This is a genomic window from Chitinophaga sp. 05T412 (assembly GCF_056396465.1).
This window is the reverse complement of record NZ_JBFTLN010000013.1, coordinates 1-57,671: the sequence shown is the minus strand read 5'-3', so window position 1 is coordinate 57,671 and position 57,671 is coordinate 1. Positions and strand designations below refer to the sequence as shown.

Annotated in this window: 55 protein-coding genes and 1 tRNA gene (1 of these 56 running past the window's edge); 34 read left to right on the top strand and 22 right to left on the bottom strand. The window is 44.0% G+C overall.

Going from position 1 to position 57,671, the window contains the following annotated elements:
- The 6 genes from AC1DFM_RS25330 to AC1DFM_RS25305 form a co-directional block, all read left to right on the top strand.
- Positions 1–220 carry the 3' end of an asparaginase gene (locus AC1DFM_RS25330; RefSeq protein WP_477079566.1) on the top strand. The gene continues 818 nt to the left of window position 1, outside the view, so only the last 220 of its 1,038 coding nucleotides appear in the window; its start codon lies beyond the left edge, outside the window; it ends in the stop codon at positions 218–220.
- A gap of 138 nt (positions 221–358) precedes the next feature.
- Positions 359–1,051, top strand: a complete 693-nt coding sequence (aqpZ, locus tag AC1DFM_RS25325; protein WP_477079565.1) for an aquaporin Z — start codon at positions 359–361, stop codon at positions 1,049–1,051.
- A gap of 87 nt (positions 1,052–1,138) precedes the next feature.
- A tRNA-Ser gene (locus AC1DFM_RS25320) sits at positions 1,139–1,225 on the top strand.
- A gap of 232 nt (positions 1,226–1,457) precedes the next feature.
- The gene (locus AC1DFM_RS25315) at positions 1,458–2,375 is read left to right on the top strand and encodes a hypothetical protein (RefSeq protein ID WP_477079564.1); all 918 of its coding nucleotides are present in this window, start codon (positions 1,458–1,460) and stop codon (positions 2,373–2,375) included.
- A gap of 179 nt (positions 2,376–2,554) precedes the next feature.
- On the top strand, positions 2,555–4,288 hold the full coding sequence (locus AC1DFM_RS25310) for a hypothetical protein (RefSeq protein WP_477079563.1): 1,734 nt from the start codon (positions 2,555–2,557) through the stop codon (positions 4,286–4,288).
- A gap of 133 nt (positions 4,289–4,421) precedes the next feature.
- Positions 4,422–4,805, top strand: a complete 384-nt coding sequence (locus AC1DFM_RS25305) for a hypothetical protein (protein ID WP_477079562.1) — start codon at positions 4,422–4,424, stop codon at positions 4,803–4,805.
- Here the strand turns inward: AC1DFM_RS25305 and AC1DFM_RS25300 are convergent.
- The gene (locus AC1DFM_RS25300) at positions 4,798–5,412 is read right to left on the bottom strand and encodes a TetR/AcrR family transcriptional regulator (RefSeq protein ID WP_477079561.1); all 615 of its coding nucleotides are present in this window, start codon (positions 5,410–5,412) and stop codon (positions 4,798–4,800) included. The two genes, AC1DFM_RS25305 and AC1DFM_RS25300, sit on opposite strands and share 8 nt — an antisense overlap.
- A gap of 66 nt (positions 5,413–5,478) precedes the next feature.
- Between AC1DFM_RS25300 and AC1DFM_RS25295 the strand changes: the two genes are divergently transcribed.
- On the top strand, positions 5,479–5,673 hold the full coding sequence (locus AC1DFM_RS25295) for a hypothetical protein (protein WP_477079560.1): 195 nt from the start codon (positions 5,479–5,481) through the stop codon (positions 5,671–5,673).
- A gap of 1 nt (position 5,674) precedes the next feature.
- Positions 5,675–6,043: a hypothetical protein gene (locus AC1DFM_RS25290; RefSeq protein ID WP_477079559.1), complete on the top strand. Its 369-nt coding sequence runs from the start codon at positions 5,675–5,677 to the stop codon at positions 6,041–6,043.
- A gap of 64 nt (positions 6,044–6,107) precedes the next feature.
- Here AC1DFM_RS25290 and AC1DFM_RS25285 read toward each other — a convergent pair whose 3' ends face one another.
- From AC1DFM_RS25285 to AC1DFM_RS25270, 4 genes are all read right to left on the bottom strand, one after another.
- Positions 6,108–7,019, bottom strand: coding sequence for a hypothetical protein (locus AC1DFM_RS25285; protein WP_477079558.1), 912 nt, complete (start codon positions 7,017–7,019; stop codon positions 6,108–6,110).
- 4 nt (positions 7,020–7,023) lie between these two features.
- Entirely contained in the window at positions 7,024–7,881 is an 858-nt protein-coding gene (locus AC1DFM_RS25280; protein ID WP_477079557.1) for a DUF6175 family protein, read from the bottom strand.
- The gene (locus tag AC1DFM_RS25275; protein ID WP_477079556.1) at positions 7,881–8,753 is read right to left on the bottom strand and encodes a CsgG/HfaB family protein; all 873 of its coding nucleotides are present in this window, start codon (positions 8,751–8,753) and stop codon (positions 7,881–7,883) included. Before AC1DFM_RS25275 ends, AC1DFM_RS25280 begins: the two co-directional genes overlap by 1 nt.
- A gap of 406 nt (positions 8,754–9,159) precedes the next feature.
- A complete protein-coding gene (locus AC1DFM_RS25270) occupies positions 9,160–9,606 on the bottom strand; it encodes a GNAT family N-acetyltransferase (RefSeq protein ID WP_477079555.1) in 447 nt (148 codons plus the stop codon).
- Positions 9,607–9,734: 128 nt separating this feature from the next.
- Between AC1DFM_RS25270 and AC1DFM_RS25265 the strand changes: the two genes are divergently transcribed.
- From AC1DFM_RS25265 to AC1DFM_RS25250, 4 genes are all read left to right on the top strand, one after another.
- Positions 9,735–9,977: a hypothetical protein gene (locus AC1DFM_RS25265; RefSeq protein WP_477079554.1), complete on the top strand. Its 243-nt coding sequence runs from the start codon at positions 9,735–9,737 to the stop codon at positions 9,975–9,977.
- Positions 9,978–10,046: 69 nt separating this feature from the next.
- Positions 10,047–11,876 (top strand): tetratricopeptide repeat-containing sensor histidine kinase, encoded by a 1,830-nt coding sequence (locus AC1DFM_RS25260; RefSeq protein WP_477079553.1) that lies wholly within the window; start codon positions 10,047–10,049, stop codon positions 11,874–11,876.
- 104 nt (positions 11,877–11,980) lie between these two features.
- Positions 11,981–13,072 (top strand): sensor histidine kinase, encoded by a 1,092-nt coding sequence (locus tag AC1DFM_RS25255; RefSeq protein WP_477079552.1) that lies wholly within the window; start codon positions 11,981–11,983, stop codon positions 13,070–13,072.
- Positions 13,044–13,763 carry a LytR/AlgR family response regulator transcription factor gene (locus AC1DFM_RS25250; RefSeq protein ID WP_477079551.1) on the top strand — a complete coding sequence of 240 codons (720 nt, stop codon included), beginning with the start codon at positions 13,044–13,046 and terminating at the stop codon, positions 13,761–13,763. Before AC1DFM_RS25255 ends, AC1DFM_RS25250 begins: the two co-directional genes overlap by 29 nt.
- Here AC1DFM_RS25250 and AC1DFM_RS25245 read toward each other — a convergent pair whose 3' ends face one another.
- The 3 genes from AC1DFM_RS25245 to AC1DFM_RS25235 form a co-directional block, all read right to left on the bottom strand.
- The gene (locus tag AC1DFM_RS25245; protein ID WP_477079550.1) at positions 13,764–14,306 is read right to left on the bottom strand and encodes a cupin domain-containing protein; all 543 of its coding nucleotides are present in this window, start codon (positions 14,304–14,306) and stop codon (positions 13,764–13,766) included.
- A 61-nt stretch (positions 14,307–14,367) separates the two neighbouring features.
- Entirely contained in the window at positions 14,368–15,060 is a 693-nt protein-coding gene (locus tag AC1DFM_RS25240) for a hypothetical protein (protein WP_477079549.1), read from the bottom strand.
- A 75-nt stretch (positions 15,061–15,135) separates the two neighbouring features.
- Positions 15,136–15,696: a cupin domain-containing protein gene (locus tag AC1DFM_RS25235; RefSeq protein WP_477079548.1), complete on the bottom strand. Its 561-nt coding sequence runs from the start codon at positions 15,694–15,696 to the stop codon at positions 15,136–15,138.
- A 336-nt stretch (positions 15,697–16,032) separates the two neighbouring features.
- On the opposite strand from AC1DFM_RS25235, the gene AC1DFM_RS25230 reads away from it, so the two are divergent.
- Positions 16,033–17,049 carry a carboxypeptidase-like regulatory domain-containing protein gene (locus AC1DFM_RS25230; RefSeq protein WP_477079547.1) on the top strand — a complete coding sequence of 339 codons (1,017 nt, stop codon included), beginning with the start codon at positions 16,033–16,035 and terminating at the stop codon, positions 17,047–17,049.
- Positions 17,046–17,534 (top strand): hypothetical protein, encoded by a 489-nt coding sequence (locus AC1DFM_RS25225; RefSeq protein WP_477079546.1) that lies wholly within the window; start codon positions 17,046–17,048, stop codon positions 17,532–17,534. The genes AC1DFM_RS25230 and AC1DFM_RS25225 overlap by 4 nt, the downstream gene beginning before the upstream one ends.
- Positions 17,535–17,601: 67 nt before the next feature.
- On the opposite strand, the gene AC1DFM_RS25220 is transcribed toward AC1DFM_RS25225, so the two are convergent.
- A complete protein-coding gene (locus AC1DFM_RS25220) occupies positions 17,602–18,156 on the bottom strand; it encodes a GNAT family N-acetyltransferase (protein WP_477079545.1) in 555 nt (184 codons plus the stop codon).
- An 81-nt stretch (positions 18,157–18,237) separates the two neighbouring features.
- Here AC1DFM_RS25220 and AC1DFM_RS25215 point away from each other — a divergent pair, with 81 nt between their 5' ends.
- A complete protein-coding gene (locus AC1DFM_RS25215; RefSeq protein WP_477079544.1) occupies positions 18,238–18,948 on the top strand; it encodes a hypothetical protein in 711 nt (236 codons plus the stop codon).
- An 86-nt stretch (positions 18,949–19,034) separates the two neighbouring features.
- Here the strand turns inward: AC1DFM_RS25215 and tssD are convergent, their stop codons facing one another.
- Together tssD and AC1DFM_RS25205 are read right to left on the bottom strand one after the other, a co-directional pair.
- Positions 19,035–19,424 (bottom strand): type VI secretion system tube protein TssD, encoded by a 390-nt coding sequence (gene tssD / locus AC1DFM_RS25210; RefSeq protein ID WP_477079543.1) that lies wholly within the window; start codon positions 19,422–19,424, stop codon positions 19,035–19,037.
- Between the two features lie 180 nt (positions 19,425–19,604).
- Positions 19,605–20,297, bottom strand: coding sequence for a helix-turn-helix transcriptional regulator (locus AC1DFM_RS25205; RefSeq protein WP_477079542.1), 693 nt, complete (start codon positions 20,295–20,297; stop codon positions 19,605–19,607).
- Between the two features lie 272 nt (positions 20,298–20,569).
- Here AC1DFM_RS25205 and AC1DFM_RS25200 point away from each other — a divergent pair, with 272 nt between their 5' ends.
- Together AC1DFM_RS25200 and AC1DFM_RS25195 are read left to right on the top strand one after the other, a co-directional pair.
- Positions 20,570–21,148 (top strand): Crp/Fnr family transcriptional regulator, encoded by a 579-nt coding sequence (locus AC1DFM_RS25200; RefSeq protein ID WP_477079541.1) that lies wholly within the window; start codon positions 20,570–20,572, stop codon positions 21,146–21,148.
- Between the two features lie 121 nt (positions 21,149–21,269).
- Complete coding sequence (locus AC1DFM_RS25195; RefSeq protein ID WP_477079540.1) at positions 21,270–21,695, top strand: ester cyclase; 426 nt, start codon at positions 21,270–21,272, stop codon at positions 21,693–21,695.
- Positions 21,696–21,736: 41 nt separating this feature from the next.
- Here AC1DFM_RS25195 and AC1DFM_RS25190 read toward each other — a convergent pair whose 3' ends face one another.
- From AC1DFM_RS25190 to AC1DFM_RS25170, 5 genes are read right to left on the bottom strand one after another with little or no spacing between them, the layout of a single operon-like run.
- Positions 21,737–22,897: a glycoside hydrolase family 130 protein gene (locus tag AC1DFM_RS25190; protein ID WP_477079539.1), complete on the bottom strand. Its 1,161-nt coding sequence runs from the start codon at positions 22,895–22,897 to the stop codon at positions 21,737–21,739.
- 10 nt (positions 22,898–22,907) lie between these two features.
- Positions 22,908–24,062 carry a glycoside hydrolase family 26 protein gene (locus AC1DFM_RS25185; RefSeq protein ID WP_477079538.1) on the bottom strand — a complete coding sequence of 385 codons (1,155 nt, stop codon included), beginning with the start codon at positions 24,060–24,062 and terminating at the stop codon, positions 22,908–22,910.
- 13 nt (positions 24,063–24,075) lie between these two features.
- A complete protein-coding gene (locus tag AC1DFM_RS25180; RefSeq protein WP_477079537.1) occupies positions 24,076–25,092 on the bottom strand; it encodes an IPT/TIG domain-containing protein in 1,017 nt (338 codons plus the stop codon).
- Between the two features lie 33 nt (positions 25,093–25,125).
- Entirely contained in the window at positions 25,126–26,769 is a 1,644-nt protein-coding gene (locus AC1DFM_RS25175; RefSeq protein ID WP_477079536.1) for a RagB/SusD family nutrient uptake outer membrane protein, read from the bottom strand.
- A 21-nt stretch (positions 26,770–26,790) separates the two neighbouring features.
- A complete protein-coding gene (locus tag AC1DFM_RS25170) occupies positions 26,791–29,976 on the bottom strand; it encodes a SusC/RagA family TonB-linked outer membrane protein (protein ID WP_477079535.1) in 3,186 nt (1,061 codons plus the stop codon).
- A 300-nt stretch (positions 29,977–30,276) separates the two neighbouring features.
- On the opposite strand from AC1DFM_RS25170, the gene AC1DFM_RS25165 reads away from it, so the two are divergent.
- The 3 genes from AC1DFM_RS25165 (at position 30,277) to AC1DFM_RS25155 (ending at position 32,200) form a co-directional block, all read left to right on the top strand.
- Positions 30,277–31,161, top strand: a complete 885-nt coding sequence (locus AC1DFM_RS25165; protein WP_477079534.1) for an AraC family transcriptional regulator — start codon at positions 30,277–30,279, stop codon at positions 31,159–31,161.
- Between the two features lie 166 nt (positions 31,162–31,327).
- Positions 31,328–31,927: a methyltransferase domain-containing protein gene (locus tag AC1DFM_RS25160; RefSeq protein ID WP_477079533.1), complete on the top strand. Its 600-nt coding sequence runs from the start codon at positions 31,328–31,330 to the stop codon at positions 31,925–31,927.
- A 27-nt stretch (positions 31,928–31,954) separates the two neighbouring features.
- Positions 31,955–32,200 carry a hypothetical protein gene (locus AC1DFM_RS25155; protein WP_477079532.1) on the top strand — a complete coding sequence of 82 codons (246 nt, stop codon included), beginning with the start codon at positions 31,955–31,957 and terminating at the stop codon, positions 32,198–32,200.
- 3 nt (positions 32,201–32,203) lie between these two features.
- On the opposite strand, the gene AC1DFM_RS25150 is transcribed toward AC1DFM_RS25155, so the two are convergent.
- Positions 32,204–32,821: a redoxin domain-containing protein gene (locus AC1DFM_RS25150; protein WP_477079531.1), complete on the bottom strand. Its 618-nt coding sequence runs from the start codon at positions 32,819–32,821 to the stop codon at positions 32,204–32,206.
- A 242-nt stretch (positions 32,822–33,063) separates the two neighbouring features.
- Between AC1DFM_RS25150 and AC1DFM_RS25145 the strand changes: the two genes are divergently transcribed.
- The 4 genes from AC1DFM_RS25145 to AC1DFM_RS25130 all read left to right on the top strand — a co-directional run bounded on the left by AC1DFM_RS25145 (position 33,064) and on the right by AC1DFM_RS25130 (position 39,577).
- Positions 33,064–33,972, top strand: a complete 909-nt coding sequence (locus tag AC1DFM_RS25145) for a bestrophin family protein (RefSeq protein WP_477079530.1) — start codon at positions 33,064–33,066, stop codon at positions 33,970–33,972.
- A gap of 176 nt (positions 33,973–34,148) precedes the next feature.
- Positions 34,149–35,612 (top strand): DUF3375 domain-containing protein, encoded by a 1,464-nt coding sequence (locus tag AC1DFM_RS25140; RefSeq protein WP_477079529.1) that lies wholly within the window; start codon positions 34,149–34,151, stop codon positions 35,610–35,612.
- A gap of 4 nt (positions 35,613–35,616) precedes the next feature.
- Complete coding sequence (locus AC1DFM_RS25135; protein WP_477079528.1) at positions 35,617–36,207, top strand: DUF4194 domain-containing protein; 591 nt, start codon at positions 35,617–35,619, stop codon at positions 36,205–36,207.
- Positions 36,188–39,577 carry an ATP-binding protein gene (locus tag AC1DFM_RS25130; RefSeq protein WP_477079527.1) on the top strand — a complete coding sequence of 1,130 codons (3,390 nt, stop codon included), beginning with the start codon at positions 36,188–36,190 and terminating at the stop codon, positions 39,575–39,577. The genes AC1DFM_RS25135 and AC1DFM_RS25130 overlap by 20 nt, the downstream gene beginning before the upstream one ends.
- Positions 39,578–39,633: 56 nt before the next feature.
- Here AC1DFM_RS25130 and AC1DFM_RS25125 read toward each other — a convergent pair whose 3' ends face one another.
- Positions 39,634–40,053 (bottom strand): hypothetical protein, encoded by a 420-nt coding sequence (locus tag AC1DFM_RS25125; RefSeq protein ID WP_477079526.1) that lies wholly within the window; start codon positions 40,051–40,053, stop codon positions 39,634–39,636.
- A gap of 39 nt (positions 40,054–40,092) precedes the next feature.
- Positions 40,093–40,479, bottom strand: coding sequence for a winged helix-turn-helix transcriptional regulator (locus AC1DFM_RS25120; protein WP_477079525.1), 387 nt, complete (start codon positions 40,477–40,479; stop codon positions 40,093–40,095).
- Between the two features lie 123 nt (positions 40,480–40,602).
- On the opposite strand from AC1DFM_RS25120, the gene AC1DFM_RS25115 reads away from it, so the two are divergent.
- The 6 genes from AC1DFM_RS25115 (at position 40,603) to AC1DFM_RS25090 (ending at position 47,436) form a co-directional block, all read left to right on the top strand.
- Positions 40,603–41,613 carry a zinc-dependent alcohol dehydrogenase family protein gene (locus AC1DFM_RS25115; RefSeq protein WP_477079524.1) on the top strand — a complete coding sequence of 337 codons (1,011 nt, stop codon included), beginning with the start codon at positions 40,603–40,605 and terminating at the stop codon, positions 41,611–41,613.
- 217 nt (positions 41,614–41,830) lie between these two features.
- Positions 41,831–43,219 (top strand): cytochrome ubiquinol oxidase subunit I, encoded by a 1,389-nt coding sequence (locus tag AC1DFM_RS25110; protein WP_477079523.1) that lies wholly within the window; start codon positions 41,831–41,833, stop codon positions 43,217–43,219.
- A gap of 6 nt (positions 43,220–43,225) precedes the next feature.
- Entirely contained in the window at positions 43,226–44,260 is a 1,035-nt protein-coding gene (cydB, locus tag AC1DFM_RS25105) for a cytochrome d ubiquinol oxidase subunit II (RefSeq protein WP_477079522.1), read from the top strand.
- Between the two features lie 361 nt (positions 44,261–44,621).
- Entirely contained in the window at positions 44,622–45,584 is a 963-nt protein-coding gene (locus AC1DFM_RS25100; RefSeq protein WP_477079521.1) for a helix-turn-helix transcriptional regulator, read from the top strand.
- 76 nt (positions 45,585–45,660) lie between these two features.
- Positions 45,661–46,692 carry a DJ-1/PfpI family protein gene (locus AC1DFM_RS25095; protein WP_477079520.1) on the top strand — a complete coding sequence of 344 codons (1,032 nt, stop codon included), beginning with the start codon at positions 45,661–45,663 and terminating at the stop codon, positions 46,690–46,692.
- Between the two features lie 63 nt (positions 46,693–46,755).
- Complete coding sequence (locus tag AC1DFM_RS25090) at positions 46,756–47,436, top strand: GyrI-like domain-containing protein (RefSeq protein ID WP_477079519.1); 681 nt, start codon at positions 46,756–46,758, stop codon at positions 47,434–47,436.
- Positions 47,437–47,525: 89 nt separating this feature from the next.
- On the opposite strand, the gene rnc is transcribed toward AC1DFM_RS25090, so the two are convergent.
- From rnc to AC1DFM_RS25075, 3 genes are all read right to left on the bottom strand, one after another.
- Positions 47,526–48,182 carry a ribonuclease III gene (gene rnc / locus AC1DFM_RS25085; RefSeq protein WP_291920238.1) on the bottom strand — a complete coding sequence of 219 codons (657 nt, stop codon included), beginning with the start codon at positions 48,180–48,182 and terminating at the stop codon, positions 47,526–47,528.
- A 73-nt stretch (positions 48,183–48,255) separates the two neighbouring features.
- Positions 48,256–49,509 (bottom strand): beta-ketoacyl-ACP synthase II, encoded by a 1,254-nt coding sequence (gene fabF / locus AC1DFM_RS25080; protein ID WP_477079518.1) that lies wholly within the window; start codon positions 49,507–49,509, stop codon positions 48,256–48,258.
- A gap of 23 nt (positions 49,510–49,532) precedes the next feature.
- A complete protein-coding gene (locus AC1DFM_RS25075; protein ID WP_012788038.1) occupies positions 49,533–49,769 on the bottom strand; it encodes an acyl carrier protein in 237 nt (78 codons plus the stop codon).
- A gap of 479 nt (positions 49,770–50,248) precedes the next feature.
- On the opposite strand from AC1DFM_RS25075, the gene AC1DFM_RS25070 reads away from it, so the two are divergent.
- The 4 genes from AC1DFM_RS25070 (at position 50,249) to AC1DFM_RS25055 (ending at position 56,777) form a co-directional block, all read left to right on the top strand.
- The gene (locus AC1DFM_RS25070; RefSeq protein WP_477079517.1) at positions 50,249–51,328 is read left to right on the top strand and encodes an efflux RND transporter periplasmic adaptor subunit; all 1,080 of its coding nucleotides are present in this window, start codon (positions 50,249–50,251) and stop codon (positions 51,326–51,328) included.
- 87 nt (positions 51,329–51,415) lie between these two features.
- Positions 51,416–54,541, top strand: coding sequence for an efflux RND transporter permease subunit (locus AC1DFM_RS25065; RefSeq protein ID WP_477079516.1), 3,126 nt, complete (start codon positions 51,416–51,418; stop codon positions 54,539–54,541).
- A gap of 37 nt (positions 54,542–54,578) precedes the next feature.
- Positions 54,579–55,913 carry a TolC family protein gene (locus AC1DFM_RS25060; RefSeq protein ID WP_477079515.1) on the top strand — a complete coding sequence of 445 codons (1,335 nt, stop codon included), beginning with the start codon at positions 54,579–54,581 and terminating at the stop codon, positions 55,911–55,913.
- A 270-nt stretch (positions 55,914–56,183) separates the two neighbouring features.
- Entirely contained in the window at positions 56,184–56,777 is a 594-nt protein-coding gene (locus AC1DFM_RS25055) for a 3-keto-alpha-glucoside-1,2-lyase-like domain-containing protein (RefSeq protein WP_477079514.1), read from the top strand.
- Positions 56,778–57,671: the final 894 nt, after the last annotated feature.

The window sequence follows — 57,671 nt, the reverse complement described above, 5'->3', positions numbered from 1 at the left end:
TGACATTACCCAATGTGACGGAGGTTCCGTAGAACTGGGGAAATATGAAACCAGTCAGCAACTCATGGAGATGGGTGTTGTAAGTGGCCATGACATGACCTTTGAAGCAGCAGTTACCAAACTGATGTTTGTATTGGGTCAGGGATTATCACCGGCAGAAACGAAGACGATGATAGAAGCTTCTTTGCGTGGCGAGTTAACACCTATTGAAGTTTACTAACCTTATTACAGCGTTATACAAGCGGGAAGCACTTTAGTTGTGCTTCCCGCTTTTTTTTATCTTGAATATTTAAGGTAAATTTAGTGATCACCAATTTCACATTCCCCGATTTCTATTCACCACAAAATTTGTCTTTCTATGGCGGTCTCATTATCACAGAAATTTATTGCAGAGTTTTTTGGCACTTTTGTTTTAGTATTTATGGGTTGTGGCAGCGCAGTGTTAGCCGGCACACATGTGGGATTCCTGGGTATTGCTTTTGCATTTGGTTTATCAGTAGTTGTGATGGCTTATGCCGTAGGTCATATTTCCGGTTGCCATCTTAATCCGGCCATTACCATTTCTCTGGCGGCTACCGGTAAAATATCGGGTAAAGATGCGGGTGCATACATTGTAGCCCAAATTCTGGGCGCTATTGTGGCTTCTGCATTGCTTTACTTCATAGCCCAGGGCAAGGCCKACTATTCCCTTGCCGCCAATGGATTGGGCGCAAATGGGGTAGAGCAAGGATCTCCAGACCATTACTCACTGATGAGTGGCCTGGTAGCCGAAATTATTTTAACCACCATCTTCCTCGTAGTAGTGCATGGAGCTACCAGCAAAAACAATGGTAATACAGCTTTTGCAGGATTAGCCATTGGTTTGTGCCTGACAATGATCCACATTGTAGGTATTCCGGTAACCGGCGTTTCTGTAAACCCTGCCCGTAGTATCGGACCTGCTATTTTTGTAGGTGGTCAGGCACTCAGCAACCTTTGGGTATTTATTGTAGGACCTATTGTAGGCGGGCTTCTTGGAGCAGGAATCTGGAAATTATATGATAGTAAATAAAAAGTTTTGAAATATAAACTAAAGGATTATCTTTGCAACCCTGAATTGGAAAACAACCGTTCCATTTAGTTCAGAAAAGATAATCACGGAGAAGTGCAGGAGTGGTTGAACTGGCACGCCTGGAAAGTGTGTATAGGTGAAAGCCTATCAAGGGTTCGAATCCCTTCTTCTCCGCAAGCTTTAAAGCTCTGGTAACGCAAGTTATCAGGGCTTTTTTGTTTTAGTCTGCTACGCCATATTTCATTAAAATCTTGTTCCTTTATTTTTTTCTCATTTTAAAAATATTACCTTTACTGCCGTTTGAAATATTTTATATACTGTTTGTTAATTGTTCACGCTTATTTTATAAGGCCATATTCATTATATCCCGGATACAATCATTATTTATAATTACACAAATTTATCTATGAAAAGAAAACTCTTAGCGGGCCTATTACTGTGCCTGGCCTTTGCCTGTACCAAGCAAAATGAACCAGATGAACCTGTGAAAAATCAGAAAAAAAGTGTGTTGAAAATCAACGTGGATGACTTCATTAAAAAAACAAAGCCTTTCCCTGCTGTATCAGGTCGCGCATCTTCTGCCTCCACTGCCAGAGACAGCTCATTAGCAGGTATTTCAGACATCTACTATTGCTTATATGCTAACTCCTACACCGTTGTTAGCTATAGGCATCAAACATCTCTCGACTCCGATTTTGGTACCATATCAGATAGTATCCTACCTGGTACTTATACGATCGCGCTTGCCGCAAGTGCGGCTCCGGTAACTTTCGGCGGCGAACACAGACTCCTGGTTATTCCGTCCATCGATAATGTTCCCAGTGGCCCTTTTCCTGATATTTTCTATAAGAATCAGTCTGTCACAGTGGCTGGAGATACCACCAATATTGAAATGCCAACGTTGTCTAGAATCATGGCCCGGATTAACGTAAATATTCTTGATTTGACACCTACAGATTCGGTAACCGTATATCTGCCGGCCCAACCCGCAGTGATTGACCTGTGGGCAGGAGTTGGTCTGGACGATTGGCCTGGTTATGCTATTTATGGTAGCGTCGCGCTTTCCAACGAGTCGCTGGGCAACTATAGTACACTTCTTGCTGTTTCCTATGATCATTACCTTCCTTTAGTTATTCGTTATAAAGACAGGGTCACCCAACAATGGAAAAACAAAACTATCTCCGTAGATGTATACCGGAATACGCAAACTGTTGTTACAGGTAAACTGTATGACCCAATAAGCGGTCCAAAAAGCGTTGGGACTAATTTCAGTATCAGCATAAATAAAGACTGGAGTAGTACTCCGAAAGTGATCAACCTTTAAACCTGGCAGCTAAACATTTTTATTACTCGCTTTAAAGCGTCGATAACATAATTTATCGACGCTTTAAAGTCGTTTCCACTTCTTACTACCTCCAAATTTTACACCATCTTACTTCCTATATCCTCTCAAATATTTCTATCTTTATAAAATAATATCATCCTTATACCAAAAACATTTTAATGAAACGCGTTTACCTAATCCTGTGCTTAGCAGTTCTTGGCATTTCCGCCATGGCCCAAGCCCCTTCTATTCAATGGGGCGACGATTTTAAAATGCGCAAAGGCAGTACCGATCTGAAAGTAATATCTGCAGATAATACCGGCGCCTATCTTCAGGAAGGCCATGTCGCCATGAAAAGCTACTTTGTAGTAGGCGTCAGCTATAGGGAAGCGGCCACCCTTGTAAAAGTAGATAAGAATTTAGCAGAAGTTTACCGCAACGATTTCAACAAAGAGTTGAAAGGAAAAGAATTTGAACAAATGTTTGCATTCCAGGATAAGTTATTCCTCTTTGCATCTGATTATAGCAAACGCGAAAAAACGCTCACCCTTTATGCGGCTGCAATTGATAAAAGTACCGGTGAGCTGTCCGGCGACTGGAAACAGACCAGCGTTTTTCAACTAAATGAAAAAAGTGATGATGTTAACTTCAAGATTGACTACAATGTGGATAGTTCCAAAATCCTGATTGTAAGTAGCCTGGAAGGAAGTGAAAAAAACGAATACAAAATCCAGGAACTAGATAAAAACCTGAAGGCTGCTGCTAAGCCACTTATACTAAAGAATGAATTTGAGCGCAAGAAATATGAGCTGGAAGACCTGCTATATACCAGCGATCGCAATGTCGTACTGGTAGGGCGTATGTACGAATACGAAGAAGGGAAAAAGAAAAAAGATAAATTTCTTGACTTTACCAATTACAATATTCGTATTTACAACGATAAAGGAACACAAAAGGCCGAAATTAATACCAACATTGATGGGAAATGGCTCATGAATACCAAATTACTACAGGAAAAGAATAAAGACTTCGTTCTGACTGCTTTTTACAGCAATTCAAGAAAAGGCAAAACGATTGACGGTTTACTTGTTCAAAGAATCAATGCGGCCGATGGAACTGTTATCTCTACCAGTGATAAGAAAATCAATAGCTCACTGTTGACTAGCGATCAGGGGGATGATGACGATGACAGAGAAGAAACCAAAGAAGAAAGAAAAAAGAGAGAAGAACTGGCGAAAATGCAAGACGATGCTGAAGGTTTTTCAAAATATATGCAATTCCGAAAAATCTTTTATACAGCAGACAATGGTCTGATTATTCTTGCTGAGCAATTCAGGCATTATGAAGTTACCTCCTCGTCTTATTCTCCCGGTACGCCGGGTGTACGTGGCAGTTACACATCTTACTCTACCTCCGTCTACGTCTCCGGAGATCTGATGATCTGTAAAATAGATGGCAACGGCCAGATTGGATGGCTACAAATAGTTCCAAAAAAACAACGGGAAGAAATAGTAGTAGGCTACGGCAGTTCAACGATTACCTCTCCCATAGCAGTCCGCATGATACCTTACTTTGCTGAACAGGGAAGACCTTATTATTCGGGTTTTGGCGCCATTCAATCCCATGGAAATATCCAGGTGCTTTTCAATGATAACCGTAAAAACATCACTGTTACCCAGGCTGGGCAGAAAGCAAAATCAGCTTACCGCTTCTCCAAATCTGACTGCTTCGTTTTAAACATTGATGAAGTTTCCGGAAAAGTTAGCAGAAAAGTATTTTTCACCAATACAGACATTCCGATCTCCATGCCTCGTTTAGGAGCCATTGTTGGGAATAATATGTACATGGTTGGCAGAACCGACCGAACTTGGGCCAAAACAAGAGTTGCTGTAGGGATTATTAATATAAAGTAGGATATCTAAATAAAAAAAATCCCTGGTAACGAATGTTGCCTGGGATTTTTCTATTTAGATAAGTAATCAATCTAACCACCTCTGCTCTACGTACATATCAGCATAGCACCATGTATCAAAACCATATCTCCCCATGAAAAAAATTTTCGCATTGCTGATGCTTATTACCGGCTTCACCAGCTGCATGAAGGAGGATCAACAAATCAGCCCCAATAAAATCATCATCATCTACGAGGTAGAATCCAATACAGACATTCCTTTTACAGAAATAAAATATGGTAGTGGAGCTGCCGGCGCCAATAATAACTGGAGTGTTTCCGGCATAGGCACTTTTCAAAAAACCGACACACTCCAAAAGGGGATAGGTGTATTTATGGAAGCCCGTCACCCCAGTAATAACAAATGGAAAATCAGGATCAAAACAACCGATGAATCCTTACTCATTGAAGGACCGGTGAAGTTCTCCGGCGGTACGCCCGGTTACTACTATTCAACAATAGGCGCCACTGTTAATTAGTGCTATACATCGACTGCTGCGCTGCTGTAGTCAGATAAGGATAAAACATGCTGGCAAAAACACCACTGTAATGCGCAATCGCTTTACTTCCCCTTAACTTACCCGTTAATTCATTGTTAGAAAGCCAGAAATCTCCCATAATAAATATCTGTGTCACCAACGCCTGTAGCACAGGTGCAGGGATATCTGATTTAAAGACCCCATCTGCCTTAAACTTATCAAAAATGGCCAGAAATTCCTTTTCCCTTCTTTGTGTTAAGGCATGATAATCCTTTCTGATTGCCGGAATACGCATACTTATTTCCACAAAATGTAAAAAGATAAAGCGATACCTATACGTCAATTCCAGCGACCTGCCCACAAAACCTTTTACCGTATCCATATCGATATCCGATGCAGCGCCTATCGATACCATGATGGCATCAAAATCTACCGCCAACCGGTTATACAATGTCAGAATGATTTCATCCGTATGCTTAAAATGATAATGCAAATTTCCGGCGCTGATCCCCATTTCTGCGGCAATATGCCGACTGGTGATGGCATGTACGCCCTGCTCATTGTACAAGTCCAGCGCCGTTTTCAGGATGCGTTCTTTCGTTTCCATATTCAAATTTAGAACAAATGTTCTAAATCTGGAAATAATTAGTACATTTGTTCTAAATCCAAAGAAATGAATAACGAAACAACTGATCCAATAGCTGATCAAATGTCTTTGTTTCAGCGGCTGAGAAGTACCATGTTTCCCATCAAACCAACGGACGGGGTACCGGTAAAAATATTAAAGGAAAGCGGATTCTACTTATTCGCGGTCATGATTGCGCTGGTTACACTCACCCTTGGCGGAGCCATTATGTTTGTTTTGTAGCATGAAAAAGTTATTTGATCCACTATTCATCACCTACTGCCTGCTATGGATAGTGATTCACGGCTTCAGGCAGCTACAATGCCCCATCCCGGTATTGAATGGCTACCTGACTGATTTTATAGCCGTACCAGCTATGGCACATATAACCATCACGATTACACGCCTGTACATTGTTAAAAACAACGCCTATACTTATCCGTTATCTTACCTGCTTTTTATCGCCGCCTATACGGCTATTATTTTTGAATGGATATTACCGCTCTATTCACCGAAGTATACCAGCGATGTGTGGGATGTTGTGGCCTATTTTGGGGGGAGTTTATTCTATTACTATGTTCATGGCCACCGCGTGGTTAAAAGCGTTCGGTAGCTTAAAAAAAACAGCCTGACCTGGATTCCTTTTGAAAACAGATCAGACAGTGGCTTGTATTTACTTACTTTACAATAATCCTGGTAGCACTGGCTTTACTGCTGTAATACGCTTTGCCTATTTCCCGGATCGCATTGATGCTTTGTTCCTGCAAACTATATTCCCGCTGTACCTTCTTCTCTACTTTAGCTTCCAGCTGCTTAATCAGCACTGTTACTTCTTTATTACACGCAGCATCTGGTGCAATCTGATCCAATGTATTCATGGCCAGTTCAAAATCATTATTGGCAATAGCCGCTTTTGCCCGTGCAATGTTTTTACTGCAAAGCAGCGCCTGTGCTTCCTTGTAAATAGCCAGCGATTTTGTTTGCGCAGTAGCATAACAACCGCCTACGTTTGACGGAATAGACTGCAGCAAACTCAACGACTGCTCATAGTCGTGCTTTGCAGCTAATGCAGTAGCCTGCTGAATGATTTTATTACAATTGGCGGTGAAATACTGAATGATTTTAGTTTTGGCAGTAGTAATAAACAGCTTATAGCTCTCATCTGCCGGCTTGATCTGGCTGATGGCATTGGCAATGGCCAATGCTTTATTATTGCCGCTTCCTTTCAGTTTTTTCGACAAGGTATTATATACAATATTGCCGGCATACTGCTTCACCGCCAACGACAACTCTACCGTGGTAACGGTCATGTTTTGCAGTCCACCTTCTACTACACCGGTTTCTTCTTCCAACAGTACAGGATATACCGCAAAATCATTGGTATATCCCATCATGGCTTCGCCGGAGTTATTAATGATCTGCGTCATTTTATTCGACAGCTTCTGCAACAGTTCAGGAGTGAGGCCATTCGTTGCTTCGGGCAGCACTACACCGAGTGTAAAATCAGTTTGTTGTGCGGTGGCCATCTTTACTATTCCCAAAAAAGAAAACAGTACCAGCACAAGGGCTTTAAAAGAATATTGTTTCATTTTTCTAGTTGATAGTGATATAAATGGTATTCCCTTTTACATCCCTGGACGCTGAAAGTCCTAACGACTTCAGGTAAGAGATCAGCTGCAAAGAAAATTTGCTGGCGGTAAACCGGTTATTATTGGGATCTTTCAATGGTATCCGGGCATCATCAAAAATCATTTTAAGGCTGGTGGTGCCCTGTATATGATAGTTGCCATTCACGGTATGCTCAGACATCCATAGCTCGAGCGCATCAGACAATACTTCATTATTCACTTTAGCGGCCATGTTAGTAGCGGCATTTTCAGCGAAAGAGAAATTCACCAATACCGACTGCCCATTTTTTGCGATATCGGCTAATTTCAGCAGCATGGCTTCTGCAAAACCCTCCATACATTTCTCTGCGGCTTTGTTGGTCAGCTTTCCCAGGTCGGCCGTAAAAAATTTTCCGGAACTGCCTACTTTGCTGGCCAGTGAATTGCCGGTAGCCGATTCATAAGAAGTAAGAATGACGTTTACGCCTGATCCCTGGTTATCTTGCTGCGCATCTACTTCTGCCACAATAAAAATATCACAGGCGGCAAATTCAATTATTTTGGACTTGATGTCTGTCTGGTTATCGGAAGTAAATACCTGGTTGTCGCGCGCTGCTTTCAGCTTGCCTACAAAATCTACAGTGGTAAAGCCTTTGGCGTCTAACCCTTCCTTTACTTTCGCGATGGCAATGCGTCTGTTTACATCACTATCCAGCACAGTTCTGATGTCCTCCCCATCTTTGGTAAAAGGGATCACCATAATTTTTTGCTGTGTTTGTATAGATTGTGCAAAGCCTGTAGCGGCCGTAAGTGTCAGTGCGATGGTGGTTATAAATTGGCGCATTATATTCCGTTTATCAGTTCACATTTAACTTTTGCACCCGCTTCAATTTTCTTTGCAATATCAGCGCCGCCTTCTTTTACCGTACAAACAGAAAATGATTCATCTTCTACTTTATTTACTACTACTTTACCAATCGCTTTCTTTCTGGTCATCTTTTTACCATCCACTACCAGGGCTACTTCTTCATATACTTTAAACTCATTGTTCTCTTTTACGCCGGTAGATGATCCGCCAGCAATCAGCAATTTAACGGCTTCCCCTGCAGGTGATTTTTCTTCGATAGAAGCAATAGACACTACTACTTTGAAGTTATCTTTTACAAACTTTTCAATCTGCGGACGAATACCTTTCAAGGCATCATCAAAGGCGCTCTTTCCTTTAGCAGAATTACTAAAGCTACTGGAGGCAATGATTTCACCGGTACTTACATCTACTACGCGGATGCTGAAAGAAATTTCAGCAATATAACTGGTGGTGGTACCTACGTAAGGCAGGTTTGTTTGTTTTTTGTCCACACCCGCTTTAGCCACATTCCCTAATACTACATATTGCGCTCCCAGCGACTTAGATTGTTCAATCACTGAACCATCGATGAAGTCTTCACTTTTCTGCAGATTCTTTTCTGAATTCAGCTGATCCATTTTTTCCCTTTCTACCAGGGAAAACCTTTTCGAATTCAGGAATCCTTCTGCTACTGCATCCTGCAGGGCAACGCGATTACCTTTATCGGCATCTCTATCATAGTAATCACGGCTACTACCACTATTGCTAGCGCTTTTAAATGGAACAATACCTACCAGGGCTTTTTCCTGTGCTACAGCCAGGGTGGTAATAAATAAGGTGGAAAGGGCGAGGACAAATTGCTTTTTCATTTTTTTATTTAATGTTTATAGGCGCCATCACAGCAGCCAGTTTTAAGAAGGACTAATTAATGACCACCAACAAACTTATCATGCAGGACAAACTTCACCATCACGGGGAAAACAAGTGGCAGTATGCCTCCTGGCGCAAGTGTATAAGGGATACTATTGGGCATTTACATTCTTCCGAAGCATTTTTATATGCTGTTAATCAGGTATAGGATTGGCTACGCTATTGTCAATTTTTCAAGCCGGATAAAAAACTATTTGTTACTGTCTGATTGCTTTTAATATACCCGCATAGGAATATATCGTATAAGCCTATACGAAGATAAAATATTATTTAATTTTGTTATAAATATTTTTAGGTAGATAAATACCTCGACAAGTATGCGGTACGCTACGATATTCGTATCATTTACGCTTGCTGTAAGGTCATGAAAAGAATAGGAAACTGCTTTCMCATCCCATCGGTGGCGGATCGGCCGGTAATGCTAAAACCCATGTGTTTATAAAAACCTACCGCTTGGGTATTCTGTTCATTTACGTCTACGGCATTAACGTTCTCCTGTTCAATTACATATTTAATTAAATCCCGGCCAATGCCTTTTCCTCTGGCAGCAGGATCTAAAAATAACATTTCCACTTTCTGTTCGGCCACTCCTATAAAGCCTAATATTTTAGCTGTTTCATCTTTTACACAAAACAGGGTTACTGCCTGCAGATATTCCTGCATAATAAGTGGTTTGTAGAATTGAATATCTGCTTCCGTTAAAAAATCGTGGGTAGCTCGCACAGAGGCTTCCCATACGGCCACTACTTCAGGGTAATCTGTAGTTTCTACTGCTGACACAGTATATCTCATAAGCGCAAAATTTCAGTTGTCAAATGTAATACATTATCCGTATTACTACTTAGTTCTAAAATTCAGCACTACACCTCATTTCTCAGCCTTTCCGGCAAAATACCTTTGTCAGGTTAAAACATGCCTGTATGAAAAAGATAAAACCCGACATATGGCAATTATGCCTGCTGCTCTTACTGCCATTAAGTGCCTGTGGTAAAAAGCCCGCTGACAAGCCAGGCCCGGATATTCCGGAAAATGAGGACGAACCAGGGGTGGCCACGACTTTAGGTGTGGCGAAAGGCACGCCTAAAGGTGCATTTATGCCAGGTACCAGTGATTTTAATACCCTCCCCAGTATCACCGGAAGATTTGCCGTACGAATACTATAAGCAACTTTCAGCTACAGAAGCGCTTACTTCTGTAGCTATTTTTTTTCGGAATCATTTATCTTAGCCATCATGTATTTTATCAGAATAGCCTGTATCCTCGTACTTATAATACTATCACCTCCCGCACTACGGGCGCAAACCGTTGCTGCCGACACACTGCTGGTGCATAAATGGCTCATCAGCATTAGGGAAAAATTAGATAACAACGACCTGGATTCCGCCGACTGGTATATTAAAAAAACCAGGGAAAAATTAAATACCATTGTCCCTGCACAAAAGCAGCAATACCTGGAACATTACGGCATGTACCTTTACTCGCGCTTACAATATCAGGAATCTTTAAACACTTATGAACAGGCGCTTGTCATCAGTCTCCAGCTAAAGGACAATACCTCCACTGCTCATATCTACAATAACATCGCTATTCAACACCGCTGCTTAGGTCAATTACAACCCGCTGCTGAAATCATGATCAAGGCCCTGAAAATACTGGGCAACCTAAAGGACTCGGCCGGGCTACGCAGATCTTACAATAACCTCTCTTCTATTTTCCTCGACCTCCACGATAAAAAAAACAGTCTTTATTATGCTGAGTTAAGCTATGGCATCGCTGTTAAACTAAGAGACTCCCTGCAACTGGCCAAAAGCATTGTAAACCTGGCCAATGCAGAAGTATTATATGAACGATATGATACCGCCACCCAACATCTGCTGCAGGTAGCGGCCATATCCGGCAAACTAAAAAACAATTCACTACTACTATATGCCTACGTTAACCTGGGCGATATCTGCAACCGCACCGCCAATTATCAGGGTGGCTTGAACTACTATAAAAAAGCAGCGGCCCTCCTGCAATCAGATCCCGATCCAGATTTTGAAATATATACTAACTACGGCCTGGCTAACTCGTATAATAACCTCGGTGATCCACGTACCGCCAAAAGGTATTATGACCTGTCCATCGCCAGCGCCCAGAAACTGATGCCTAAAAATGACCTGAAAGAAGTGTATATGCTGGGCTCCTCCATCCATGAGAAGCTCCACCATCCCGAAGAAGCACTGGCACTCTGGAAAAAATACAGTCAGCTGAACGATTCTATCATCAATGGCAGCACCCAAAAAATAATACTCGAAACCGAAATCAAATACCAAACCTCGCTGAAAGAAAAAGCCCTGGTAGAACAACAACTCCAGATCAGCAATAACAAAGTACAACTGCAAAAGAAAGATAGATTCATTTTGCTCGCATCCATTATAATTATAGCGTTGATCAGCGTATGCCTCATCATTTATCTCATCTACCGAAATAAAAACAAACTCATAGCACTCAACCTGCTGAAAGCACAAATCCATCCACATTTCCTCTTCAATACCCTCAATAACCTGTATGCGCTAAGTCTCCGGAAATCAGATAAATCTTCCGGCGTAGTCCTGGAGCTATCACATATTCTCCGATACATCCTCTATGAATGCAATACGCCTACAGTGAACCTGGAAAAGGAAATACAAATGATTCAACGCTACATTTCTCTGGAAAAAATACGGTACCAGAATCAACTGGAAATAAACATGGATATTGATGGGGACCTTTCCGCATTCAATGTAGCACCACTTCTCATACTCCCACTGGTGGAAAATTCCTTCAAACATGGCATCAGCAAACTGATGGAAGATGGATGGATCAATATCTCCGCCAAAGCCAAAAACGATGAATTCACCTTTAAAATATCTAATAACAAACTACCGGATGACAACAGTAAAGCGCCGTCCTCCGCGTTCGGAAATATCGGGCTGCTGAATATCCGGAAAAGGCTGCACTTCCTGTACCCCAATCGCCACCAGTTGAAAATCATTAGCGAAGACGAAGTTTTTATGGTAGTGATGAAAATCAAGCTATAACAAACCACCAAATCTGCTGTTAATCGATAAAACAATACGGTATATCTTCAGTAACTTATACGAGCCTCCGAAGGGCTTATCTTTGTAACTGTAGTCTGTCGCACATGAATAAAAGAGTTTTCATACATATAACTTTCTGGCTTCTTGTAGTTACGGTTCTTACCATCTTCTATGGTACGGGATTACCTAACTATGGTATTGGCTTTAACATTATCATGATGCTATTGCCGGTGCATATTGGGTATTTCTATACGGTAACCTATGGGGTGATTCCCCGGTTTCTTTACCGGAGAAAATATGTAAAACTGCTGCTGTCGGTACTCGGCTGTACTTTATTCTTTGCCGCAATTTACCGCGTGATTGAAATACGCTTTGCCGACCCTTATCTCTATAACATCCTGGTAAAGGAAAATCCGGCCTTCAAATGGAAAAAATTAAACGGCACTTTCTGGCAGCAATTCATCAATCCTATTTATATCGTTAATGCCCTGGAACAAAGCAATTTTGTATTCCTCGTAGCGATATCGCTCAAGTTCATAAAGATGTGGATCGAAAAAAGGCAGCTAACAGTACAGGCAGAGTTAAGCGCGCTGAAAAGTCAGATACATCCACATTTCCTGTTCAATACCCTCAACAACCTATATGCACTCACGTTACAGCAGTCGCCCCAATCGCCCGCTATTGTACTGGGACTATCCGACATACTCCGCTACATGCTCTACGAATGCAATACCGACAACGTTTTGCTAAAGCGTGATATTGAAATAATGCAGCACTATGTTGCTTTGGAAAAGTTGCGCTATGAAGACCGGCTGGACCTGAACTTCAGCATCACAGGCGATATCAGCATGCAAAGGATTCCACCGTTGTTGATGCTCCCCCTGATAGAAAATGCGTTCAAACATGGTACCAGCGAAACCATTGATGAAGTATGGATTAACATAGACTTATTCCTGAAAAAGAATAAGCTGAAATTTAAGATCTCCAATAGTAAGCCGCCCGAAGAAGCAGGTAAATTAAAAAAGTCAGGCGGACAAATCGGATTGAATAATGTAAAAAAACGGCTGGAACTACTTTTTCCATCTGCTCATCAACTGCAGGTATTTAATACGGAAGATATGTTTGTCGTGATTCTTGATATAAACTTAAAACAAAACCTGGTACCCCATGAAGATAAAAACCTTAATCGTGGATGACGAACCACATGCGATTGAGATCATTGAAAAGTATGTAGAAAATTTTCCGGAAATAGACCTGGTATCCAAATGCAACAATGCTATCCAGGCTTTCCAGATACTGCAGCAACATAAAATTGACCTTATTTTCCTGGATATCAAAATGCCGGGATTATTGGGTACTGACTTTATCCGGAGCCTGAAAAATCCACCTAAAATTATTTTCACCACCGCTTACCAGGATTATGCATTGGAAGGGTTTGATCTCAATGCAGTAGATTACCTGCTGAAGCCGATTCCTTTTGATCGCTTTCTTAAAGCCATCGATAAAGTTTTTGCATTGTATAAAGTAAGTAGTCAGAAAATCAGCATTGCGGAACGTCCGGCAGAACAAGCCAGTGATGTATTTCTATACCTGAGAGTAGAAAGGAAGATGGTAAAAGTGAATGTGAATGATATTTACTGGATAGAAAGTCTGAAGGATTATATCAAAGTAGTGCTCAAAGACAAGGTACTCATCTCCAAACAAAAAATCAGTTTATTGGAAGAATTATTACCGGAAGAAAAATTCATGCGTATACACCGGTCGTTCATAGTAGCTACACACAAAATAGAAAGCTACCATGCCTATTCTGTGGAGGTATTAGGCATTGAGCTTCCTATTGGTAGAAATTATAAAACAGAATGCCACAAGCGGCTAAAGGGGAATTGATTAAACACAATATTTTCCGAGCAACGCTTTATCCACGCCTTTTCTGCAGCCAATACCAGCGAGGATATTAAACACGGGACTCAATAGTTTAAAGATACCCGGCAAATACATCCCGCTCATGTTGGAAATAACGGCCATACTGATCAAATCATGGGGTAGTCCTTTATCATTGGTGAGACGATCACCTGCGAGGCCATAAAGAATGCGCAACGAATTCTCAAAACCAACGGAGCCTGGTTCAATAATAGTTTTGAAGGTTACATTTTGATCAGTGGCATTAAAAAAACGGTGTACTTCTCTTTTCTGTACGGTGTAACTCATGCCACCTGTCAGGTGTTTCACCTGTTTACGTCCCAACTGAATACTTAGTATGCCATCCAGCACAATAAACTGTTCGGTGAAGTCCTTGTGAAAATGCAGTGGGGTACCGCCTCCGGGGCTKAGTACCACTTCTATTTCTGTAATGCGGCCATTTGACTGCCGGCTGGTTTGAATAAAGGTTACCTGGTCTTTAATGAGCGGGTTGGTAATAGTTTCTTTCATAACATTGATATCAAACAGTTAAAAAATTCCGGCGCCCAAAAGAGCGCCGGTGTCTCATCTGTCAAAAGGTATACTTCACGCCAACTCCACCGTATTCTGCGGTGAAGCCACTATCAAAATAACCGCTGTTGAACTGGAATGCCGGTTGCCAGTCGGCACTAACAGCCAGCGGTATGGTTTTAAATTTATATTCTGCACCCATTACACCTGACAAACCGAAATAAGTAGCGGAGGATTTTCCATAATATCCTTCCAAAACGTCTGAATACACCTTCTTCAGTTTGAAATGTCCTACCATAGGGCCAGCGCCGGCATACCAACGCAGCCCTTCTACGGGAATATCGCCGTGGTACTCATACAGGAGTGTGAGGTTGATATCACTGCCTACGCCATGATACCCCCTGAATTTCAAAATAGCTTCTCCCGCATGGTGGTCCCTGAAAAAATGTTTTCCGGTTACCGCGAATCCCCACATGGCTTTGAGGCCTACGGCGGTGGAATACAATGCTTTCGTATTCACCACCTTTGCCGGCTTTGCGGGTGCAGCCGCTGGTTTACTTTCCGCTGCGGAGGTAGTAGTCGTGGTGGTGGAAGTAGCAGGTGCTGCACTCGCTACTTCCTTTTTCTCCGCTACAGGTGTGGCAGTGGTGGTTGTAGCCGTTTTCTTCTTTGGGGCAGTAGCAGGCTTTGATGTTGTTGTTTTCATTGCCTTCCTGGGCACTGGTTTACCAGTTGACGTTCTTAGTTGTGCCATAGTTGCCAACGAACAGAACAGGGATAATCCGCAAATTGATAAAATTGTTTTCATGTTTACTTGTACTTGCTTTTTTTAAAATGTGGGGTTATTAAATTTTCGATGATAATCAAATAGAAAAAAATGTGGTAGCAGGAGCACATACAGCAAACGTATCACCAATAGTGTAGGGCGTTCCAACCGGAATACATTCCGGTATTTCATCAATAAAAAAATGGCATTCGGTAATTTGGGAACACCGCTTTTATTGGTAGCGCCTACATTGGCCAGCCAGGTGATGGTACGTAGAAAATTTTCTGTATTCAGGGAAGGGGTTACCTTCCAGCTAACCACTGTTTCCTTAAATCCGGAATTCCATATGCTATGTGGCTCTTCTCTTTTAATATGTATGATAGCTCCTTGCCGGTAAATTTTCACTTCTCCATTCAGCCGAACGGTCAATTCCCCGGCCAGTACCTGAAAGTGTTCTTCCTGGTACGGATGATAGTGAACAGGGGGTTCTTCGGAGAACGGCATGTACCGGGTCTCCATTTCCAGCAGTCCTTTTGTATCTGTACCTGCAGGTAAAAATTTTACGATCTGCCCTGTTGCCTTATTCGTAATCTGATAATTATCAGAAATAAAAACTTCATTCATTTTCCGGAGGGAATTTTTAACAACGATTTTTTTAGTGCCCGATGTAACAGACAACAATATTGCAGGATAAAAAAATGCGGCGCAAACATCAGGGATACAAGGACTTCCAATGATTCCGAACGGGTCAAAATCGTGGGCTAACAGCATTCATGATACAATACCTGCTGAATAGGGTTACAAATGTGTAGTTCATCTACAAAACAAAGATGTATATCCGCCCGGGACCTTGTGCTATAGCAAGTTTGGGCCTTATTTCGGAACATTGTACCGTCAATTTGTTCACCCCAAAAAAGCGGAACAAATTCTCTTTGTTCTGATACTAAAAACAACCTGAAAATGAAAACAACTTTTTTATGTTTAGCGATATTAACGCTGACATCCTGCTCCAAGCCGGCGAAGAACTCCGGCGATGACCCCGGTGGTAAAGAGACCATCACCTGGGGGCCTCAGCCTGCATTACCGGTAGTACATGGTGAAGTAACCTTTAACCTTTCGGCAACAGATGATCATGTAAATGTAATGGGCAACACCATACAGAGAATGCCTGTTTTCCCTACGATAAAAGCGCAGCCGAAGAAATTACGAGGCTTTGTGGCAGACATGAACGGGAAGCCGCTTAAAGGGGCTTATATTGGCATAAGAGCTACTATTGATGGAGGACTCTACTCCGGTGCTTCTGCAGAAACCGACGAGAAAGGCTATTACGAAATTTCTTTACCGGCCGGCGCTATTCATTTCTACGCTGCGGGCTACAATATTAACTACGGCAATACAGTGACAACCATTGGACTATATGCCGCTGATGGCAAAGCAGATGACTTTGCTTATCAGAACGGCGCAGTGGAAAACTTTGTGTTATTGGCTTATGGCGTTGCCAGTGCCCAACAGGCGCAGCAGATGCCAAGAGACGAAGCTAATTACTTTGGTGGTGCGTTATACGTGAGCTATTCCGTGATCGACCCTTCTGATATCCTTCATGGTCCTGATGAGTTACCGGGCAACGCAGAAATTGCGATCACGCTTGTTCCCGATGGCGCCACTTTGTATGGAGACGACAGAACCTTTAAAATCAATAAAAAAGTAAAAGCAGGGAAAGCCAATTTCTCTATTACCAATATTCCTGTTGGCAGCTATAAGATCACGGCGAAACTGAAAGATGGAACCGAATTGCGCTTAAAGGCTACAGGGCCCAATGCGAATCTGTTTCCGTCATTAGGGTTACAGCCCAGGGAGGCGGTGAGTACAGCCAAAGTATTGTTTACGCCACTGTTTCATTCGCAGCCATCCACTGTATTACCACATACCGGCAACTGGAGAAATGTGGAAATCAAACTTGAAATGTTATACTGGTGAAAAAGCTGTTCCTCCTCTGTTGCTTTCTCCCTATGATGGCCTGCCGAAAAAAACAGGACACCCACTTAGAAGAGCCGGCGTTGCGTATTTGGGCAGATACCGGTATCATAAATGGGTTAACTGTTTTCAGAGCCATAGGCCAGGAAGGAGCAGCGCATGGACTTTTCAATATACAATTGGCGATTCCTGCAGGTGCGTTGCTGCAAACAACAGGCATTGGAGTAGCCTCCATTACCAATACCTTGCCTGGCAGCCCAGGCAAGGCATTCAGGATCAAACCGGCTAACATTACTTTCCGGCAACCTATCATGATCGTGTATACTTACAGCAAAACGGAAAAACGTGATGGTCCGCTTTACCTCGCTTACCAGGATGATAAAGGATATTGGACCATTATGAATAATACCAATATGGATACCACCATGCACACCTTAACGGTAACCACTACACGAACAAGCGACTGGACTATTTATTCGAAACCATAACCGATATACAAACCTACGACTAAACACAACTAAATACGGCAGTTTGCATCTCAGCAGCTGCCGTTATTTATTGAGGCCGGGTGAGTAAATAACATCGAAAACCTGCCATCGATTCACCATCCGCTTCTAATCGCTGGCGCAGTGCTTCATCCTCCATAAAATGATGCCGCTCCAATAACTTTACAGATCGTTCATTCCCGTCAACAGGCAGCGCGGTAATGCGGGTGAGTTTCATCACCTCAAATCCAAATTGGATCACAGCCGGCAATACTTCCGTCATAATGCCCTGACCGAAAAATTCGGACTTCAATTCATACCCTACTTCTGCTTCATCCAGTTCGGGTATCAGGTTCCAAAAACAAATAGTTCCGATTAGTTTCCCACTGCTATTTTCCGTGATCACCCAATACATGGATTTATAGGAACGGGTATATCCCTGGATTTTTTCCAGGAACTGCTCCGCAGCAGCTACAGTCGGTGTGGGAGGCCTGTCCAGGTATTTGTTTACCTCCGGATCGGAGCGTAGACGCTGCAGTTCCGGAGCATCAGACAATAAAGGTGGCCTTAACAAAAACCGGGAAGTAGTTAATTCGGAATGTGGGTTAAAATCAAATGTCAACATAAATTAAAAATAGCAATTTTTCGCAGATAAAAAATACGGTAGAGCACTATATTTACAATCACAAAATTTAATTCTTTGCTTATGGAAAAGTTATTAAAAGAAGTTAGAATCCTGAAAATCTATGCCCTTACGTTAACCGTCATTTTTGCCTTATTTCTGTTCATGTCTTTCAGACCGGATATCACCCGCCAGAAGTTCCAGGAAATTGATGTAGAGCGCATCAATGTAGTGGAAAAAGATGGTACGCTGAGAATGGTTATTTCTAATAAAGAACGGCAACACTCCGGTATGGTGGATGGAAAAGAACAATCCAAACGTGAAAGATCTCCGGGTATGATCTTTTTCAATGGTGTGGGAGAGGAATGCGGCGGCCTCGTATATCAAGCAGACAAATCTTCCGCCGGCATGGTGTACTCTGTAGACCAATACAAAAACGACCAAATTATGCAGCTGCAATATTCTCAGAATGTTGGTAGCGATAAAAAGGAGCGTTCTTATGGATTGAAATTATGGGATCGGTCTGACGACTTCCAACTGGCTGCTCAGGTCAAATTCTTTGACTCACTGACCGCACTTAAAAACGACGCCATCCTTGAGAAAGAATCACAACGGTTATATGATGCCGGTATGCTGGGTAGAGAACGTTTATTTGTAGGTAAAACTACTACAGGCGACGTTGGCCTGTTTATCCGCGATGAAAAAGGAAAAGTAAGAATAAGACTCTACGTGGATAAAGACAATAAAACCGTGATGGAAATGCTCGATGAAAACGGGCAGCCGGTATCTCACTAAGCTACATCCGTGTTACAACAGCATAACCTGCATAGATCGCTACAACAGCGTACTATGCAGGTTATTTTTTTAAATTCATATGAAGACTATACCGGCCAGGGGTTCTGGTAAGTAGAGTTGTTCAACTTTACTTCCCTGGATGAGAGTGTTAACTGAATTTGCAGCGGCTGTTCATTGTTGGCATTAAACAGTTCTGAATAAGCCACGCAATAGGCATCTGTAAATTTCAGCTCTTTTAACCGGGACATGGAGTCACGCCGGAAAAAAGTAATGCTGCCATTTTTTGTTTGGGTATTGGAGATCATCCAGTCAAATAAACTGGTTTCCCCGGCAGACTCTATCAGTAAATCAATGGAACCTCCTTTAGGGCGGGCGGCTGGTTTTCCATTATGGTCTGTGTTCTGGGAAAATGAAAACCTGCATTCCAGCACGTTCAATTCTTCCCCATCAATGTTGAGAATGGCTTTAAAAGACATAATTAATTTGGTTAACAAGCCCGTTGCAAGGCGCAACAGACAGGCAAAAAAATATGGTATACAGAATGAAAATACACATTTCTGTTTACATCCGGAAAAATGGAGGGTTATTTTTTGGCATACCATTGCAGCGCCCAGCTGATACAGATTTCAGCGCAGCCTTAATATAACACTAAACAATTATATAAGATCAAATGCCTGGGCAAAACTAGTCAGATCATAGCTGGACTGCGCCCCGATTTTTGCTTTGATATTACGCCGGTGTGTAACGGCCGTTTTCTCAGAGATACCAGTGCTATCAGCAATTTCAGCAGCACTGGAACCCAGCGCCAGCAAACGCAGTATTTCTTTTTCCCGCCGGGTGAGCGACGCGAAAACGTGCTGGTTACGACGCAGAAAATTATTCTCCTCCAACAGCCGGTTTACCTTACTGGTGACGTGATGCAGCGGATCAACGGGGGTAGCGCAGGTAATGACATGGGTAGGCATACCATCTGCATCCCGGCAAAACACCCTGCTGGAACCCAGATGCCAGGCCCAGTCCCGCGAATTAGCCCTTCTTACCTGTTGAAAAAAGGTAACGGTCATATTAGCTTCTATTGGCGCCCCCAGCATCGCCACTACCTTTGGCACATAGTCGGCCACATCATGTGGATTAAAGAAATTATCAAAATACTGAGCGCCCATTTCCCGCAGCTCCTCCAGCGTAACACCTAATTCCCTGCAGCCTCTGGGCGACATATACTCCACATAATTCTTCAATACATTCATTACTATTACTACCACCGGCAGCTCTGTATCGATAGCTTTCAACGCCGTCAGCTTATCATCCAGCCCGGATTCAACATTTTTAAATGCAGCATGCTCCATCATGTACCTGATATAAATCGTGTGTAGGAATTTCTCTAAGATGTTGGTTGATTACTGTGCTCCTGTAACAAATGTAGTAAAAATAAGAAAGGGTCCCTCATGAAAAAGAGACCCTTTTTTGGGGATAGAAAAATAGTTAGCCCGATTAATTCAGGTGGATGACTTTATAATAAGGTTAAGTGAGATCAATTGTTAAAGCAAAGGTATATTAAAGTTCAGGCCCGTCAAATACCTAATTGTGAGTATTTTTACAAAAACAAACACCGCAGCGCTGCATGAAATCCATTCCCTCTCATTTACCCGAAACCCTTTCCCACATTGCTCCTATGAGTGATGAAGCCATGTCTTTGTTTTTAAACAGTGCCCAACACGAAATAGTAAAAAAAGGTGACTATCTGCTCACCGAAGGGCAGCGATGCCATTCCATCTGGTTCATTGAAACCGGTGCCTGCCGCGCTTTTTACGATAGTGACGCCAAAGAAACCAATACCAGTTTTTACTTCGAAAACACTTTCTTTACCAATCTAAACAGCCTCCGGAACAAGGTTTCCTCGGATTATAATATCCAGACAATGGAAACTACCGTTTTATGGAGATGGCATAAAGAGGAACTATCACGCCTCTACGAACTATCGCCCGAAATTGTGGCTTTTGGCCAGCAGTGGCTGGAACACCTGGTCATTACACAGGAAAAACATACCAGCTGGCTGAAAAAAAACACACCAGAAGAACGGTATCAATCCATCCTCACCCATCACCCCGAACTGGTACAACGCGTATCTGTTACACACCTTAGCTCTTATTTAGGCATCTCCCGGGAAACCCTCAGCCGCATCCGCCGCCGGATACAATGAAGAATTACAAATTACAAATTACGAATTACGGAGTTGTGGGGGAGATCGGAACGGGATTGTGACGTTTGACACAATGGCGCCATTTCCGGCGATCTACCTTTGTATGGTAAAACTAACGGTTATGACTATACAGCAACAAAAAAGCCTTATCGACAACTACATCCACACCATCTGGAATAACGGCGATACCTCCCGGCTGGATGAATTTCTTCATCCCGACTTCATTGATCATGGCCTGCCAGCCTCCCTTCCGGCAGATGCCAATGGCCTGGCCCAATGGGTAGCATTAACCCATAGCTCTTTTATACCGGAAACCATCATAGAAGAACAGGTAGCAGAAGGCCAGCTATGTATCATTAAAATCACCCTACGCATGAAACACATCGGCTTGTGGCGGGGCATACTTCCTACGGGAGAAACCGTTACCGTTAATGGCTACCGTACCTTCCGCTTCCAGGACGACCGGATCATTGAACATTGGGCGCTGATAGACGGTGCCGCACTGGAACAAGCCCTTCAGGGAAAAGTACATGTTTGTGCAAGATAGCTTTCGCTAATCCCCCCGCCTTACAGCGGGGGGACCCTTGCCTACAAATTATTATCGATAATACCATTGACCACTTCCACGGAAGCGGCCGACCGCCAGCCATCTTCGGCAGTATTTACCACATAATCTACCAGCTGATCGATGGTACTAACGGCCACGTGCATACGCGTATCCGACGAGGCATAATAAATAAATACCCTGCCGTCATCATCCGCTATCCAGCCATTACTAAACAGTACATTGGATACATCGCCCACCCGTTCTGCACCTTCCGGCGCCATAAAGTATCCCGCCGGTTTGTGGATAACACGGGTAACGTCTGCCAGATCCGTCATGAAAAGATAGAGTACATACCGAAGTCCTGCAGCAGTGTTGCGTACGCCATGTGCCAGGTGCAACCAGCCTTTCGCCGTTTTAATTGGCGCGGGTCCCAATCCATTCTTCGCTTCATACACCGTATGATACACCTTGCCATCTATCACTATTTCCTCCTTCACCACGGCGGCCTCCATACTATCTGCCAGTCCAAACCCAATACCTCCACCGGTTCCGGTATTAATGAAGCCATCCTGCGGACGGGTATAGAACGCATATTGGCCGTTTACAAACTCCGGATGTAATACCACATTGCGCTGCTGGGGAGAAGGCGTTACCAGATCCGGTAACCGTTCCCAATCTACCAGATTGCGGGTACGCGCCAATCCACACTGGGCAATAGCGGCAGACTGATCGGCCGGCGAAGCCGCCGGGTCACGGCGCTCCGTACAAAACAATCCATAAATCCAACCATCTTCATGCTGCACCACCCGCATATCATAAACGTTGGTATCCGGATGATCCGTTTCCGGCATCTGTATAGGATGCGCATGAAAGCGGAACCCATCAACACCATTGTCGCTTTCCGCTACAGCGAAAAAAGACTTACGGTCCATCCCTTCTACCCGGGCTATTAACAGGTACTTACCGTTTAACTTAATAGCACCGGCATTGAATACCCCATTAATCCCAAAACGTTCCATCAGATGCGGGTTTTGCGGCTCCCGGAAGTCGTATCTCCAGGTAAGCGGTGTATGCATAGCCGTTAGTACCGGGTGTTCATATCTGTTGTATACGCCATTGCCCAGGCTTACAGGTTTGTTCGGTCTTTCAATCAGCGCATCATATGCCTGTTGCAAAGCCTGTCTTCTCAATTCAAAATTCATATGCCAATTGTTAGTGCTCCGGGGCATACATGTTTTCTGCCAAAACATCTTTCCCGAAAAGGGTTTGCGGTTGTTTATAAAATTCAATAAAGTCGGGCGCGGAAACTTGCCCTTTGTAAGGCATGTAGTAGTGCATTCGTTTCATGGATTCATTGTACCCATGGTTTCTCCAGAGTAACACCCAGGCAATATGATGATTCCCTATTGCCGGTACCAGCGTTTTAGTCCACCATTGTGCATAAGGTATTTGCTCATAGCCGGTTTCCGCAAGCGCGGCTATTTTATTTTTTTCACGGGCTACGCTATCTGTGATTCCCAGCTGCCGGTTCGTTTCCTTTAAAAAGTAATCACTTTTCTGCGGGTCGTCGTATTGATACGCATCAAAACTCAATACATCCACCATATCATCTCCCGGATATCTTTCTAAAAATTCTTCCCTATTCTTAAAATTCCCGGCGGTATTGAACACGTACAAAAGATGATGCACCTGCTTTGTTTGTTGCAGATAATTAATAGTGAAACGCMATAACGTAATAAATTCATCAGGCGTACAGGTGTTACGACACCACCAGAACCAGTTCCCACTCAGCTCATGAAAAGGACGGAATAGTACCGGGATCTGCTCTCCCTTAGGGCCTTTCAGCGATAGGAGATAGGCAGCCACTTTATCCAGCCACTCCTTATACATCGCATGATGAATGCCGCCGGGCAATATAGACGTTACCGTACCATGCGTAGTATCCCACGCATTAGCACCCGGTACACCCGGACTATTTACATGCCACGTAATGGTGATCACGCCACCCCGCTCATAACCCGCACGAATAAACGAACGCATTTTTGAAAACGGAACACCGTCAATATTAGCAGTTTTACTATCCTGCTCAATGTTGGCAATATCCCATCCATAGAGTGCAGGATAATCGCCCGTGACTTCTTTTACATCACTTTTACCGGCTTCATATTGCCAGCCGACCCCATAGGCGAGATCGTCCTGATGCCCCACCAGGTAACCCTTGGCGGCGACAGCCTTCAGGCGGTGATACAAATTCACCGTTTCCGGAGTAGCCTGCTTATCGCAGGGGCCAGGCCCCTGCGCAACTACATTACCGGTCAACAGTAGTAATAAAACAGATAAGTGGAATGAAAAACGCAAACGGTCCATCTTTGAAATATTTTTAGAACAATCCCATGGCATCAACATATACCAAACTATTCGCATTGCTAAACTCCTGCAACCACAAAGTACTGATCACTGCAGGCGCTCCTAAGCTACTCAACGGCACGGTGAAGTCGGCCCATTTCTCTCCTTTCAATGTTAACAGCACTCCGCTGCCACTGTTGCCATTCAGTACCAGCTTCACCTGCTTACCATCTGTTCCGGCGCCACCATACAGTGATACCTTGATGTAAGCATATCCCGCAGTACTCAGGTTGTTACCAATCTGTAAGGCGCCAAAAGGCTGGTATTGAATTTTGATGGCATCCTGTCCGGATCTTACTTTTTCTGTGTTGGCCTTGTCTACCGTGCAACTCCAGCTGCCTTCCCACCAGCCGGTGTTTAAGGCATCATCATAAATCATGTAAGAAAAGCCAAAAGCATTGGATGATTTGGTAACCCCACCATCTGTAGTGATCGTAAAAAATCCAGGTGTTGCGGCCGCAGGTAAATTTACCTTGATGGTGGTATCTGTGGAAGCTACAATCTGCGCATCCAGATCATTTATCTTCACACTTTTGAGATGCTGAAACCAATTACCGGCAATATTTACTTCCGTGCCTCCGGCTCCTCCCAGCGGGTCGAAGCTATAGATTAACGGCGCTGGCTGCAACACCTGGAAGTCAAATGAAACCGTACCAAAAGACGTGGTAACGGTGATTTTATTATTTACCTGTTCTGCTATTTTCTCTGGTACCTTCACGGTAACAGAAGTATCGTTGGCGTATAAGTCGGCCGTTTCGATAGTAATAGAATTAAACGCCACCGATTTAGTACCAGCGAGATGCGCTCCTTTGATCAGCACCCACTGTCCCAGCGTGCTGGCGGTAATAGGCGTTACACGATCGGTGAGCGTAGTAACGGAATGGATAACAGGTGGTGCGCTATCTACTGCATCATTTTTTTTACAAGCTGCTGCCAGCCATATGATCAGCGCAGCCAGCCAGGTATACCGGGAAATAATATATTGATTCATATTCATGAATTTTTAAAAGAAGAAAAGAAGTGATTACCAGCCGGGATTATTTTGTGTGATCGCCTTATTGGTATTCATTTCACTCACCGGAATCGGTAATAATAAATTCCGCGTATTCCGCACTTTGGAAATGTTATTCTGCCCTTTGGTGATGGCATTCATCACCGGTAAATAAATACCCCATCTGATCAAATCATAGCGACGGATATTTTCCAATGAAAACTCACGGCCCCGCTCTTCCAGTACAAAACTGCGGAATTCCTCCTGGCTCATGCCCAATGGCGCGTCGGTGGCGTGCGACCTGCTCCGCACCGCATTCAGGTATTGATAAGCGCCTGCATCCGGCCCGCTACCCGCTTCATTGGCAGCTTCTGCATACAACAATAATATTTCCGAATAACGCATCACCGKGAAAAACATATCGCTGTTAGATACCGTTTCATCCTGTACACTACTGTACTTTGTGATAAAAGCTTTATCATCTCCCTTCCCATCATTGTTATATACATTCCCTGCCGCATCCTTGCTGTATTTGGCGGCTTCCCAGGAAGGATAATAGTAACGGGTGCCCCCTGGATTCGTTTGACGATAAGCCACATACTGATGCGAAACACCATCTAACGCACGGGTATCTTTATCTTCCTCATAAGTTTTGTAATGGTTATTGGTCATCCATACGGCCCCCATCCCAAAAGGATAAGAACCAGCAGTAAAATAGGCATGCAAATCATTGATAAAGCTGGTGCCGGTGAGGGATTGTATTTCCCACATATGTTCCCGTTTATTGAAGTTAGCGCGGTTCCAGATGTCTTTCCAGTTGTCAAACAAATCGTATTGTTTAGAATCGATCAACTCTTTGGCTTTGTCCATGGAGAGCTTATAATAAGCTTTGCTATCAAAGCCTTCATAACCGGCAAGCACCGTTTTGGCATACGTGAGGCGCTGGTTATCGTTGCCGCCATATACTGCTACATTGCCACCTTTCAATGATGCAGACCCGATAGTAGCATAAACCTTGGCCAGGTATCCCATGGCTACGCCGCGGGTAACTCGTCCTGCTTCGCCGGAACGGGTATCGTTAGCAGGATACAACAGTGTTTCCGCCTGCTTAAGATCGCTGATCACCGCATTATATACCTCTGCTACACTGGCGCGAGGCGTATTGGTTTGAGGATCGGCGCCCAATGTTTTCAATCGCAAAGGCACACCACCATACAACTGTACCAGTTGGAAATAGGCCCATCCTCTTAAAAAATAAGCTTCTCCCAACACCCGGTTTTTCAGCTCCGGTGTAATGTCGGCAGTAATGCCAGGCACATTCTCCAATACCGTATTAGCACGCGCAATGACGATATATAAACCACTCCATGGCCGTTCTACGCCCCAGTAATTATTGGGGTTACCGGCGCCGGCGCTGCCCAGGTACCAGTCTGCACCCGATACATGATCGTCGTCCAGCAAAGTAAGATTCCAGAAAGGCTGGATATATAGATCATAAGTATACAGTTCGCTATAAATACCATTCACAGCCACTACTGCATCACTACCATTTTTATAAAAGTTATTGGGAGAAATAAAGCTATATACCTTCTCTTCCAACGCTTTTTTACAGGAGACAGAGAACAGTGATCCTGCTACTACTGCTGCTGCGATTATATTTCTTGTGAGCTTCTTCATAATCATAACAATTTGCAGGTTTTAGAAATTACAACGGATGCTGAAAGTATAGGTTCTGTTGTTGGGATATCCACCGAGGTCCACGCCAAACAGCGCCGGGTTATCACCGTATCCGTTTACTTCCGGATCATATCCGCTGTAATTGGTAAACGTATACAGGTTATTAACGGCCAGGGATACACGCAATCCGGATACGCCCGGAATTTTGTACGGTATATTATATCCCAGTGCGATGTTTTTGATTCTTACAAAGCTGCCATCTTCTACGTAGCGGCGACTGAATTTCATATCCCGCCAGAACTGGTGAATGGCTTTGGGCCAGGTAGCGCCGCTGTTGTCTTTTCCTGCAACCCAGGCGCCGTTCCACATTACCTGCTCAATGTTTTTAAAGTCACCAATGTTACCATAAAAGCGACGGTTCATATTCACTACATCATTCCCTTGTACCCCATTGATAAAAATATTCAGGTCCCAGTTTTTGTAACGCAAATTGTTGGTGATACCGAATGTATAGTCCGGGTTCACATCCCCGATGAAAGTACGGTCGCCCGCGCCAATGCCGGTAATGCCGTCCAGATCGCGGTATTTGATTTCCCCTACCATATGCTTGATAATGCCGGCCGCCTGATTCGTATAGGCGGGATCGTTTCTTACTTCTGCTTCATTATCATAATAGCCATCTTCCACCCAGCCGTAAATGGCGCCTACCGGATGTCCGGCTTGTTGTACGAAGGGTTGGTCGTTGGTAGAAATGTTGTCTGCAAACTGTTGTTTCGCATCACCACCCAGGTTGAGGATTTTATTTCTGTTCATGGAGAAGTTGATGGAGGCATTCCATTCAAGATTTTTTCTCTTTATGGGCGTTCCTTCCACGATGATTTCCAGACCTTTATTTTGAATGGTACCGGAGTTACGCAATGCACGGCCATAGCCGCTGGAAGGAGGGGTAGTTACATATTGCAACAAGGCGTTGGTGCGCTTTTGATACACATCCGCATGTACATTCAAACGGCCTTCCAGAATACCTACATCTAATCCCAGGTCATAAGCTACGGTGCGTTCCCATTGTAGTTGACTGTTGGCGGGTCCGGCGTAGTAGTCATCTGCAAAACCGGTTTGCAAGGCGCCTCCCAGCGGATAGTTATTCACCGCCAGTTTAGGCAATGATCCATAGGAGCCGATGCCTTCACTTCCTGTTTCGCCATAGCTGGCGCGGAGTTTCAGGTCGCTGAATATGCCTGCATTCTTCACAAAATTTTCGTTCACGGCTTTCCAGGCAAGTGCAAAAGATGGGAAGTTAGCCCACTTGTTATCCTTGCCAAATTTGCTGGAACCATCTCTGCGGAAGGAAGCGGTTAAAAGGTACCGGTCGTCGTATGCATAATTCAAACGGGCAATATTGGAGATAATGACCGCGCGGTAACGATTATTCTGCAGCGGTAGCTGTGTTTGTCCGGAAAAAAGATTTTCGTTTTTGTTGATATCATTGGGGAATGTTTGCGCCTGCATCTTTTTCCATTGTCCATCGGTTACCTGGTAAGAGAACGCGCCCATAGCAGTGAGACTATGTTTACTGATTTGCTTACTCCAGGTTAACATACTTTCCGACAACACACTTCCCCAGGTATCATCGGCCTTCAAACCCCATCCCTTCATGCTTCTGCCCTCATAAACGGTTCGCGGATAATATTGGTCACGCAGGTTGTAGGCATAGTTGAAACCAATCGTTTGACGGAATTTAAAATCATTCAGGAACGATACTTCTGCATAGTTGGAGGAGAAGATGTTGATGCTGGATACCTGGTTCAATACGTCTCTTGAATAGATATAGGGGTTGGTGATAAAGTATACAGACGAAAAAGTGCCGGTAGAAGGATCATATAAATCTGAAGTAGCGGGGAATGATAACGCAGCTCTTACTACCCCCGCATTAGCATCATCTATCTTAGTGGTACCTGTTTTCACGCCATTGCTGATAGATTTGCTGGCCATGGTGCTGGTACCTATTTTCCAGTGCTTGCCGGCATTCCTGTTCAGGTTAAGGTTGATACCATATCTTTTAAAGTTKGAATTCTGAATAATGCCATCCTGGTCGAGGTAGTTGAAGGAGATGCTATGATTACCGGCATCACTGCCGCCGGAAATATTCACGTTATAATTCTGAAACATACCACGACGAAAAATCTGGTCCTGCCAATCGGTGCCTTTTCCGATATAATCATCCGGCCCGGGTGCATAATAAGTGGAGTCGGGATATCCGGATACGGGCCTTTTAGTGCCGGGGTAGGGAAGCGGCGTGGTAGCGGGATTGGCGTCATCATACAATATCTGGTTAGTGGTAGATAAATTCTGATACAGTGCGTAGTCGCGTGCATTCAGCATTTTAATTTTATGGGCAATTTCTGCATAGCCCATGCTGATGTTCAGGTCTACTTTGTCTTTGCCGCTGCGGCCTTTGCGCGTAGTGATCAACACCACTCCGTTAGCGCCTCTGGCGCCATAGATAGCAGTAGCAGAGGCATCTTTCAATACATCAATAGATTCAATATCACTGGGGTTGATGAAAGCCAGTGCATTCATGGTTTGTTTTTCATCGTCGCCAATAGAAGCGGGGGTAGAGCCGGTATTGTTGTTGGTGAAGGGCACACCATCAATCACGTACAGTGGTTCTGTTCCACCGAGGAAAGAGTTGGAGCCGCGTACACGGATGCTGACACCGGCGCCGGGCGCGCCATCATTCTGTGTAACGTTGACCCCTGCAATTTTTCCCTGCATGGCTGACAATACATTCGTAGGGTTGTTACTGTTAATTTCTTCATTGGTAATACGTTGTACGGAACCTGTCAGATCTTTCTTTTTTACGGTACCGTAACCTACGACTACCAGGTCGTTCAGGCCTACGGTGGCGCGTTTCAGCGTCACCATAAAAGTTGTTTTCTTAGTGAGGGGAATTTCCTGTGGTTCCATGCCTACAAAAGAGATCACCAGTAGTTTACCGGTGACGGGTACTTCCAGTGAAAACTGGCCTTCTACATTGGTAGCAGTGGCGATTTTGGTGTCTTTCACCAAAATGCTGGCTCCGGGTAAAAAGTTACCGTTATCATCTTTAACTACACCGCTGATTTTTTTGCTTTGCGCAAAGGTGTGAAGGTGGAAAACAAGACATAGGGATACCAGTCGTATCCATAGTGGTAGATACTGTTTCATAACGCGGCTTATTTAATACAAATATGAATTTTATTTAAACGACATTGTAGTACTTTTTTATCTATTGATTATACTTTGATAGTCGCATGCCTGATACAAAATAGGTGTAAAACATACACGTATACTGCTAATAAGCCACAATACAGTGATTATTATAAAAATAATTAAAAATTTTATTTTACACCTGATACGCTTATTTTTATGATGCTTTTTTAGCAGTATCAGTGCTTACAAGAAGATATTGGTCAGTACATTACATTCCACGTAGTACCGTTTCCGTTAGTATAAAACCACGTTATTATGAAAAGTAAGTTATTAAGAGAGATTACCCCGTTGACCCAGAGTGATTGCTTCACTTTATTTTCCCGGGAGAAGAAAGAGTTTGATTTCCCATTGCATTATCACGATGAATTTGAATTGAATTTTATTCAACATGCCCAGGGTGCCAAGCGGATTATTGGCGACCACATAGAAGAAATTGGGGAGCTGGAACTGGTGCTGGTAGGGCCGAACCTGCAACATGGCTGGTTTACAAATAAACATGCCGGTGGTACTATCAAAGAAATCACGATTCAATTTCACCGCGATTTATTCGACGAAAAATTTCTGCAACGCAACCAGATGAACTTCATTAAAAATATGTTTGAGCGTTCGTTGCGGGGCATTCTTTTCTCAACAGAAACTACGCAGCAAATTATGCCGCGATTAGTTAGGTTACCGCAGCAACAAGGGTTTGATTCTGTGCTTGAATTGATGTCGATATTACACGATTTGTCTACCAGCCGTAATATGCGATTGCTTTCTGATTCCACGTTTGGCAATACGGAAACGTTTTCTTACAACAGTCGCCGTGTGGAAAAAATCATGACTTACCTGAATGCKAATTTTGATAAAAATATTTCACTGGGTGAAGCGGCGAAGTTAGCGGCGATGACGGAAGTGGCTTTCAGTCGATTTTTCAAAGCCAAGATTGGAAAAACCTTTGTGGATACGCTGATAGAAATCAGATTGGGGCATGCTTCCCGTTTGCTAATTGAGACCACACATACGGTCAATGAAATCGCTTATAAATGCGGTTTTAATAATATCTCCAATTTCAACCGCATCTTCAAAAAGAAAAAAGATTGTACGCCCAAGGAGTTCAGGTTGGCCTATACTTCTTCCGGTACCCGGACCTTTATATAATTAATTACTATTATTTTTAATACGTATGCTTTAGATGTCTTCCCTGTTTATTATACAATTATTAAATAGACAAAAAAAACAATACATCTACCCTAACATTTATATTGAATAAAACAAGCTGCTGGCTTCTGGCTAACTATTAAAAAAGTCGTACCTTTGCGGCTTCATGCAAACTTCGACATTACTAAAGCCCGGGAACTACGTAAACGATGCCGCTTTTGACTGGTTGTATCCAGAGAAGATACAACAATTATCAAGACGCCACTGGACGCCGATTAGCATAGCTAAAACAGCTGCCCGTTTTTTAGCCAATGAGCCCGGTAAAAAAATACTGGATATTGGTAGCGGAGTAGGGAAGTTTTGCCTGGTAGGCGCCAGGTTTTACCCGGAATCTACTTTCTTCGGTGTAGAACAGAGAGAATCATTGTATCAGCAGGCAATGGAAGCAAAAGAAGTAATGCAGTCACGCAATACCCACTTTATCCATGGCAATTTTACGGAGTTGGATTTATCTGCTTATGATGGTTTTTACTTCTATAATTCTTTCTTCGAAAACCTGGTAGACCAGGATCAGATAGATGCTGCCGTAGAACAATCAACAAGTTTATATAATTTTTATAGCCGCCACTTATTCAAGCAATTGGATAAATGTGCCAGCGGCACAAGACTGGTAACCTTTCACAGTCTTGAAGATGAGGTGCCACCCTGTTATCAGCTGGTGGATACTTCTATGGATTTAATGCTCAAAATGTGGATCAGAAGATAGGCTTCATACTATCGAAAAATTAATACCATGACAACAGACGAACAGGCATTATTGATAATCGCACAACTCAGCGCGGCGAAGGATTACATGCAGGCGGACGAAATACTTGCAACTGTTGAAAAAGAATACACATCTTTACCTAAAGATCTCCTCACTTCCCTTCAGGAAAAAATAGAAAATTTATCACCACTGGAGTGTAACAGTTTACAATGGAGCAACTATCGCTATACGCTGATGTGCATCCGTAAACGCACCATGATGGAACCTGCCTGATTTTCAGGCACTGATAGCCAGCTTTTTATCAATAGCAGCTACCAGCGTTTCCGGTGAAAATGATTCCTGTAAATACAGATCCACAAAGGCATAACTGATTTCCAGTGAAGGTGTCACCAAATACACGCCAGGCACGGGTACATCTGCATTTACACCAGATACACGGCCCCAGATAGGGTCTGATTCTCTGTATATACCAGCTTTTCTGGCAATACGGTGTTGTGCGTCATGCACTACATCAAACGGAATATTTCCAGGATTCACGGAAGTAAAAAGTTTCTTGTCTTCACTGGACACTACCAGCAAACGTGCGCCGGCGGCTTCAATGGCCGGATAGCTTTCCTGCAGCTGCGCTATTAAGCGATCCGCATAGCCATTCCAATGCCACGAATAAAATACCACTACCAGCGGCTGTGCCGTCAGCTGATGCAAAGAGATGAGCTGATCAGTATCCGCCAATAAAGGACCGCTGTTAATAATCCGCGATTCTTCCAACAAAAATTCAGGGAAATAGTGACCCTTGTTTAAAGGATTAATTTTCTCCCGAACTTTGATCGGGCTGGGGAAGTTTTCTGGAACCGGGGTAGGCAGGTAGTCTGCATATCTGTATAGTGACGACATAATAAAGCTTTTTTTTAATGGCTGATAAAATGGCCGCTGTTATAGGTTTGGTGTTGGTGTTTTTGCTATTGTGAAACAAATATAGGGAGAATATTTTAATTACCCTACTATTCCTATAGACTATTAGGAAATTAAAATATAAATAATTGATTTTTAGGAAGATAATATTCCCATTTTTTTTATTTAATTTCAAAACAGGACCGTTTTCCCAAAAATAAGTACGCCCTAAAATATCCGGATATATGCTGCTGAAACATCGTCTTTCGCTTAGCCAGATCTTTTCCTACACCTGGAAAGTAGATCTTATGCTACTGGCATGTTGTACCCTTGTATATTTTTTAGATAAATACTGGCTGGCCTCACATGTATCCATACCAGTTGCCGTATCCGCTGTATTGGGTACCGCCATTGCCTTCTTTGTAGGTTTCAATAACAACCAGGCCTACGATCGCTGGTGGGAGGCCCGCAAAATATGGGGCGCACTGGTAAACGATTCCCGCTCCTGGGGCCGTGGCCTGCTGTATTATGCCGCCGCTCCCGGCGATCCCACCACCCAGGCCATCGTACGTCACCTCATTTACCGCCACCTGGCTTTCATTTCCGCCCTCAAAGCTAATCTGCGCAAGCGTCCGGATGAATACTATACCCGCTACCTCACCCAGGAAGAAATTGCAGACGTACAAAAACAAAGTAATATCCCCAACGCCCTCCTCAACATGCAATCCCGCGACCTGCAACAACTAAGGGATACCGGCGTGATTGACGGATTTAAATTTATAGAACTCAACCAACTCCTGATCAGACATTGCGACTCCATGGGACAATCGGAAAGAATAAAAAATACCGTATTCCCTCCCAGCTACCTATACTTTACCCAGGTGTTCATCTGGTTTTATGTGATCATGAATACCCTGATGATGACAGAATCAATTGGTGTATGGGCCATTCCCTTCGGATGGATGTTTGGATTTGTTTTCCACATCACCCACCTGAACGGAACCACCCTCATGAATCCTTTTGAACTGCAGCCCCTGGCCATTCCACTCGATAATATCTCCCGCACAATAGAAATCAATCTGATAGAACTATTGGGAGATGAACCAGTGCCCGCACCAGTACAACCACGGCTCGATGGGCTCTATATCATGTAAAGCCCCGCGGATTTTGTCTGTGTACAGGATTAGACTGATTATACTGATTAAATTTTTTGCAGATAGATAACAAATCTTCTTTCTATCTTCTAAAATCTACAAAACAACAAAATCAGTCTAATCAGTCTAATCCTGTACACAGACAAAATCCGCTGTAATTCCTTATTTTTACGTTTATGACGTATGACCAATTATGTAATCTATATGCCCAGTCAGTAACACTCAAGATACTCCGGGCACGTAGCGCGCCAATGATGCTGTCATTTTTTCATTACACATTCAAGGAAAAAAACCATACCACCATTTCCAATGTGGAACTGGTAACGCGTTTATCAGACTATATCGGCATAACCGGCTACCGGACCACCGATGACGAAATAGACGCTAGCAGCCTGCTGGAAAATGACGATGAAAAAGCCAGGAAGTATATTGAACAATGGAGCAACAAAGGCTTCCTCCGCAAATACCCCGATGACGATGGCCAGGATATCCATGAACTGAGCAGCGACATGGAAAAAGTAATGCACTGGGTATCCACCCTGCAGAAACGCGAATTTGTGGGAACAGAAAGCCGCTTCAAAGATATTTTCTCCAAACTCAAAGAGCTGATCGATCAGAGTAATAAAGACCCTGAACAACGTATACAAGAGCTGGAGAAAAAGAAATATGAAATAGAACAGGAAATAAAAGCCATCACCATCACCGGTAAAGTACAGGTGTTTGATGACACACAGATAAAGGAAAGATTTTACGACGTGAATCGCATGTCGCGCGAACTCCTCAGCGATTTCAAAGAAGTAGAACAAAACTTCGAACAAATCACCCAGGAAATATACCGCAAACAAAGCGAAAGGGACGTTGCCAAAGGCGCCCTGCTGGCTTATACCCTCGATTCCTTCGAAGCCCTGCGCCAAAAAGATCAGGGTAAAAGCTTTTATTCCTTCTGGCAATTCCTCATGGATGAAAACAAACAGGAAGAAATGCGCGAGCTCATAGAAAAGCTCTACTCCCTGCTGGAAGACCGGAACATCGAATACAAAAACGATCGCTTCCTCAAAAAGCTGAAACAATTCCTCCATGCCTCCGGAAAGAAAGTAATTGATGCCAACAAAAAACTGAGCGATAAACTCAGCCGCGTACTCAGTGAAAACAATCTCACCGACCGCAGAAAAGCCCTGGAACTCATCAACGATATCCGTCAACTGGCTTTCCAGGCACTCGATAATCCACCCGGAGAAGAATTTTTCATCGATATTGAAAGCGATGCCGAAATAGATCTGCTCGACCGCTGGGAAATGGCGGAAGAGAAAAAGCCGAACCTGGAAGTAGAATTCCCGGACGGCGTAGGCGGCACGGAATTTGACCCCGACGACCTCAATGCACTATTTAACCATTTTAATATAGACCGTGCCCTGCTGGAAGACCGCATCTCTACACAGTTACAGCATAAAAAGCAGGTTAGCCTGAAAGAACTGGTAGACATCTATGGCGCCGAAAAAGGACTCACAGAACTGATCACCTACTTTTCCATCGCCAGCCAGTCGGCACACCACATTATCCTGGAAACACCAGACCCGGTAATGTTAGGTAGCCGCACCATCAATATGCCCATGGTGCTGTTCACAAATTCACAAAACTAAAAACATGGCCGAGAAAAATATATCACCCTTTGCACACGTGTTTCTAAAACTCATGCAAGGACCTGTATACGAAGAAGATAAATCATATTGGAAAGACCTGCTCGGATGGCAAACAGAATTGAGCAAATACCTGCAGCAAACAGGGCTGCAGCTCGTGATCAACGAAGGCGATGGCTTTGCCCGCATCGTACAGCCAGACGCAGAAGAAACCAACGATAAACCATTGCCCCGTCTCATGCGCAAAACCAGGCTTACTTACGAAGCCACCCTGCTTTGCATTGTGCTCCGGGAAGCCCTCGATGAATTCGATATTCAAGGCAATGGTACCCGTCTTTTTATGACCCAAAGAGAAATCAAAGAAAGACTCGCACTCTTCTTCAAAGAGCGGCACAACAAATCCAAACTGCTGAAAGATCTCAACAAACCCATCAACAGTCTGCTAAACGTAGGCGTGCTGAAAGTTACCCGTGAAGATGCGGCCAACAAAGAACTGCATCAATACGAGGTAAAAAGAATTATCAAAGCACTGGTGAATAATGAGAAACTGGAAGAAATCAAATCAAAATTAAAACTGCATGTCCACCCTGTTCAATAGCGATTCAAAAGAAAGTGGATTCCGGCTGCAATATCTCGAAATATACAACTGGGGCACCTTTCACAATAAAATATACCGGCTCAATACCAATGGCAACACCTCCCTGCTCACAGGGGCCAATGGTAGCGGCAAAACCACGCTCATCGATGCCCTGCTGACACTACTCGTGCCCGCCGGTAAACGTTTCTATAACCAATCGTCCGGTACAGAACAACGAAAAGATCGTGGCGAAGAATCTTACTTCTGGGGATACTATGGAAAAACATTCTCAGAAGATTCCCTTCAGTCAAAAACAGAACAACTCCGGCACAAAGAAAACAATCCGTACTCCGTACTGCTGGCATACTTCTATAATGCGGCCACCATGCACCAGATTACCCTCGCACAGGTACGATGGCATTCCGGCGAACTGAAAAGACAATTCATCGTTTCTCCCCATAAACTCAATATCAACGACCACTTCGGCGCAGGTAAATTTGATGTGAAAGGAGACTGGAAAAAAAGATTACGCCTCGAATTTCCGAAAACGGAAATCACCGATAGCTTTAAAGAATACGCAGCGCTGTTTAGCAACATCTTTGGATTGAGAAGTGAAAAAGCCCTGTCTCTCTTTAACCAAACCGTTGGTATCAAAGTACTCGGCGATCTCAATACCTTCATCCGTAGCCAGATGCTGGAAGAAACAGATGCAGAAGCAGAGTTCATCAAACTACGCGAAAACTACGACAGCCTGCTATCCAGCCATCGCGCTATTCAAAAAGATGAAACCCAACTGAAAATGCTGGGCCCTATCATCGAAAATAAAACCACCTGGCAGGAGCTACAGGACCGCAACCGCGAACTGCAGATGCTACAGGATATACTGCCTGCCTGGTTCAACAAACAGGAAAAAGATATCCTCGAAAAAGACCTGGAAGTATTGCAGAAAGAGCAACAGGTGACCACCAGTACCCTCACCGGTATCAACGAACATCTGCAATCACTGAACCTGCGCAAAGATGAACTGATTGCCCAGAAGGCCAATAACAGCGTTGACGAACAACTCCGCTCTATTGAAAAATCCATCCACTACGAACAAAAGGCCCTCGAAGCCAAACGTAATAAGATGGAAGAATATAACATGCTGGCCGACCGGCTGGAACTCGCACCCAATCCCGATGAGCAACAATTCCATGAAAATATTACCGGCGCAGAACAACTGAAAGGCGGCCACGATAAACAACTGGAAACCTTACAGGAAGAAATATTTCACCATAAAGGCAGCCTGAATGCCGAAAGAGCACAGGCTTCCCGCCTGGAAGAAGAAATAGACTCCTTCCTGAACCGGAAAAATAATATTCCATATGAACTGATCCGCATCCGCCAACAACTGGCAGATATGTTGGACGTACAGGAAGATGACCTCCCGTTTGCCGGTGAACTGATCAAAGTAAAAGAAGCAGAACTGCATTGGGAAAATGCCATCGAAAAAGTATTGCACAACTTCGGTCTGCGCCTCCTGGTACCGGAAGAATATATCATGGATATCAACCGGTATATCAATTCCAATAACCTGCAAACTCGTCTCGTATACCACAAAGTAGAAAACGAAAGCTATACTATGCTGCGCATGCCTTCCGAAAAAGAAAGCCTGCTGCAAAAAATAGATATCAAGCCCGGCACCGTCTTCAAAGAATGGCTGCAAAATCAGCTGCTCGATCAATTCGACTATACCTGTACCGATGACATGGCGGTATTCAACCGCTCCCGCAAAGCCGTTACTTCTAACGGACTAACGCGGCAGGCTACACGTCACGAAAAAGATGACCGCCCAAATCGTTCCCAGCAAAACAACTATGTACTGGGATGGAATAACAAAAACAAATTACGCCTGTTAAAAGACGAACAGGACGAATGCAATAACAATATCGCTACATTACAACACAGCATTGAGCAACTGGAAAACAGCCGTAAAGCCGTTACTTCCATCAATGCGCTGTTGAATGCTTTCCTTTCGCTCCGCAACTACGGCGAAATCAGCTGGCAGTCACATGCCGGCGTTATCGAATCCTTTGCGCGTGAAAAATCACAGCTGCTGCAAACCAGCGATAAATACCAGGTGATATGCGATCAACTCGACGACATCACCGCACAACTCCACGCCAAAGAAAAAGAGAAAGAAAGAGCCTTGCAGGAAAAAGGACGACTGGACGATAAAGCCGCCGAAAAGCTGCGCCACTTCAATCAGCTGAAGGTGAATAAACTCGATGATATCTCCCTCCAATACGTGTTGGAATACCTGACAGACCTCTCCCTCACGGAACCCGCAGAAACAGCTACTGAACTGGCTTCGTACCGCAAACGCGCCGACGACAACATGAAAGCCACCATGCAGGATGCCATGCGCCAATCGGCCGAAAAAGAAGCGGAAATAACACGCCAGCTATCTGCTTTCGTAATGCCACCCAAAGCCATTCATGATACCTATCCCGACTGGCTCGGTGATGTGACCGACCTGCAACCACACGTAAAATACCTGGAAGAATTTACCTCCCTGTATGAACGTATCAAATTCCAACGCCTCATTGAACATAAAGAACGGTTCCGCAAATACATGGATACCAGTATGCTCAATGCCATCACCAACTACCGGGCATGGATATACGGACAGGAAGATCTCATCCGCGAGGTAATGGATGATCTTAATGAACCACTGCGTAACATTACCTTCAACAAAAATCCGGATACTTATCTGCAGCTGGAATGCCGCCATGTAAAGGATGTGGAGATACGCAACTTCAAAGAAAAACTCAGCGGCGCCGTACCTGATTCCTACAAATATCACATGGAAAAAGACGAAGCCTACGGTGATCAGCTGTTCGAAAATATTAAAGTACTCATCGATGAACTACAGCAAAACGAAGCGTGGCGCCGTAAAGTAACCGATGTACGTAACTGGCTCGATTTCGGCGCAAAAGAATTCTACATCGCCGATAACAAAGCCTTCAAATATTATGAAGATACTGCCAGTCTTTCCGGTGGTGAAAAAGCACAATTTACCTACACCATCCTCGGTGCGGCTATTGCGTATCAATTTGGCATCAATGAAGCCAACAGGCAACACCGCAGTTTGCGCTTTATCACCGTGGATGAGGCTTTCAGCAAACTGGACCCTGAAAAAAGCCACTACCTGATGGAGTACTGCGGACAGCTGAATTTACAGCTGTTGGTAGTAACGCCGCTGGATAAGCTGAATATCGCAGAACCGTATATTCATGCTTGTCATTTTGTGGCGAATAAGAACAAACGTGATTCCGTAGTGTATAATTTTACGATGGAAGAGTATAGAGATAGAAAGAAAGAATTTGAGGCGATGGCAACATTGTCGTAAGAGAAAATGATTAATAAAAAAGGCGCCTTATGATAAAAGGCGCCTTTTTTATTATCCTAATGCTTCAGTTGCTGCAGTCTCTCCTTTAGCAAATCCGCAAATGATTTATCCAGCAACTCCACCTTATAATAAGTTAAGCCTTTACCAAAATCAGGTTGTCTATCACATTTTTCAGAAATACGCTTATCCCCGTAGTTTAAGATATACTCAATGGCCTGAACATTCTTTACACCATCTATAATTGCCTTTCTTATTAACAATGGATGATGAATGTCCCACCAATATTTCTTTTCGTAATCTAAACAAGGACAGGTGATGAAAAAAGGAAGCGTTACATCAGGAGCACTGGTCATAAGGTTTATGGAGTCTGCACAGGCAGTAATATAACTTCGGGCGCTTGTTGTCATGTTTACTTTTCCTGTTTTACAGGCATAAAAACAAACACAAATAAGGAGGGCGATGGTACTCTTTTTCATTTAGACGCTGATAATGATTTCAGTAATGGTGCAGGGTTACTACTGAGATATGACCATCTTTTTATCCATCTGTGTTTCACTCACCTCCAACTCATAAAACGGCTCCATTCCCATTTGTCTGCGCCCCCAGTTACTCAACAACTTAATGAACGGCAATAATTCTTTACCAGTAGCGGTTAATTGGTACTCCACCCGCGGTGGTACTTCCAGGTATACGTGACGACTCACCAGCTCATCTTCTTCCAATTCCCTTAATACCTGCGTGAGCATTTTTGCGGTAACACCRGTGATGAGTCGGCGTAATTCTCCATATCGCTTCAAGCCTGTTCCAAGATGATATATAACACGTCCTTTATGCTTACCACCAATTCGCTGAAAAGCATAATCTACTGCACAAATGGTATCTGGATGATTATTTTTTTCCATTTTTTCAATTTTTTTGGCATTGATTATCAGCTATAGTACCCAAATGGTAACGACCTTACCAAATGGTGCATACTTGTCTGATATGAAGTTAGCGTGCAATTTTGTGTCAGAAAAATTATTCTTATGAAAGCAGTACAACAAATAGCCTTCGGACTGGAAAGTTTACAAATCACAGAACTCCCGAAACCCACTCCTGCACCAAATGAAGTGTTGGTTAAAATAGAAGCCGCTGGCCTCAACTATCTCGATGTAGCATTAGCTACTGGTGTTTATAGCAAAACGCTGCCTTTACCCCGTATCCCTACTTCTGATGGCGCTGGTGTAGTAGCCGCTATCGGTGATAAAGTAAGCAAATGGAAAGTGGGCGACCGGGTAACGGTACAATATAACCGGCTTTGGCAAAATGGGAATGCCACTCCGGAAACCAATCATATCAGAACAGGGGTAAGCACTCCCGGTATGCTGGCGGAATATGCAGCGATTCCTGAATATGCGTTAGTACGCACGCCGGCGAACCTCAGCAGCGTAGAGGCGGCCACGTTACCCGTTGCCGGCGTTACTGCATGGACAGGCCTCATGGGCTACGCAGGCATTCAACCCGGACAAACGGTGCTTACCCAAGGTACCGGCGGTGTATCCCTGTTTGCCCTGCAATTGGCCCTGGCAGCAGGCGCAAAGGTGATTGCGACCAGCAGCAGCCCGGAAAAGTTAAAAAAGCTACAAGCCCTGGGGGCGCATGAAGTCATCGATTATAAACAATACCCCGACTGGCACGAAGAAGTAAAACGCCTCACAAATGGCGCTGGCGTGCATGCTACACTGGATATTGCCGGCTCCGCCACTATTGTTAATTCGGTGAAATCAGTTGGCATGAATGGCTTTGTGGGATTGGTAGGATTCATTGCAGGCGCACAATTACCGCTGGACCTGTTTACCATTGTAGGTAATTACATCCGCTTACAGGGATATTCTGTAGGTAGTTTGGAGAGTTTCCAACAATTGGTGACCGCAATAGAAGTAAATGACATTCATCCGGTTATCGACAGCGTATTCCCTGTAGATAAGGTACAGGAAGCGTTTCGCCATATGGGTAGCAGTGGTTATTTTGGTAAGATTGTGGTGGAAATGAACTAAACAACTATACATATAAACGTCCTGCACTACGGCAGGACGTTATATCAAGTAAACCATTACACTAAAATTATTGTTTCAAGATAGTGAAAACAAGGCGATAAAACAGGTTAATTTCCTTGTTTGGGGGATTGATAACATTATATTTTTATCAATACATGACAAACATCAGTTTCATGGATATCTTCACCAACTACCTTTGCATCAATAATTATAGATTATGCCTTCCGTAGAAATTCTATCCAGGATACAGTTTGCCTTCACCATTGCCTTTCACTATATCTATCCTCCCCTGAGTATAGGATTGGGACTCTGTCTCGTTATTATGGAAGGGCTGTACCTCAAAACAGGTCTTGCATTATACAAGGATATCACCCGGTTTTGGATCAAAATATTTGCATTAATCTTCGGGATTGGTGTAGCCACGGGTATTGTAATGGAATTTGAATTTGGCACCAACTGGGCTACCTACTCGCATTATGTGGGAGATATTTTCGGCAGCGCCCTGGCAGCAGAAGGGATCTTTGCTTTTGCCATGGAGTCTGCTTTCCTGGGGGTATTATTATTTGGCTGGAACCGTGTGAACAAAGGCGTTCACTTTTTTTCTACCTGCATGGTAGCATTGGGTTCTATTTTTTCTGCGTTGTGGATTGTTATTGCCAACTCCTGGCAGCAAACACCCGCCGGATTCCGCATTGAAGGCCATGATTTAAAGGCCCGTGCGGTAGTCACTGATTTCTGGGAAATGGTGTTTAACCCTTCTTCTGTAGATCGCTTCTCTCATGTTATTATAGGTTCCTTCCTCGCGGGCGCTTTCCTGGTGATGAGTGTGGGGGCCTGGTATATAATAAAACAACGTTTTGTAAAACACGCGCAGGCCATGTTTAAAGTGGGCCTGGGAGTGGCCGTGATCGCTGCTTTGATGCAACTTTTCACCGGGCATCGTTCTGCACATTACGTCAGCAAATACCAACCTGCTAAATTAGCGGCCATGGAAGGCCACTATGATAGCTCCGCCGTAGCGCCGATGTACCTGGTAGGGTGGGTGGATAATAAAAACGAAAAAACAACGGGTATAAAAATTCCTGGTGGCCTTTCTTTTCTGACACATGGCAGCTTTTCAGCACCCGTAGAGGGATTGCGGGCTACGCCTAAAGAAGACAGACCCGGCGCCGTCAACTTTGTTTTCCAAATGTATCATCTCATGATTTCTATTGGCATGATACTGATTGGATTAACCTTATTAGCCGTGTTTCTTTTATGGAGAAAGAAATTGTTTAACCAACGCTGGCTGATGATCATCTTCGCCTGGGCCGTGGTATTGCCCCAAATAGCCAACCAGGTGGGCTGGTATGCCGCAGAGGTAGGACGACAGCCTTGGGTAGTGTATAAACTATTACGTACCTCAGATGCATTGTCGCGAAAAGTGACGGCAGACCAGGTAATGTTCTCCCTGATATTATTTACGCTGGTGTATCTGTTATTATTCACACTGTTCATGTACCTGYTGACACGGAAAATACAGCATGGGCCAGACATTTCAGAGAATGCTGAAACAGAGTTCGACGGCTACTACCACGACAACCTTACTTACCATCCTAAATCATAGCGATATATGGAAACAATACTCGGACTGGATCTGCCCACCTGGTGGTTTTTAGTAATTGGCGGATTGATCACAGGATATGGTGTACTCGATGGCTTTGACCTGGGAGCAGGTGCCCTGCATTTATTTTTTAAGAAAGAAGAAAGCCGGCGCCTGGTACTGAATGCTATTGGGCCCGTATGGGATGGAAATGAGGTATGGCTGGTGATTGCAGGAGGGGCGCTGTTTGCAGGCTTCCCGCTGGTATATGGCGTGGTATTATCTACCTTTTATATCCCTTTCATGTTATTCCTGGTGGCACTGATTTTCAGGGCTATTTCCATAGAATTCAGGAGTAAAGAACCCTGGCTTTGGTGGCGGAAGATGTGGGATATCAGTTACACCGTTTCCAGTACTGGTATCACATTGTTGTTGGGATTGGTATTGGGTAACCTGATACATGGGCTTCCTATTAATAAAGAGCATGAATTTACCGGCACGTTGCTTACATTCTTTAATCCTTATGCCATCCTGATTGCATTTACTACGTTATCACTATTCATGCTGCATGGAGCTATTTATCTGGTGATGAAAACGGAAAACAGGCTATATACAAGGCTTACAGTGATTGTAAACAACTGTAGTAAGTTTTTCATTTTATGTTTTATACTAACGTCAATGGCTACGTTGATTTACGTACCGCATATGACGCATCAGTTTAAAACACATCCGGAGTTATTTATACTGCCTATGCTGGCCGTGCTCATCCTGTTAAACATCAAAAGAAATGTAGATGCCCGCAAATATTACACAGCGTTTCTTTATTCCAGCATTATTACGGCCTGCTTACTGATCCTGTTTGCAGTTGGACTATATCCCAACATTGTCATCTCTACTACAGACCCGGCCTATAGCATCAGCATTTATGCAGCGGCGTCTTCTGTAAAGTCCTTAAAAATTATGTTATTGATTGCAGCTATCGGTACGCCGATGGTAATTGGATATACCATATTCCTGTTCTGGACATTCAGGGGTAAAGTGAAGTTAAACGAGATGAGCTATTAAATCTATTAGCCATTAGCAGTTAGCTATTAGATTATCGTTTGTTGATAAATAATTATTAATGCATATAGAAAGAAATACTATGTGGAGTCAACTAATAGCTAAAAGCTAATTGCTAACAGCTATAAAAAACAGGTCCCCGCAAGAAATTGCAGGGACTTACCATTTAACCTATATTCTGTACTGTAGCATTGTGTTGATGATCTTCCGATAGTCGTCGTTATCTTTTTCTCGTTTCTTTTCTGTTATCAGAAGATTGTTATGTATTTAAGACGATGTACGTTGAATAAAGTTTAATGGATTTAAAAAAAATTCTGAAAATAATTTTTGGACCCCGAAATTCGTACCCAGAATTACAGCCTTCATGAACCGTATAGACCGTCTAACAGCCATTCTCATTCAATTACAGGGTAAAAAAATTGTAAAGGCGGCCGAAATCGCCGATCGGTTTAATATCAGTCTGAGAACTGTATACCGGGACGTAAAAGCCTTACAGGAGGCCGGTGTACCTATTGGGGCAGAAGCAGGAACCGGCTATTATATTGTGGAAGGCTATCACCTGCCACCGGTCATGTTCTCTAAAGAAGAGGCTGCTGCCCTGCTGACAGGGGAGAAGCTGATGGAGCATTTCAGCGACCACAGCAACAAGAAACAATTTAGCCTGGCCATGGAGAAAATCCGGTCGGTGCTCCGGGGTGCAGAAAAAGACTACCTCGAGTCCCTGGACGAAAACATCGCGGTATTCCGGTATCAGCCTATAAATCCGGACGTGAGCCAGTTCCCTAACCGCTTTCTTTCTGATATTCAACAGGCACTCGGTATGAGCCAGGTAGTCAGCATGGAATACTTTTCCCTGCAGGAAGAAGTTGGTACCAAAAGAGAAGTAGAACCAATTGGCATCTTTCATATCAGCAGTAACTGGCACCTGATTGCCTTTTGCCGGCTCAGACAAGGCTATCGCGACTTCCGGTTAGACCGTATCCGTAAATTAAGTGTACTATCTGCCAATTATCAGAAAAATAAACACCCCTCTCTACAGGATTACCTGGAACAACAACGTCAACAGAATAAGGAAGATACCTACCTGATCAAAATCAATGTGGATAACGAAATCATGCGATATATCCGCGAGCAGAAATACTATTACGGCCTCATGGAAGAAAAGGTGATCGGCGACAAAACAGAGATGACCTTTCTTCAATCCTACCTGGGGCCCTTTACACGCTGGCTTATCATGTTTGGTAACCATGTGGAGATTATTCAGCCACAGGAACTAAAATTACGGATGCAGGAACTGGTGACTGAGCTCAAGGAACATTATTTATAATTTTTCAATGGGCTGCTGACATAAGGTTGTCACTGCATGGTCGTTGCTTTGTATTGTGATTAAAAAACAACACAATATGAAGACGCTGAACAATTGTTATGTATTCCTTTTCGATGGCTATTCAGACTGGGAACCCGCCCTTGCTATGTACGGCATTGGTAGCTTTACGGCCGTTAATATCGTTACGTTCTCCCTTGATGGCCAGCCCGTTAGATCCGGAGGCAAACTATTGGTACAGCCACAAGCCAGCCTGGCACAGGTAATGACGGCCGATATCGACCTGCTGATCCTTCCGGGAGGCGCTCCCATGGAAGCAGGCGCTAATACCGAAGTGTTACCACTTATCCGGCAGCTGCTCGAAAAAGAGAAAACAATTGCCGCTATCTGTGGCGCTACGGCGCTGTTAGCCCAACACGGTTTCCTGGATAATATACCTCATACCAGCAATCATTCAGAAGTATTGAAACAGCTGGCCCCCGCTTATAAAGGCGGCGATTTCTATGATAACAGTCCGGCCGTTGCGACTCCTCATATCATTACGGCCAGCGGTACGGCAATGGTGGCATTTACCAAAGCAATCCTGCACCATTTCGATTTGCTGCAAAATGAGCAGCTGAAATTCTGGTTTAGCTTTTTTGACGCCAGCAATGCAGGGACTGACTTGGGTGAATCTTCTTCCTTTCATTTCTTCTATCGTCGTTATGAAACCAACTACACCGGCATGCTGGAATTGGTGCGTACAGCTATCAAAGATGTATATGAGCAAGCCATAGCAGCCGGAATGGAAATATGTGGTGGCGCTCAATGGCACTACCATGGCTTCGATGGACAGCCAGATACCATATTTACCCTCGATATCGGCTTACCGGTAACCGCGGTAAAAGTGGTAACAGCTCCATGGCAATGTGAAACGTTACCTCCCTTTAAATGTGTAAGTATGCAACACCATGGCTCCTGGGAGCTGTTGGCCAATACTTACGGCAAACTGTTTACGGGCATGGGAATGCTCGGTTTACAAATGAATGGCTATACCCGCGAACAGTATCTTCAGTACAATTTTGAACACCCTGAGCATAATATTACCAACGTGCAGATTGGGATTATATAGTACAGTAATGGGTGTGGGAACGGGCGCCTGCACCCATTATTTGTCATTGCTGAAACCTATTATATGAAAACGTATATCTACCTGGGATGGTTGCTTCTGATCACATTTGCTTTTGATATACAGCTAACACTCAAACACATGGATAAACTGGATTTAACGAAAGAATTCAAATCGTACTATACCGCGGGCAAAGCACCGGAGTTAGTGACCATTTCCAAAGGGCTGTTTTTAACCATTACCGGCAAGGGTGATCCCGATGGGACGTCTTTTGCGGAAGCGGTTGCCGCATTATATGGCGTGGCCTACGGAATTAAATTTGCCAGCAAGCAAAAGGGGCTTGATTTCACAGTCAGCAAGCTGGAAGGCTTTTGGTGGGTAGATGACCATCATGTAGATCCATTGCAGGTTCCCCGGGATCAGTGGAATTATGAATTAGCCATCCGCCTGCCGGATGAAATCACTCAGCAGCAATTTTCCGAGTCGGTATTGTCTACAGAGAAGAAGAAGCATTCACCTTATATCAGGCAGGTAGATTTTAAGCAGATAGAGGAGGGGCTCTGCGTACAAATGCTGCATACCGGGCCTTTCAGTGAAGAGCCGGTATCACTGAAGAAGATGGCTGACTTCATGGAACAGCAGGGTTGGAAGATGAATGGGCGGCATCATGAAATCTACTTATCTGATTTTAGAAAATCAGCGCCAGAGAAATTAAAAACGATATTAAGGCATCCGGTGAGGAAATAATATAGGGAGATGTAAAAGCAGGTCTCCACTAAAAGAGGAGTGGGGCGCCATTGCCAATGAAAGCCGGAAGCTTACTGCTGACGGCTTTTTTAGTCGCCTAATCCGAGTTGAATAATGGCTTGTTGCGCAGCAATCTGGCTGGCATCTTTTTTATTAAATGCTTTACCGCTGCAAATCAGTTCTCCATCTACTACTGCACCTACTGTAAAGATGCGTCGGCCGTTATCCATTTGTTCTTCGAGCAATTCGAATTCCAATGTTTTGCCATTTTTATTGGCCCAGCCGTATAGTTTGTTTTTGTGGTTCATTTCCACGGTTTCCAGCAGTTCCATATCGATATACGGCATAATAATGCGTTTATGCACGAACTGTTGGGTTTTATTATAACCGCGGTCCAGGTAAACGGCGCCTACAAGGGCTTCGAGGGTATTACCGAATATCTGACTGATTTTGAGAAAGCTGTTGTACTTATCGTAGATGGTGAGCTTACGTAGCCCCATCTTGATAGCGATATCATTTAACTGCTGGCGGTTTACGATTTTGGAGCGCATCTCTGTTAAGTATCCCTCTGTTTTGTAGGGATATTTTTTAAAGAGATAGTCCCCCACGATGGCGCCGAGAATGGCGTCTCCGAGGTATTCCAGCCTTTCGTTGCTTTCCAGGAATTTTTCTTTACTGGAACGATGGCTCAGGGCCACTTCATAAAGAGCAAAATTACCTGGAGGAAATCCCAGCAGGTTATGCAACTCCTTATATAAGTGCCGTTTTTTGGAAACTAGTCGATATAAAAAACCTGGCAGTAAATTCACACAATCAAGATCAAGGAACGAATTTTTTGAAAATCACGGAGGCATTGTGTCCACCAAAACCAAAGGTATTGGATAAGCCAGCGCGTACTTCTCTCTTTTGTGCGATATTAAAAGTAAAATTCAGCTTCGGGTCTAACTGCGGGTCGTCATTAAAGTGGTTGATCGTAGGAGGAACTATGCCATCAAGGATCGACATAATTACGGCTATAGATTCAACGGCGCCGGCAGCCCCGAGTAAGTGCCCGGTCATGGATTTGGTAGAGCTGATGTTCATCTTATAAGCATCTTCTCCGAAAACTCCCTGAATGGCTTTTACTTCGGCAATATCTCCCAACGGAGTGGAAGTACCGTGAACGTTGATATAATCGATTTCGTTGGCCTGCATTCCGGCGTCTGCCAAGGCATTCCGCATTACATTTAAAGCGCCCAGTCCTTCCGGATGGGGAGCTGTAATGTGATATGCGTCTGCGGTAGCGCCGCCACCGGCTAACTCTGCATATATCCTGGCTCCTCTTGCCTGTGCATGTTCTAATGACTCCAGTACAAGGGCACCAGCTCCTTCTCCCATCACAAAACCATCACGGTCAAGGTCAAAGGGTCTGGAAGCAGTTTTGGGATCATCATTCCTTTCAGATAGGGCTTTCATGGCGTTAAATCCACCAACACAGGGCTCATTAATTACATTTTCTGATCCGCCGGTAACTACCATATCGGTTTTACCATAACGGATACTGTACATTGCCTCTATGATAGCATTGGTCGCTGACGCACAGGCAGATACAACAGAAAAATTCGGCCCCCTGAAACCATGGCGGATAGAAATATACCCGGCCGCGATGTCCAGAATAAGCCTTGGAATTAAGAAAGGACTGAATCGGGGCGTACCATCCCCAGTGTGGAATTCTTTCAGCTCGTTACTGAAGTTGATCATACCACCAACACCAGTGCCCCATATCACACCAACCCGATCAGTATTGATCTTGTCTTTATTGATATTGGCGTCTAGTATCGCCTGATCTGCGGCAATTACAGCCGTTTGTGTAAAGGGGTCCATCTTACGGGCCTCCTTTTTGTCCAGGTAGTTAGCAGGATCAAAATTTTTCAGTTCACAAGCAAAACGAGTTTTAAACTTGGAAGCATCAAATTGCTTGATAAAATCCGCGCCGGATACACCGTTCGTCAATCCGTGCCAAAAATCGGCTACGGAATTGCCGAGCGGTGTAAGAGCGCCTAAACCTGTAACGACAACTCGTCTTGGTTGCATTAAAACAATTCTGATTAGTAGGATTATTTTACATGTTCTTCCAGGTAAGCAACTGCCTGGCCAACAGTAGTAATAGTTTCAGCTTGTTCGTCAGGAATGGAGATGTTGAATTCTTTTTCGAATTCCATAATCAGTTCTACCGTATCCAAAGAGTCAGCGCCTAAGTCGTTGGTGAAGCTGGCTTCAGGAGTTACCTCGGCTTCGTCAACGCCCAATTTGTCAATGATGATCTTTTTAACTCTTGATGCAATGTCTGACATAATTTTAAGTGTTTTTGGTTTAAAACTTGACTGCAAAAATATAATTTTTATTGAATTGCCAACAGATAGCCCGAATTTTAAAGGCGCTCCAATAGGACCAATCTCACCAAACCCAGTACAGTAAACATATTCATTGCTTTGTTAATAAAAGAATTTATATAATTTTGATCCTGGCAGGTTTACAGATTTGCATATTTTAGCACAAAAGTCGCCTTTTTCGGGACAAATAAGCCAATCTCCCAAATTCAAAATCTATAAATCTTAAAATATCTCCATTCAACCTCCTATATCACCACTTATCTAAACCCTTAACGCTAATTAACAGTTACCGGTAGCTTTCGCCCTCCTCAATGCTTAAATTTGTCCGGCTTGTGAGATGATGGCCCTGGTTGCCGTCTTCCAGTTGTTGTATTCGCGTATTTTCTGCTGAAAACCAGCAGCCAAGGACCTAAAAGCTATAAAAACACTTAGAAAAAGATATGGCCATCACCAAAAAGACCGTTCGCTCAATCGTATTATTGGCCGCTGCGGGTATTGTAGTCTTCCTTATTTATAAGAAAACAACCAGCAACAAGTCTGCCGGAGAACCAGCAGCCGCCGCCAAAGGAGCCGGGCCCAAAGCCCTCCTTACCGATGCCTGGATCGTAAAATCATCCCGGCTCGACCAATCTATTGAAGCAAGCGGCACCCTCCAAAGCAACGAAGAAGTAGAAGTAAAGCCCGAAATCAATGGCCGTATCATACACCTTTATTTTAAAGAAGGTACCTCCGTTAAAAAAGGCGACCTCCTCGTAAAACTCTACGATGAAGACCTTAAAGCCCAGCTGCAAAAACTTAAATTACAGCAACAACTGGCCAAAACCACACTGGAACGCCAGGAAAACCTGCTTAAAATAAATGGCATCAGCCAACAAGATGTAGACGTAACCCGTAACCAGGTAAGCGCCTACTCAGCAGATATGGATTATACCCAAACCCAGTTGCAGAAAACAGAACTCCGCGCCCCCTTTAGCGGCAAACTCGGCTTAAGGAACGTCAGCGAAGGCGCCATCGTGTCTTCCGCTACCGTGATTACCACCCTCCAACAGATAGATCCGCTGAAAATGGACTTCTCCGTGGCAGAGAAATACCGCAACGCCATCAAAAACGGCGACCAGGTGAACTTTTATGTAGCCGGAGATAATAAAGAATATAAAGGCGGCATCTATGCCATCGATCCGAAAATAGACCTCACCACCCGCACCGTAAAACTCCGGGCCATTGTACCTAATAATAATGGTGTACTATTCCCCGGATCTTTCGCTAAGGTGAAAATCATATTAAAAGACCTTCCGGACGCCCTGATGATTCCTTCTCAGGCCGTAATTCCCGGTACCCGCGATAAAAAAGTAATTGTAGCAGATAGCGGCAAAGTAAAATTTGTAGTAGTAGAAACAGGCCTGCGTACAGAAAGTAGCGTGCAAATCACCTCCGGACTACAGCCCGGCGATACCGTTATTACCACCGGTATCCTCCAGCTGAAACAAGGCATGCCGCTCAAGTATAATAAGATACAGTAACAATTTTCTTCTTTAACGATGGAAGCCGGAGGTATTTATCTCCCGGAAAACCAATACGCTAAAAGAGAAAATCAGAAAATATTTACCATGAGTTTACCTTCATTATCACTCAAACGCCCCGTATTTGCTATCGTGATGAATATCATTATTGTGATATTCGGTCTGGTGGGCTTTACTTTTCTGGGGGTAAGAGATTTCCCGGCCATCGATCCGCCCATCGTGAATGTGCGTACCTCCTATGCCGGCGCCAACTCCGACATCATTGAAACACAGATCACCGAACCTCTCGAAAAACAAATCAACGGGATCGCCGGGATCAAAAATATATCTTCCAGCAGCAGCCAGGGAAGCAGCAATATCACCGTGGAATTTGAACTGGGACAAGACCTGGAAGGCGCTACCAACGACGTACGCGACAAAGTTTCCCAGGCCCTCCGCAGCTTGCCTCCCGATATCGACGCTCCACCCGTGGTTTCCAAGCAGGACGCCAACTCCGACGCCATCATTTCCATGACCGTACAGAGTAACACCCGCAACCAGCTGGAAGTAACAGAATATGGTACCAATGTACTCCTGGAAAAACTGCAAACCATTCCCGGCGTAAGCGCCATCCAGATATGGGGAGAAAAAAGATATGCCATGCGTATCTGGATGGACCCCGCAAAATTATCTTCTTATAGTCTTACCCCCGGCGACGTACAAGCCGCGCTGGCAAGGGAAAACGTGGAATTACCCTCCGGAAAAATAGCCGGTAACGCCACCGACTTCACCGTGCGTACTTTCGGCCGCCTCGTTTCTGAAGATGATTTCAACAACCTCATTATCAAAAATATCAATGGTAGTGAAATCCGTATCCGCGACATCGGACAAGCCGTACTCGGACCAGAAAATGAAGAAACCGTACTGAAAGAATCAGGTAGCCCCATGATTGCACTGGCCCTGATTCCCCAACCCGGTTCCAACTACGTTGCCATTGCCGACGAATTTTATAAAAGATTCAACCAGCTTAAAAAAGATATCCCGGACGATTACTCCGTAAACATCGCCATGGACAACACCAAATTCATCAAACAATCTATTGATGAAGTGGAAGAAACCCTCATTGTGGCATTGGTGCTGGTAATCATTATTGTATACCTGTTCTTCCGCGACTGGCTCATGGCCCTGCGTCCATTGATAGATATCCCGGTATCCTTAATAGGCGCCTTCTTCATTATGTATGCCTGCGGATTTACCATTAATATCCTCACCCTCCTGGCCATCGTACTCGCTACAGGGCTGGTAGTGGATGATGGTATTGTGGTAACAGAAAATATTTATAAGAAGATAGAAGCAGGGATACCCAGAATGCGGGCGGCCCGGGAAGGGTCAGAAGAAATTTTCTTTGCGGTTATTGCGACGTCTATTACCCTTGCCTTCGTATTCTTACCTATCATCTTCCTGCAGGGTTTCGTAGGACAACTGTTCCGGGAATTCGGGATCGTGGTAGCCGGTGCGGTAATTATTTCAGCATTCGTATCCCTCACGTTAACGCCCGTACTCAACGTAAAGCTGGGACGCAAAACGCACACCCACTCGTGGTTCTACACCAAAACAGAACCTTTCTTCCGCTGGATGGAAGATGGCTATAAAAATTCACTGGAAGCGTTTATGCGTTTCCGTTGGGTGGCGGGGTTGATCATTGCCGGATGTTTGGTCATGATTTTCTTCCTGTTCAAAACACTGCAATCAGAGCTGGCGCCGCTGGAAGATCGCAGCACCTTCCGCCTGTCTATCACCACACCTGAAGGTACCGCCTACGACTACATGGACGCTTATGTAGACCGGCTCACCAAATTCATGGTAGACTCTATACCGGAAAAGAAGATTGTACTCAGCGTTACTTCTCCCGGCTTCAGTGGCTCAGGCGCAGTGAATACGGCGTTCGCCAACGTGATGCTCACCGAACCGCATGATCGTAAGCGTTCGCAGAAAGATATTGTGAATATGGTGAACCGCAATATGAGCAGGTATCCAGAGGGGAAAGTATTTGCCATTGAAGCACAAACCATCCAGGTTGGGCGGCGTAGTGGATTGCCGGTATCCTTTGTACTGGAGCATATCAACTTTGATACCTTAACCTCCGTATTGCCTAAGTTCATGGAAGAGGTAAGCAACAGTCCTATTTTCCAGGGAACAGACGTAGACCTGAAATTTAATAAACCGGAACTGCGCATACATATCAATCGCGATAAAGCCACGCAGCTGGGCGTATCAGTACAGGATATTTCTCAAACATTGCAGCTGGCATTGAGTAACCTGCGTTACGGCTACTTTATCAGAAATGGTAAACAATACCAGGTAATGGGGCAGGTGTTCCGGGCAGATCGTGATGATCCGATGGACCTGCAAAACCTGTATGTGCGCAACTCCCGCGGCGAAGCTATACAGCTGGATAACGTGGTTAGTATTGAAGAAGAAACCAGTCCGCCGATTATTTATCACTTCAACCGTTATAAATCTGCCACCATTTCTGCAGGTCTTGCCCCAGGTAAAACCATTGGTGATGGTTTGAAAGAGATGTACCGGATTTATGATAAACTACAAAAAGAACACGTCCTCGACGACTCATTTAACACCGCGCTTTCCGGCTCTTCACGTGACTATGCGGAAAGTGGTTCCAATACCATGTTTGCATTAGGATTGGCGCTGGTACTCATTTACCTGGTACTGGCCGCGCAGTTTGAAAGCTGGGTGGACCCGTTAACCATCATGCTTACGGTGCCACTGGCGTTTGCGGGTGCATTGTTATCACTTTGGTTGTTTAATCAAACCTGGAATATCTTCTCCCAGATCGGTGTAATTATGCTGATCGGGTTGGTAACTAAAAATGGTATCCTGATCGTGGAATTTGCCAACCATCAACGCGATAGCGGAATGCAGAAAGCCGATGCAGTAATCAATGCGTCGTCGATGCGTCTTCGTCCTATTCTGATGACCAGTTTGGCGATGGCGTTGGGTGCATTGCCTATTGCCATGTCATTGGGCGCAGCTGCTACCAGCCGTATTCCATTGGGTATCGTGATTGTGGGAGGCATTGTATTCTCACTGGTATTAACACTCTATGTAATTCCGGCCATGTATACCTTCCTTTCCCGCAGAGGTAATTTATCTCACGATGATGAGGAAACAGAAGATGATGCCACCAGGGAAATTGCATCCGCACATGCCTGAGAGGAATTGGAATTGAATGATTAAGATTAAGATTTTTATGAAGACATATATCCGTAAGCGTTACTTATTATTGATGCTGTTACTGGCTGGCACCAGCGCACTACATGCGCAGCAGAAGGTGCTCACCCTGGAACAGGCCATAGACCTGGCGCTGAAAAACAACTACGATATTCGTTTGGCAAGAAATACAGCAGAACTATCTGCTAACGATTACGCCTATGCGAATTTTGCTTTTATTCCACGACTGAATGCTACCGCAGGTACTACCTGGAATAATACGGCCACTAAACAGGAGTTCGTAAATGGCACCAAGCGTGATACAAGCGGCATTAAAGGCAATAATATCAATGGCAGTGTAAACCTTAGCTGGACTTTGTTTGACGGGCTTAAAATGTTTGCTACGCGTCACAAAATGGAATCTATCCGTGATCTCGGAGAACTGACCATCAAAGACCAGGTACAAAATTCCATTGCCACGATCATTAGCGGATATTATAATGTAGTGCAGCAAAAACAACAGCTGAAGGCGTTATCAGAGCAGATGTCTATTTCCGAAGAGCGGGTAAAATTATCTGACGCCAAATTCAGCACCGGCCTGGCGCCTAAAACGGATCTGCTGCAATCAAAAGTAGATCTGAATGCGCAGAAAGCGTTGTATATCCGTCAGCAAACACTGATAGAACAAAGTAAAGGTTTGTTGAACCAGCTGATGGCTGTACCGGCAGGCGCTATCGGTTATGATGTAATAGATTCTATTCCGTTGGAAAACAGTCTTTCTTTTGCGGCCTTACAGGAAAATATGGCCAATAATAATACGGCGATCAAAGTGCAACAACAAAATGTAAATATATCTGCACTCACTATTAAAGAGCGTCGTGCGGACTATTTTCCGGTGATATCTTTTAATTCAGGATACAACTATAACCGGAATACGTCCAATGCTGCCTCCAACGCATTCAGCCCGAAATTTAACAGAAACGGGGTGATTAACTATGGTCTGACAGCCTCCATTCCGATTTTTAACGGCTTCAATGTAAAAAGGCAGGTACAGGATGCGCGGATAAATTTTGACTTTCAAAACATCACCCTGGATAATTTAAAGTCACAGGCAGATTTGTCTCTCAACAATGCTTTCAAAGATTACGAATATTATAAAAAGCAGGTATCGTTAGAAGAAGAAACCAATGACCTGGCCAGGGAAAATGCGATGGTCGCATTGGAGCGTTTTAAACAAGGTGTATCTACTATTCTAGAAGTAAAAATCGCACAACAAAGCCTGGAAGATTCCTTCTACCGGCTTATACAAGCGCGATATAATGCAAAGCTCGCAGAAACAGAGTTAGGAAGGTTGAATGGCGCGCTGGTGAAATAAATAGTCTACCTGATTGACAAAAATCAGATAGCCGAAAATATAAAGCGGAAAGCAAAAAGCCATTGAAGTGAATAGCTCAGGAGATTACCCGCTCCTGTCGTTCGTTTCAATGGCTTTTTGCTTTCCGCTATTGAATATGTACGGGCACGGACGCACGCTTGTATTATTATCGAACACATATAAAACAAAATAATGTAATAATCGCTATTTATCAGCACAACACCCTCCGGCATGGTTTTATAAATACTGTTGCTAATAAACATTACTACTATGCTACGCCACGTTTTAATCATGTTCGTTTGCCTGTCATGGATGGTTGGTACAGCCACAGGACAGCAATTGCGGGTTGTGAACCGCGGGATGGTTGCAGACTCCTCCACCATACATCTGGACGCGGCTCCAGGCGCGGGAATTGCCTGGATTACGCAGCAGCAATTTGAGAATGGCACAATAGAATTTGATGCGAAAGGGAAAAATCTGCTACAGCAAAGCTTTGTAGGTATCGCCTTTCACGGGGTAAACGATTCTACCTACGATGCGGTTTACTTTCGCCCTTTTAACTTCCAGGTACCAGAAACCAGCAGGAGAAAGCATTCCGTTCAATATATTTCTCTACCGGCATATGATTGGTCACTATTGCGCCAGAACAATCCGGGCAAATACGAAAATGAAATAGATACCAGAGTAGATCCAAATAAATGGTTTCATGTAAAAATTATCGTATCTTATCCGGAGGTATCCGTGTATGTAAATGAACAAATGTGCCTGACCGTATCACAATTGAGTACGCAAAAAGGGGGAATGATAGGATATTGGGTAGGCAATGGCTCTTCCGGCGACTGGAAGAATTTGAAGATTAAATAAAGTTTGTTGATTGATACAGTTAGAAGTCGGGCTTTAGGAACGCGGGTTCTTAAAGCCTTTTTTTATGGTTATTTTTCGTCCTTGTTTAACGTAGAATATTCTCTGCTGACACTAAATCCAACTAATAAGTTTGATGACTGTTACCCCACCGGACCAATGAAAATTTCATATGGTACACGGCAGAGGCAACTCGTCATCGTTGGGTTAACAAACTGCTTGCTTATGATAATAGGTAGTTTTCATCTCTATAAACCAAGTAAACTCAAGCACTTCAACCTACCGTGAATTTGTGATGACTGTCGCCTCGCCGGACTGATGTAAAACTCATACAGTGCGCGGCGAAGGCAACTCGTCATCGTTGGGTTAACAAACTGTTTTGCTTATGAGAACAGGTTGCTTTCGTCRCTATAAATCAAATAATCACACACTTCATTCTAACGTGAATTTGTGATGACTGTCRCCTCGCCGGACTGATGYAAAASTCCATGCAGTGCGCGGCGAAGGCAACTCGTCATCGTTGGGCTAACAAACTGCTTATGAGAACAGSTTGCTTTCGTCACTATAAATCAAATAATCACACACTTCATTCTAACGTGAATTTGTGATGACTGTCACCTCGCCGGACTGATGTAAAAGTCCATGCAGTGCGCGGCGAAGGCAACKCGTCATYGTTGGGTTAACAAACTGTTTACGAGAACAGGTTGCTTTCGTCACTATAAATCAAATAATCACACACTTCATYCTAACGTGAATTTGTGATGACTGTCRCCTCGCCGGACTGATGYAAAASTCCATGCAGTGCGCGGCGAAGGCAACTCGTCATCGTTGGGTTAACAAACTGTTTTGCTTATGAGAACAGGTTGCTTTCGTCACTATAAATCAAATAATCACACC

Bases quoted from the DNA above. Each gene is read 5' to 3' on its own strand.
- AC1DFM_RS25095 (WP_477079520.1), top strand. From the start codon at position 45,661: ATGAAGACGCTGAACAATTGTTATGTATTCCTTTTCGATGGCTATTCA.
- AC1DFM_RS25180 (WP_477079537.1), bottom strand. From the start codon at position 25,092: ATGAATCAATATATTATTTCCCGGTATACCTGGCTGGCTGCGCTGATC.
- AC1DFM_RS25075 (WP_012788038.1), bottom strand. From the start codon at position 49,769: ATGTCAGACATTGCATCAAGAGTTAAAAAGATCATCATTGACAAATTG.
- AC1DFM_RS25275 (WP_477079556.1), bottom strand. From the start codon at position 8,753: ATGAAAAAGCAATTTGTCCTCGCCCTTTCCACCTTATTTATTACCACC.
- AC1DFM_RS25140 (WP_477079529.1), top strand. From the start codon at position 34,149: ATGACGTATGACCAATTATGTAATCTATATGCCCAGTCAGTAACACTC.
- cydB (WP_477079522.1), top strand. From the start codon at position 43,226: ATGGAAACAATACTCGGACTGGATCTGCCCACCTGGTGGTTTTTAGTA.
- AC1DFM_RS25280 (WP_477079557.1), bottom strand. From the start codon at position 7,881: ATGCGCCAATTTATAACCACCATCGCACTGACACTTACGGCCGCTACA.
- AC1DFM_RS25155 (WP_477079532.1), top strand. From the start codon at position 31,955: ATGACAACAGACGAACAGGCATTATTGATAATCGCACAACTCAGCGCG.
- AC1DFM_RS25310 (WP_477079563.1), top strand. From the start codon at position 2,555: ATGAAACGCGTTTACCTAATCCTGTGCTTAGCAGTTCTTGGCATTTCC.
- AC1DFM_RS25255 (WP_477079552.1), top strand. From the start codon at position 11,981: ATGAATAAAAGAGTTTTCATACATATAACTTTCTGGCTTCTTGTAGTT.
- AC1DFM_RS25090 (WP_477079519.1), top strand. From the start codon at position 46,756: ATGAAAACGTATATCTACCTGGGATGGTTGCTTCTGATCACATTTGCT.
- AC1DFM_RS25100 (WP_477079521.1), top strand. From the start codon at position 44,622: ATGAACCGTATAGACCGTCTAACAGCCATTCTCATTCAATTACAGGGT.
- AC1DFM_RS25295 (WP_477079560.1), top strand. From the start codon at position 5,479: ATGAATAACGAAACAACTGATCCAATAGCTGATCAAATGTCTTTGTTT.
- tssD (WP_477079543.1), bottom strand. From the start codon at position 19,424: ATGTCTTTTAAAGCCATTCTCAACATTGATGGGGAAGAATTGAACGTG.
- AC1DFM_RS25115 (WP_477079524.1), top strand. From the start codon at position 40,603: ATGAAAGCAGTACAACAAATAGCCTTCGGACTGGAAAGTTTACAAATC.
- AC1DFM_RS25260 (WP_477079553.1), top strand. From the start codon at position 10,047: ATGTATTTTATCAGAATAGCCTGTATCCTCGTACTTATAATACTATCA.
- AC1DFM_RS25190 (WP_477079539.1), bottom strand. From the start codon at position 22,897: ATGAATTTTGAATTGAGAAGACAGGCTTTGCAACAGGCATATGATGCG.
- AC1DFM_RS25305 (WP_477079562.1), top strand. From the start codon at position 4,422: ATGAAAAAAATTTTCGCATTGCTGATGCTTATTACCGGCTTCACCAGC.
- AC1DFM_RS25070 (WP_477079517.1), top strand. From the start codon at position 50,249: ATGGCCATCACCAAAAAGACCGTTCGCTCAATCGTATTATTGGCCGCT.
- AC1DFM_RS25065 (WP_477079516.1), top strand. From the start codon at position 51,416: ATGAGTTTACCTTCATTATCACTCAAACGCCCCGTATTTGCTATCGTG.
- AC1DFM_RS25205 (WP_477079542.1), bottom strand. From the start codon at position 20,297: ATGATGGAGCATGCTGCATTTAAAAATGTTGAATCCGGGCTGGATGAT.
- AC1DFM_RS25230 (WP_477079547.1), top strand. From the start codon at position 16,033: ATGAAAACAACTTTTTTATGTTTAGCGATATTAACGCTGACATCCTGC.
- AC1DFM_RS25290 (WP_477079559.1), top strand. From the start codon at position 5,675: ATGAAAAAGTTATTTGATCCACTATTCATCACCTACTGCCTGCTATGG.
- AC1DFM_RS25125 (WP_477079526.1), bottom strand. From the start codon at position 40,053: ATGAAAAAGAGTACCATCGCCCTCCTTATTTGTGTTTGTTTTTATGCC.
- AC1DFM_RS25150 (WP_477079531.1), bottom strand. From the start codon at position 32,821: ATGTCGTCACTATACAGATATGCAGACTACCTGCCTACCCCGGTTCCA.
- AC1DFM_RS25240 (WP_477079549.1), bottom strand. From the start codon at position 15,060: ATGGCACAACTAAGAACGTCAACTGGTAAACCAGTGCCCAGGAAGGCA.
- AC1DFM_RS25265 (WP_477079554.1), top strand. From the start codon at position 9,735: ATGAAAAAGATAAAACCCGACATATGGCAATTATGCCTGCTGCTCTTA.
- AC1DFM_RS25315 (WP_477079564.1), top strand. From the start codon at position 1,458: ATGAAAAGAAAACTCTTAGCGGGCCTATTACTGTGCCTGGCCTTTGCC.
- AC1DFM_RS25060 (WP_477079515.1), top strand. From the start codon at position 54,579: ATGAAGACATATATCCGTAAGCGTTACTTATTATTGATGCTGTTACTG.
- fabF (WP_477079518.1), bottom strand. From the start codon at position 49,509: ATGCAACCAAGACGAGTTGTCGTTACAGGTTTAGGCGCTCTTACACCG.
- AC1DFM_RS25055 (WP_477079514.1), top strand. From the start codon at position 56,184: ATGCTACGCCACGTTTTAATCATGTTCGTTTGCCTGTCATGGATGGTT.
- AC1DFM_RS25300 (WP_477079561.1), bottom strand. From the start codon at position 5,412: ATGGAAACGAAAGAACGCATCCTGAAAACGGCGCTGGACTTGTACAAT.
- AC1DFM_RS25285 (WP_477079558.1), bottom strand. From the start codon at position 7,019: ATGAAACAATATTCTTTTAAAGCCCTTGTGCTGGTACTGTTTTCTTTT.
- AC1DFM_RS25160 (WP_477079533.1), top strand. From the start codon at position 31,328: ATGCAAACTTCGACATTACTAAAGCCCGGGAACTACGTAAACGATGCC.
- AC1DFM_RS25220 (WP_477079545.1), bottom strand. From the start codon at position 18,156: ATGTTGACATTTGATTTTAACCCACATTCCGAATTAACTACTTCCCGG.
- AC1DFM_RS25145 (WP_477079530.1), top strand. From the start codon at position 33,064: ATGCTGCTGAAACATCGTCTTTCGCTTAGCCAGATCTTTTCCTACACC.
- AC1DFM_RS25135 (WP_477079528.1), top strand. From the start codon at position 35,617: ATGGCCGAGAAAAATATATCACCCTTTGCACACGTGTTTCTAAAACTC.
- AC1DFM_RS25130 (WP_477079527.1), top strand. From the start codon at position 36,188: ATGTCCACCCTGTTCAATAGCGATTCAAAAGAAAGTGGATTCCGGCTG.
- AC1DFM_RS25215 (WP_477079544.1), top strand. From the start codon at position 18,238: ATGGAAAAGTTATTAAAAGAAGTTAGAATCCTGAAAATCTATGCCCTT.
- AC1DFM_RS25195 (WP_477079540.1), top strand. From the start codon at position 21,270: ATGACTATACAGCAACAAAAAAGCCTTATCGACAACTACATCCACACC.
- AC1DFM_RS25200 (WP_477079541.1), top strand. From the start codon at position 20,570: ATGAAATCCATTCCCTCTCATTTACCCGAAACCCTTTCCCACATTGCT.
- AC1DFM_RS25235 (WP_477079548.1), bottom strand. From the start codon at position 15,696: ATGAATGAAGTTTTTATTTCTGATAATTATCAGATTACGAATAAGGCA.
- AC1DFM_RS25250 (WP_477079551.1), top strand. From the start codon at position 13,044: ATGAAGATAAAAACCTTAATCGTGGATGACGAACCACATGCGATTGAG.